46 protein-coding genes, 1 other RNA gene and 4 pseudogenes (1 of these 51 cut by a window edge) are annotated in these 56,879 nt (G+C 62.1%); 23 read left to right on the forward strand and 28 right to left on the reverse strand.

What is annotated here, in order from left to right:
* The 3 genes from ACNFCJ_RS06530 to lpcA all read left to right on the forward strand — a co-directional run.
* Nucleotides 1-403: the 3' portion of an RluA family pseudouridine synthase gene (locus ACNFCJ_RS06530; protein WP_143506050.1), read on the forward strand. It extends 233 nt beyond the left edge of the window; the window shows 403 of its 636 coding nt (coding positions 234-636); its start codon lies off the left edge, out of view; its stop codon occupies nt 401-403.
* A gap of 185 nt (nt 404-588) precedes the next feature.
* On the forward strand, nt 589-1,878 hold the full coding sequence (locus ACNFCJ_RS06535; protein ID WP_416770460.1) for a M18 family aminopeptidase: 1,290 nt from the start codon (nt 589-591) through the stop codon (nt 1,876-1,878).
* A gap of 8 nt (nt 1,879-1,886) precedes the next feature.
* Entirely contained in the window at nt 1,887-2,474 is a 588-nt protein-coding gene (lpcA, locus tag ACNFCJ_RS06540; protein WP_037003644.1) for a D-sedoheptulose 7-phosphate isomerase, read from the forward strand.
* A 277-nt stretch (nt 2,475-2,751) separates the two neighbouring features.
* On the opposite strand, the gene ACNFCJ_RS06545 is transcribed toward lpcA, so the two are convergent.
* Nucleotides 2,752-3,501 (reverse strand): helix-turn-helix domain-containing protein, encoded by a 750-nt coding sequence (locus ACNFCJ_RS06545; RefSeq protein WP_416770462.1) that lies wholly within the window; start codon nt 3,499-3,501, stop codon nt 2,752-2,754.
* A 241-nt stretch (nt 3,502-3,742) separates the two neighbouring features.
* Here ACNFCJ_RS06545 and ACNFCJ_RS06550 point away from each other — a divergent pair, with 241 nt between their 5' ends.
* The 3 genes from ACNFCJ_RS06550 (at nt 3,743) to ACNFCJ_RS06560 (ending at nt 7,457) form a co-directional block, all read left to right on the forward strand.
* Nucleotides 3,743-4,447 (forward strand): hypothetical protein, encoded by a 705-nt coding sequence (locus tag ACNFCJ_RS06550; RefSeq protein WP_416770463.1) that lies wholly within the window; start codon nt 3,743-3,745, stop codon nt 4,445-4,447.
* Between the two features lie 61 nt (nt 4,448-4,508).
* Nucleotides 4,509-6,905, forward strand: a complete 2,397-nt coding sequence (gene lon / locus ACNFCJ_RS06555) for an endopeptidase La (protein WP_416770465.1) — start codon at nt 4,509-4,511, stop codon at nt 6,903-6,905.
* A gap of 159 nt (nt 6,906-7,064) precedes the next feature.
* Complete coding sequence (locus ACNFCJ_RS06560) at nt 7,065-7,457, forward strand: protease inhibitor I42 family protein (RefSeq protein ID WP_416770467.1); 393 nt, start codon at nt 7,065-7,067, stop codon at nt 7,455-7,457.
* Between the two features lie 254 nt (nt 7,458-7,711).
* On the opposite strand, the gene ACNFCJ_RS06565 is transcribed toward ACNFCJ_RS06560, so the two are convergent.
* The 8 genes from ACNFCJ_RS06565 to kdgD all read right to left on the reverse strand — a co-directional run bounded on the left by ACNFCJ_RS06565 (nt 7,712) and on the right by kdgD (nt 17,644).
* Complete coding sequence (locus ACNFCJ_RS06565) at nt 7,712-8,473, reverse strand: ABC transporter permease (RefSeq protein WP_041977426.1); 762 nt, start codon at nt 8,471-8,473, stop codon at nt 7,712-7,714.
* 145 nt (nt 8,474-8,618) lie between these two features.
* Nucleotides 8,619-9,542, reverse strand: a complete 924-nt coding sequence (locus ACNFCJ_RS06570) for an ABC transporter ATP-binding protein (protein ID WP_416770469.1) — start codon at nt 9,540-9,542, stop codon at nt 8,619-8,621.
* Nucleotides 9,543-9,783: 241 nt separating this feature from the next.
* Nucleotides 9,784-10,725: a 2-hydroxyacid dehydrogenase gene (locus tag ACNFCJ_RS06575; protein WP_416770471.1), complete on the reverse strand. Its 942-nt coding sequence runs from the start codon at nt 10,723-10,725 to the stop codon at nt 9,784-9,786.
* A 26-nt stretch (nt 10,726-10,751) separates the two neighbouring features.
* Nucleotides 10,752-12,170 carry an FAD-binding oxidoreductase gene (locus ACNFCJ_RS06580; RefSeq protein ID WP_416770472.1) on the reverse strand — a complete coding sequence of 473 codons (1,419 nt, stop codon included), beginning with the start codon at nt 12,168-12,170 and terminating at the stop codon, nt 10,752-10,754.
* Nucleotide 12,171: 1 nt separating this feature from the next.
* On the reverse strand, nt 12,172-13,728 hold the full coding sequence (gene garD, locus ACNFCJ_RS06585) for a galactarate dehydratase (RefSeq protein ID WP_416770474.1): 1,557 nt from the start codon (nt 13,726-13,728) through the stop codon (nt 12,172-12,174).
* Nucleotides 13,729-13,750: 22 nt separating this feature from the next.
* Nucleotides 13,751-15,076 (reverse strand): MFS transporter, encoded by a 1,326-nt coding sequence (locus ACNFCJ_RS06590; RefSeq protein ID WP_416770477.1) that lies wholly within the window; start codon nt 15,074-15,076, stop codon nt 13,751-13,753.
* 195 nt (nt 15,077-15,271) lie between these two features.
* Nucleotides 15,272-16,621: a glucarate dehydratase gene (gene gudD / locus ACNFCJ_RS06595; protein ID WP_416770478.1), complete on the reverse strand. Its 1,350-nt coding sequence runs from the start codon at nt 16,619-16,621 to the stop codon at nt 15,272-15,274.
* A gap of 111 nt (nt 16,622-16,732) precedes the next feature.
* Nucleotides 16,733-17,644: a 5-dehydro-4-deoxyglucarate dehydratase gene (kdgD, locus tag ACNFCJ_RS06600; RefSeq protein ID WP_416770480.1), complete on the reverse strand. Its 912-nt coding sequence runs from the start codon at nt 17,642-17,644 to the stop codon at nt 16,733-16,735.
* A gap of 550 nt (nt 17,645-18,194) precedes the next feature.
* Here kdgD and ACNFCJ_RS06605 point away from each other — a divergent pair.
* The 4 genes from ACNFCJ_RS06605 to ACNFCJ_RS06620 all read left to right on the forward strand — a co-directional run bounded on the left by ACNFCJ_RS06605 (nt 18,195) and on the right by ACNFCJ_RS06620 (nt 22,708).
* Nucleotides 18,195-19,589, forward strand: coding sequence for an enolase C-terminal domain-like protein (locus ACNFCJ_RS06605; RefSeq protein WP_416770482.1), 1,395 nt, complete (start codon nt 18,195-18,197; stop codon nt 19,587-19,589).
* 35 nt (nt 19,590-19,624) lie between these two features.
* Nucleotides 19,625-20,602 carry a tripartite tricarboxylate transporter substrate binding protein gene (locus tag ACNFCJ_RS06610; protein WP_143506035.1) on the forward strand — a complete coding sequence of 326 codons (978 nt, stop codon included), beginning with the start codon at nt 19,625-19,627 and terminating at the stop codon, nt 20,600-20,602.
* A gap of 66 nt (nt 20,603-20,668) precedes the next feature.
* Nucleotides 20,669-21,178, forward strand: a complete 510-nt coding sequence (locus ACNFCJ_RS06615) for a tripartite tricarboxylate transporter TctB family protein (RefSeq protein ID WP_143506034.1) — start codon at nt 20,669-20,671, stop codon at nt 21,176-21,178.
* Nucleotides 21,179-21,187: 9 nt separating this feature from the next.
* A complete protein-coding gene (locus ACNFCJ_RS06620) occupies nt 21,188-22,708 on the forward strand; it encodes a tripartite tricarboxylate transporter permease (RefSeq protein WP_125881101.1) in 1,521 nt (506 codons plus the stop codon).
* Nucleotides 22,709-22,764: 56 nt separating this feature from the next.
* On the opposite strand, the gene ACNFCJ_RS06625 is transcribed toward ACNFCJ_RS06620, so the two are convergent.
* The gene (locus ACNFCJ_RS06625; RefSeq protein WP_416770484.1) at nt 22,765-23,910 is read right to left on the reverse strand and encodes an L-talarate/galactarate dehydratase; all 1,146 of its coding nucleotides are present in this window, start codon (nt 23,908-23,910) and stop codon (nt 22,765-22,767) included.
* Between the two features lie 97 nt (nt 23,911-24,007).
* On the opposite strand from ACNFCJ_RS06625, the gene ACNFCJ_RS06630 reads away from it, so the two are divergent.
* On the forward strand, nt 24,008-24,913 hold the full coding sequence (locus tag ACNFCJ_RS06630; RefSeq protein WP_179575774.1) for a LysR family transcriptional regulator: 906 nt from the start codon (nt 24,008-24,010) through the stop codon (nt 24,911-24,913).
* A gap of 4 nt (nt 24,914-24,917) precedes the next feature.
* Here the strand turns inward: ACNFCJ_RS06630 and ACNFCJ_RS06635 are convergent, their stop codons facing one another.
* Nucleotides 24,918-26,072 carry an L-talarate/galactarate dehydratase gene (locus ACNFCJ_RS06635; RefSeq protein ID WP_416770485.1) on the reverse strand — a complete coding sequence of 385 codons (1,155 nt, stop codon included), beginning with the start codon at nt 26,070-26,072 and terminating at the stop codon, nt 24,918-24,920.
* A 222-nt stretch (nt 26,073-26,294) separates the two neighbouring features.
* Here ACNFCJ_RS06635 and ACNFCJ_RS06640 point away from each other — a divergent pair.
* Nucleotides 26,295-27,920 (forward strand): annotated as a pseudogene (locus tag ACNFCJ_RS06640) (methyl-accepting chemotaxis protein).
* 254 nt (nt 27,921-28,174) lie between these two features.
* Nucleotides 28,175-28,405 (forward strand): hypothetical protein, encoded by a 231-nt coding sequence (locus ACNFCJ_RS06645; protein ID WP_004423370.1) that lies wholly within the window; start codon nt 28,175-28,177, stop codon nt 28,403-28,405.
* A gap of 137 nt (nt 28,406-28,542) precedes the next feature.
* Here the strand turns inward: ACNFCJ_RS06645 and ACNFCJ_RS06650 are convergent, their stop codons facing one another.
* The 8 genes from ACNFCJ_RS06650 to ACNFCJ_RS06685 form a co-directional block, all read right to left on the reverse strand.
* Nucleotides 28,543-29,172, reverse strand: coding sequence for an FKBP-type peptidyl-prolyl cis-trans isomerase (locus ACNFCJ_RS06650; RefSeq protein ID WP_064494199.1), 630 nt, complete (start codon nt 29,170-29,172; stop codon nt 28,543-28,545).
* Between the two features lie 210 nt (nt 29,173-29,382).
* Entirely contained in the window at nt 29,383-29,520 is a 138-nt protein-coding gene (locus ACNFCJ_RS06655; RefSeq protein ID WP_416770486.1) for a DUF2256 domain-containing protein, read from the reverse strand.
* On the reverse strand, nt 29,517-31,052 hold the full coding sequence (locus ACNFCJ_RS06660) for a cryptochrome/photolyase family protein (protein ID WP_416770488.1): 1,536 nt from the start codon (nt 31,050-31,052) through the stop codon (nt 29,517-29,519). Before ACNFCJ_RS06660 ends, ACNFCJ_RS06655 begins: the two co-directional genes overlap by 4 nt.
* Entirely contained in the window at nt 31,049-32,449 is a 1,401-nt protein-coding gene (locus ACNFCJ_RS06665; RefSeq protein ID WP_416770489.1) for an exonuclease domain-containing protein, read from the reverse strand. Before ACNFCJ_RS06665 ends, ACNFCJ_RS06660 begins: the two co-directional genes overlap by 4 nt.
* Nucleotides 32,446-32,748, reverse strand: a complete 303-nt coding sequence (locus ACNFCJ_RS06670; protein ID WP_074860642.1) for a DUF6482 family protein — start codon at nt 32,746-32,748, stop codon at nt 32,446-32,448. Before ACNFCJ_RS06670 ends, ACNFCJ_RS06665 begins: the two co-directional genes overlap by 4 nt.
* Nucleotides 32,749-32,879: 131 nt before the next feature.
* Nucleotides 32,880-33,371: a TIGR00645 family protein gene (locus ACNFCJ_RS06675; protein WP_084341507.1), complete on the reverse strand. Its 492-nt coding sequence runs from the start codon at nt 33,369-33,371 to the stop codon at nt 32,880-32,882.
* A 140-nt stretch (nt 33,372-33,511) separates the two neighbouring features.
* Nucleotides 33,512-33,865 carry a hypothetical protein gene (locus ACNFCJ_RS06680; protein ID WP_416770490.1) on the reverse strand — a complete coding sequence of 118 codons (354 nt, stop codon included), beginning with the start codon at nt 33,863-33,865 and terminating at the stop codon, nt 33,512-33,514.
* A gap of 165 nt (nt 33,866-34,030) precedes the next feature.
* A complete protein-coding gene (locus ACNFCJ_RS06685) occupies nt 34,031-36,520 on the reverse strand; it encodes a Lon protease family protein (protein ID WP_416770491.1) in 2,490 nt (829 codons plus the stop codon).
* A gap of 218 nt (nt 36,521-36,738) precedes the next feature.
* Here ACNFCJ_RS06685 and ACNFCJ_RS06690 point away from each other — a divergent pair, with 218 nt between their 5' ends.
* The gene (locus tag ACNFCJ_RS06690; RefSeq protein ID WP_416770493.1) at nt 36,739-38,592 is read left to right on the forward strand and encodes a DUF4105 domain-containing protein; all 1,854 of its coding nucleotides are present in this window, start codon (nt 36,739-36,741) and stop codon (nt 38,590-38,592) included.
* Between the two features lie 64 nt (nt 38,593-38,656).
* Nucleotides 38,657-38,902 carry a hypothetical protein gene (locus ACNFCJ_RS06695; protein ID WP_013714364.1) on the forward strand — a complete coding sequence of 82 codons (246 nt, stop codon included), beginning with the start codon at nt 38,657-38,659 and terminating at the stop codon, nt 38,900-38,902.
* A 4-nt stretch (nt 38,903-38,906) separates the two neighbouring features.
* On the opposite strand, the gene ACNFCJ_RS06700 is transcribed toward ACNFCJ_RS06695, so the two are convergent.
* Nucleotides 38,907-41,822, reverse strand: a complete 2,916-nt coding sequence (locus ACNFCJ_RS06700) for an ATP-binding protein (RefSeq protein WP_416770495.1) — start codon at nt 41,820-41,822, stop codon at nt 38,907-38,909.
* Nucleotides 41,823-41,950: 128 nt separating this feature from the next.
* Here ACNFCJ_RS06700 and ssrA point away from each other — a divergent pair.
* The 4 genes and pseudogenes from ssrA (at nt 41,951) to ACNFCJ_RS06720 (ending at nt 46,132) form a co-directional block, all read left to right on the forward strand.
* Nucleotides 41,951-42,342: a transfer-messenger RNA gene (ssrA, locus tag ACNFCJ_RS06705) on the forward strand.
* A gap of 1,692 nt (nt 42,343-44,034) precedes the next feature.
* Nucleotides 44,035-44,835, forward strand: a pseudogene (locus ACNFCJ_RS06710) (transposase); the annotation flags it as partial.
* A 37-nt stretch (nt 44,836-44,872) separates the two neighbouring features.
* A pseudogene (locus ACNFCJ_RS06715) lies at nt 44,873-45,151 on the forward strand (transposase); the annotation flags it as partial.
* A 60-nt stretch (nt 45,152-45,211) separates the two neighbouring features.
* Nucleotides 45,212-46,132: a cation diffusion facilitator family transporter gene (locus ACNFCJ_RS06720; RefSeq protein ID WP_003463565.1), complete on the forward strand. Its 921-nt coding sequence runs from the start codon at nt 45,212-45,214 to the stop codon at nt 46,130-46,132.
* Between the two features lie 408 nt (nt 46,133-46,540).
* Here the strand turns inward: ACNFCJ_RS06720 and merR are convergent, their stop codons facing one another.
* The gene (gene merR / locus ACNFCJ_RS06725) at nt 46,541-46,939 is read right to left on the reverse strand and encodes an Hg(II)-responsive transcriptional regulator (RefSeq protein WP_003089120.1); all 399 of its coding nucleotides are present in this window, start codon (nt 46,937-46,939) and stop codon (nt 46,541-46,543) included.
* A 74-nt stretch (nt 46,940-47,013) separates the two neighbouring features.
* Here merR and ACNFCJ_RS06730 point away from each other — a divergent pair, with 74 nt between their 5' ends.
* The 3 genes from ACNFCJ_RS06730 to ACNFCJ_RS06740 are packed head-to-tail and all read left to right on the forward strand — an operon-like array spanning nt 47,014 to nt 47,872.
* Nucleotides 47,014-47,364, forward strand: a complete 351-nt coding sequence (locus ACNFCJ_RS06730; protein ID WP_003089115.1) for a mercuric transporter MerT family protein — start codon at nt 47,014-47,016, stop codon at nt 47,362-47,364.
* 12 nt (nt 47,365-47,376) lie between these two features.
* Nucleotides 47,377-47,652 (forward strand): mercury resistance system periplasmic binding protein MerP, encoded by a 276-nt coding sequence (merP, locus tag ACNFCJ_RS06735; protein WP_003150552.1) that lies wholly within the window; start codon nt 47,377-47,379, stop codon nt 47,650-47,652.
* Between the two features lie 7 nt (nt 47,653-47,659).
* Nucleotides 47,660-47,872 (forward strand): GDCCVxC domain-containing (seleno)protein, encoded by a 213-nt coding sequence (locus ACNFCJ_RS06740; protein ID WP_003089113.1) that lies wholly within the window; start codon nt 47,660-47,662, stop codon nt 47,870-47,872.
* Between the two features lie 12 nt (nt 47,873-47,884).
* Here ACNFCJ_RS06740 and ACNFCJ_RS06745 read toward each other — a convergent pair whose 3' ends face one another.
* The 3 genes from ACNFCJ_RS06745 to ACNFCJ_RS06755 are packed head-to-tail and all read right to left on the reverse strand — an operon-like array spanning nt 47,885 to nt 51,531.
* Nucleotides 47,885-50,878 carry a Tn3 family transposase gene (locus ACNFCJ_RS06745; protein ID WP_003299771.1) on the reverse strand — a complete coding sequence of 998 codons (2,994 nt, stop codon included), beginning with the start codon at nt 50,876-50,878 and terminating at the stop codon, nt 47,885-47,887.
* A 3-nt stretch (nt 50,879-50,881) separates the two neighbouring features.
* Nucleotides 50,882-51,292, reverse strand: a complete 411-nt coding sequence (locus tag ACNFCJ_RS06750; protein WP_003150546.1) for a putative toxin-antitoxin system toxin component, PIN family — start codon at nt 51,290-51,292, stop codon at nt 50,882-50,884.
* On the reverse strand, nt 51,292-51,531 hold the full coding sequence (locus tag ACNFCJ_RS06755) for a ribbon-helix-helix domain-containing protein (protein WP_003089107.1): 240 nt from the start codon (nt 51,529-51,531) through the stop codon (nt 51,292-51,294). Before ACNFCJ_RS06755 ends, ACNFCJ_RS06750 begins: the two co-directional genes overlap by 1 nt.
* Before the next feature lie 201 nt (nt 51,532-51,732).
* On the opposite strand from ACNFCJ_RS06755, the gene ACNFCJ_RS06760 reads away from it, so the two are divergent.
* Entirely contained in the window at nt 51,733-52,662 is a 930-nt protein-coding gene (locus ACNFCJ_RS06760; protein WP_003150544.1) for a recombinase family protein, read from the forward strand.
* A 116-nt stretch (nt 52,663-52,778) separates the two neighbouring features.
* Here ACNFCJ_RS06760 and ACNFCJ_RS06765 read toward each other — a convergent pair whose 3' ends face one another.
* The 4 genes and pseudogenes from ACNFCJ_RS06765 to ACNFCJ_RS06780 all read right to left on the reverse strand — a co-directional run bounded on the left by ACNFCJ_RS06765 (nt 52,779) and on the right by ACNFCJ_RS06780 (nt 56,784).
* Nucleotides 52,779-54,605 (reverse strand): FAD-dependent oxidoreductase, encoded by a 1,827-nt coding sequence (locus ACNFCJ_RS06765; RefSeq protein ID WP_208605339.1) that lies wholly within the window; start codon nt 54,603-54,605, stop codon nt 52,779-52,781.
* A gap of 50 nt (nt 54,606-54,655) precedes the next feature.
* Nucleotides 54,656-54,865: pseudogene (locus tag ACNFCJ_RS06770) on the reverse strand (DUF1329 domain-containing protein); the annotation flags it as partial.
* A 178-nt stretch (nt 54,866-55,043) separates the two neighbouring features.
* Complete coding sequence (locus ACNFCJ_RS06775) at nt 55,044-55,880, reverse strand: SDR family NAD(P)-dependent oxidoreductase (RefSeq protein ID WP_092320698.1); 837 nt, start codon at nt 55,878-55,880, stop codon at nt 55,044-55,046.
* Between the two features lie 10 nt (nt 55,881-55,890).
* The gene (locus tag ACNFCJ_RS06780; protein ID WP_244168998.1) at nt 55,891-56,784 is read right to left on the reverse strand and encodes an alpha/beta hydrolase; all 894 of its coding nucleotides are present in this window, start codon (nt 56,782-56,784) and stop codon (nt 55,891-55,893) included.
* Nucleotides 56,785-56,879 lie beyond the last annotated feature (95 nt).

Below are 56,879 nucleotides of genomic sequence, written 5' to 3' on the forward strand. Positions count from 1 at the left end.
CCAGTTCCACGACCGCGAAACCGAGAAGGCCTACACCGCCCTGTGCTGGGGCCAGCCGCAGGCCGATAGCGGCAGCATCGACCTGCCGCTGCGCTACGACCCGCCGACCAAGCCGCGTCACGTCGTCGATCACGAACTGGGCAAGCATGCCCTGACCCACTGGCGCATCGTCGAACGCTGCGGCGACTGGTGCCGGGTCGAGCTCACACCCATCACCGGCCGTTCGCACCAGTTGCGCGTGCATATGTTGTCCATCGGTCATCCGCTGCTGGGCGACCGTCTCTACGCCCACGAACAGGCCCTGGCCGCCCATGAGCGCCTGTGCCTGCACGCCAGCATGCTCGCCCTCACCCATCCGCAAACAGGCGAACGTCTGCGCTTCGAATGCCCGGCGCCGTTCTGATAACTCCCTCCCCTCCCGTAGAGTGCGCAATGCGCACCAGCAAAGGCGACGGGGCAATCTCAGACGGCAGACGCGCAGCGCTCCCTACCCGCAGATAGCCTGAAACTATCGCCCCAAACAGGTGCGCAGCCGGCACAGCGCGATGCAAATTGGTTACACTCGCGCCATCGTTGCCCGGAGTCCCTATGCGCGAAGAACTGATCCAAGGCTTGCTCGATTTTCTCAACGCCTCGCCGACGCCTTTCCATGCCACCACCAGCCTGGCCATGCGCCTGGAAGCCGCGGGTTACCGCCATCTAGACGAACGCGCGCCCTGGCAGACCGAAGCCGGCGGCCGCTATTACGTGACCCGCAACGACTCCTCGATCATCGCTTTCAAGCTGGGCAAGCGCCCGGCCGTCGATGGCGGCATTCGCCTGGTCGGTGCCCATACCGACAGCCCCTGCCTGCGCGTCAAGCCGAATCCGGAACTACAGCGCCAGGGCTTCTTCCAGCTCGGCGTGGAAGTCTACGGCGGCGCCCTGCTCGCCCCCTGGTTCGACCGCGACCTGTCGCTGGCCGGCCGCGTGACCTACCGCCGCGATGGCAAGGTCGAAAGCCAACTGATCGACTTCTACCAGCCCATCGCCGTGATCCCCAGCCTGGCCATCCACCTCAACCGTGAAGCCAACCAGGGCTGGGCGATCAATCCGCAGAACGAACTGCCGCCGATTCTGGCCCAACTGGCCAGCAGCGAAACCGCCGACTTCCGCGCGCTGCTCGCCGAACAGCTGGCCATGGAGCACGACTTCAACCCGGACGCAGTGCTGGACTATGAACTGAGCTTCTACGACACCCAGAGCGCCGCCATCGTCGGTCTCAACCAGGATTTCATCGCCAGCGCCCGCCTGGACAATCTGCTGTCCTGCTACGCCGGCCTGCTGGCACTGATCGAGTCCGATGACGAGGCAACCTGCGTACTGGTCTGCACCGACCACGAAGAAGTCGGCTCCTGCTCCGCCTGTGGCGCCGACGGCCCCTTCCTCGAACAGGTGCTGCGCCGCGTACTGCCTGGCGGCGATGCTTTCGTTCGCGCGATCCAGCGCTCGCTGCTGGTGTCGGCGGACAACGCCCACGGCGTACACCCCAACTACGCCGACAAGCACGACGGCAACCACGGGCCCAAGCTCAACGCCGGCCCGGTGATCAAGATCAACAGCAACCAGCGCTACGCCACCAACAGCGAGACCGCCGGTTTCTTCCGCCACCTGTGCCTGGAAAACGAAGTACCGGTGCAAAGCTTCGTGGTGCGCAGCGACATGGGCTGCGGCTCCACCATCGGCCCGATCACAGCCAGCCAGCTTGGCGTGCGCACGGTCGACATCGGCCTGCCGACCTTCGCCATGCACTCGATCCGCGAACTGGCCGGCAGCCATGATCTGGATCACCTGGTGAAAGTGTTGACCGCCTTCTATTCCAGCAGCGACCTGCCTTGAGGCCCGAGATGATCGAACATATCCGCAACAGCCTGCAGGAAGCCCAGCGCGCGCTGGAGGCCTTCCTCGCCAACGAGCAGACCCTGGGCAACATCCAAAAGGCCGCTGAACTGCTGGTTGAAAGCTTCGAGAACAAAGGCAAGGCCTTTTCCTGCGGTAATGGCGGCTCGATGTGCGACGCCATGCACTTCGCCGAGGAACTGACCGGGCGCTACCGCAAGAACCGTCCCGGCATCGCCGCCGTGTCGATCAGCGACCCCAGCCATATCAGCTGCGTGGCCAACGACTTTGGTTACGACTTCATCTTCTCGCGCTACATCGAGTCCCACGGCCGCGCAGGAGACGTTTTGATCGCCATCAGCACCAGCGGCAAGAGCCCGAACGTGGTCAAGGCTGCTGAAGCCGCCAAGACGCTGGGCGTGAAGGTGATCGCCCTGACCGGCAAGCCCGGCTCACTGCTGGAAAGCCTGGCCGATGTGTGCATCTGCGCCCCCGGCGGCGACTTCGCCGACCGCGTGCAGGAACTGCACATCAAGACCCTGCACATCCTCATCGAACTGATCGAGCGCAAGCTGAGCCCGCAGAACTACGCCTGAGAATGGGTAGGGGGGGGGCTGGACGGCGATCCGATTCAGCCCATCGTCGGCCTACATGGCATGCAGGCTGACTAGTGGGCTGAAGCCCACCCTACTCGGCTGGGCGATCTTCGGCGTTGCGCCAATGCTGGGTTACGCCGCCGCTATTGTGGTGGCGTGTTCAACAAGGTGACAGGCGCCGCTCTCCTAAACTGCCAGCCCTGTAGGAGCGAGTTCTGCTCGCGAACAGCAGCAGCAAAAGCTTCGCGAGCAGAGCTCGCTCCCACAAAAGCGCGAGTCAGGCGGCGCGCAGGCGCTTCGGGGTCAGCCCCATGTAACGGCGCATGGCCGTGGTCAGGGCGCTCTGGCTGGAAAAGCCACATTCCTCGGCGATGCGTACCAGCGGCAGATTGCTCTCACGCAGCATTCGCGCAGCGCGGTCGAGACGGGTCTTGAGCAGGTACTGATGCGGGGTCAGGCCGACACTGTCCTTGAACAGGGCATGAAAGTGGCTGGGGCTCAGGCACATCTCCTGAGCCAGTTCGGCAACACTGATCCGCCGGGCCAGATGTTCAGCTATGTAGTCGTTCAGGCGTTGCAGATCCAGTGTCCCTCGCGGCTGCCTGCGCTGCTCGCCGAACAGGCGCAGGTGCAAGGCCCGCAGCAGGACGCCACCAAGAGAACGTGCGAGGATCGGGTCGCTGCCATAGCGTTCCAGTTCGGCGCCGGCATAGGTCAGAAGGTGCTGAAAATCGACATCAAGGGCGGGATAGCGAGGTGTTTCGAACAGACGATGGAGCAGCTCCAGGTCTTCACTGGGGGTGTCCTGCTCGTCCAGATCCAGAATCAGCATGCGGTTGTCGCCCATGCCGGCGAACTGGTGAGCGGCGTCGCCTGGCACCAGACAGGCGCGCATGCGACAGACCTCCCCACCGCGGCCGCCGACTTCAAATTCGGCGCGCCCGATCAGGGACATCACCAGCTGATGATGATCGTGGGCATGTTCATGGGCCTGTTCATCCAGGCGGATCACACGGGCTTGCAACATCGCAAAAGACTGGCGGCACGAAACAAGGGTTGCACTTTACTCCTTTCAGAGGGAAAACGCCGCAACCTCCCATCAGCGAGATGGTTGCACCTATAGCAACCTGAAAGAAAGCACACCACTGCATACCATCAGGCTCCATTAACGTGCACTTACCAAGCGTTTATCAGACCATATTCCACAGTTGCGGCAACTGGCAGGAGAGTTGCTTCGAACCTGCAATCGGTACAACAAGCGAGCCCCAATGAGTGACGCAACACTGATTCTCCTCGTGCTGGCCACGTTGCTGGCACTGGCCTATGGCCTGTTGCGACGCGTACGAACGCGTCGTGACCACGCAGGCAAACAGGCGGACGCCGATATCGTACGGCGCTGCCTCGACCTGCTTCAGGCATTGCAGAAACACCGCGGCCTGGGCGCACAGCAGGACGCCGATGGTGTAGCCCAGCGCAACGCGCTGGCGCACCAGCTAGACGGGCTCTGGCTTGGCTGGTCCGACACCGACCTGCAATTGCCGCCACTGCAGCAGCACTGGCCACGGCTACGCCGCAACCCAGCCGACTTCGATGCGCATTGCCGGCTGATCGAGGCCTTGCTGGGCGTGATCGAACAGTTCGAAGATCGCCTCTACCGTCACCATCACCACCCTGGCGTTCGTGGTCTTGGTGAGTCCTGCCGCTCGCTTGAAGACCTCGCCAGGCTGCGCGGTCTGACCGTACGCGCGGCCAACTACCAACGCTGCCCGCCCGGTTTGCAGATGCAACTGCGCTTTCTCTGCAACCGGCTGTTCGACCAGGAACAGGATCCGCACCTGCTCGCCCTGCTCGAACGCCTGCAGAGCGACCTGATCGAGGCACCGCGAATTCGCCTCACCCCAGGCGAATGCTTTGCCTTGCTCACTCCGCTGATCGAACAGCGCCTGCTGGGCATTCGCCTGACTCTTGAGTGAACCGTTGAAATAACCCTGCGGTCGCCCCATGTAGCTCCCAACGTACACGTAAAGGTGCTCCATGAACGATCAGGACAACACCCCGGAAACCGTCGAAGTTCACGTCCAGGCCGATAGCACCGGCCTGGTATTGCCCGCGCAGCAGTTGCCGGACAAGCTCTACATCATCCCCATCCACAACCGCCCGTTCTTCCCGGCCCAGGTGTTGCCGGTGATCGTCAACGAGCAACCCTGGGGCCGAACCCTCACCCGTGTTGGCAACACCGAGCACAAGTGCATGGCGGTGTTCTTCGTCGACACCCCACCGGACGAGCACGGCGAGTTCGATCTCGACAGCCTGCCCGAACACGGCACCCTGGTGCGCGTGCACCATGTCAGCGAGGAAGGCGGCAAACTGCAGTTTGTTGCCCAGGGCCTGACCCGCGTGCGCATTCGCGGCTGGCTCAGCCGCCGCGGCCCATACCTGGCCGAAGTCGAATATCCGCAGGCGCCCAACGACCCGCGCGACGAGGTCAAGGCCTATGGCATGGCGCTGATCAACGCGATCAAGGAGCTGCTGCCGCTCAACCCGCTGTACAGCGAAGAGCTGAAGAACTACCTGAACCGCTTCAGCCCCAATGATCCGTCGCCGCTCACCGACTTCGCCGCCGCGTTGACCACCGCCCCGGGCCGCGAGCTGCAGGAGGTGCTCGACACCGTACCCATGCTCAAGCGCATGGAGAAGGTGCTGCCGCTGCTGCGCAAGGAGGTGGAGGTCGGCCGCCTGCAGAAGGAGCTGTCGGCCGAGGTGAACAAACAGATCGGCGAGCGCCAGCGCGAGTTCTTCCTCAAGGAACAGCTCAAGCTGATCCAGCAGGAGCTGGGCATCAGCAAGGACGACAAGAGCGCCGACCGTGAGGAGTTCCTCGCCCGCCTCGAAGGCAAGAGCCTGCCTGCGCCCGCGCAGAAGCGCATCGACGAGGAACTGAACAAGCTGTCGATCCTCGAAGCTGGCTCGCCGGAATATGCTGTCACCCGCAATTACCTGGACTGGGCAACGGCTCTGCCCTGGGGCATCCATGGCCAGGACAAGCTCGACCTCGGCCGCGCGCGCAAGGTGCTGGACAAGCACCACGCGGGCATGGACGACATCAAGGAGCGCATCACCGAATTCCTGGCCGTCGGTGCCTTCAAGGGCGAGATCGCCGGTTCCATCGTGCTGCTGGTCGGCCCACCCGGCGTGGGCAAGACCAGCATCGGCAAGTCCATCGCCGAATCCCTCGGCCGGCCGTTCTACCGCTTCTCGGTGGGCGGCATGCGTGACGAGGCGGAGATCAAGGGTCATCGCCGCACCTACATCGGTGCCATGCCCGGCAAGCTGGTACAGGCGCTGAAGGAAGCCGAGGTGATGAACCCGGTGATCATGCTCGACGAGATCGACAAGATGGGCGCCAGCTACCAGGGCGATCCGGCCTCGGCGTTGCTGGAAACCCTCGATCCGGAGCAGAACGTCGAGTTCCTCGACCACTACCTGGATCTGCGCCTGGATCTGTCCAAGGTGCTGTTCGTCTGCACCGCCAACACCCTCGACTCGATTCCCGGGCCGCTGCTCGACCGCATGGAAGTGATCCGCCTGTCCGGCTACATCACCGAGGAAAAGCTGGCCATCGCCAAGCGCCACCTGTGGCCCAAGCAACTGGACAAGGCCGGCGTGCCGAAGGCGCGACTGTCCATCAGCGATGCAGCGCTGCGTGCAGTCATCGAAGGCTATGCCCGCGAGGCTGGCGTGCGTCAGTTGGAGAAGCAGTTGGGCAAGCTGGTGCGCAAATCGGTGGTCAAACTTCTGGAGGATCCCGAGGCGAAGATCCGCATCGGCGCCAAAGACCTGGAAGAAGCCCTCGGCATGCCGGTGTTCCGCAATGAACGGGTGCTGGCCGGCACCGGAGTGATCACCGGCCTGGCCTGGACCAGCATGGGCGGCGCCACCCTGCCGATCGAGGCGACGCGCATACATACGCTCAATCGCGGCTTCAAGCTCACCGGCCAGCTCGGCGAGGTGATGAAGGAATCGGCGGAGATTGCCTACAGCTACGTCAGCTCGCATCTGAAGCAGTTCGGCGGCGACCCGAGCTTCTTCGACCAGGCCTTCGTCCACCTGCACGTGCCGGAAGGCGCCACGCCCAAGGACGGCCCCAGCGCCGGCATCACCATGGCCAGTGCGCTGCTCTCCCTGGCGCGCAACCAGGCGCCGAAAAAAGGCGTGGCGATGACTGGCGAGCTGACCCTCACCGGCCAGGTGCTGCCCATCGGTGGCGTGCGCGAAAAGGTGATCGCGGCGCGGCGGCAGAAGATCTTCGAGCTGATCCTGCCGGAGGCCAACCGTGGCAGTTACGAGGAGCTGCCGGACTATCTCAAGGAAGGTTTGACCGTGCACTTCGCCAAGCGCTATGGGGACGTGGCCAAGGTGCTGTTCGACTAAAGAAGCATATGTAGGAGCGAGCTCTGCTCGCGAAGCTTTTCAGCGTCGCCGACATTCGCGAGCAGAGCTCGCTCCTAGAGCAAACCGTGCGTCTCTACGGTCGCCACCGACAGGTCTATGCCGCTATGCTGAGCCAGGTTTCGTCGACTGGAGTTCGTCATGCACGCCACCTTGCGCCTGCTTATCCTGCCAGCCCTGGCCCTGCTTACGGCCTGCGCCCATCAATCCGGCACGCTGGAGCTGAAGAAAGATCGGCAGTGCCCGCTGACGCTGAACAAGGGCCAGCAGCTGATTCTCACCCTGCCCAGCAACCCCACCACCGGGTTTCGATGGGACGTGCGTGATGCTGCGCCGGGCGTACTGCAGAGCCTCGGCCCCGAGGTCTACAGCAACCCGGAAGACGCTGGACTGGTAGGTGCTGGCGGCATCTCCACCTGGCGCTTCACCGCACGTGAGCCAGGCGAAGGTCGCCTGCTGCTGACCTACCAGCAGCCTTGGGAGCCGAACGTGCCGCCAGCGGAAACCTTCGAGTGTGAAGTGCGGGTGAAGTGACCTGAAGTGCTTCTGTGGGAGGGGCTTTAGCCGCGACTAATCGACATCAATCGCCGCTAAAGCGCCTCCCACGAATCCGTAGAGCGTGTGCAACCCGCTACCTATTCATGGCGGGTTGCACCCGCCCTACAGGCTGCAAACGAACAAGGGGCGCTTCATGCGCCCCTTTCGTTTCCGCGTTTCGCGGCTGAAGCCGCTCCTACAATCAGAGGCGTACGCGACCTATGTAGGAGCGGCTTCAGCCGCGAATGGCCTCAGCTCTTGAGCCGGTAACCGGTCTTGAAGATCCAGCCCACCAGCAGAATGCATAGCGCCAGGAAGCCCAGCACCATCGCCAGGCTGACACCGACATTGACGTCGGATACGCCATAGAAGCTCCAACGGAAGGCGCTGATCAGGTACACCACCGGGTTGAACAGGGTCACCGTCTGCCAGGCTGGCGGCAGCATGCTGATCGAATAGAAGGCGCCGCCGAGGAAGGTCAGCGGCGTGACGATCAGCGCCGGGACGATCTGCAGTTTCTCCCAACCATCAGCCCAGACGCCGATAATGAAGCCGAACAGGCTGAAGGTCAGTGCAGTGAGCACCAGGAACGCCGCCATCCACAGCGGATGCTGAATCTCGAAGTCGACGAACAGCCTCGCCGTGAGCAGGATGATCAGGCCGAGGATGACCGACTTGGTCGCCGCCGCCCCGACATAGCCGATCAGGATCTCCAGGTAGGACACCGGCGCCGAAAGAATCTCGTAGATGCTCCCGGAATACTTGGGCATGTAGATGCCGAACGAGGCATTGGAAATGCTCTCGGTCAGCAGCGCCAGCATGATCAGCCCGGGAATGATGAAGGCGCCGTAGCTCACGCCGTGCACCTGAGTCATGCTCGAACCGATGGCCGAGCCGAACACCACGAAATACAGCGAGGTGCTGATCACCGGCGTGGCGATGCTCTGCAGCAGGGTGCGCCAGGTGCGCGCCAGCTCGAACAGGTAGATGGCCTTGATGGCGTACAGGTTCATGCGCAAATCTCCATTTCAGGGCGCTGAGAAGCGTAGCGAGCGAAGGTCAGGCAAGGCGAAATCGGGCGAGGCCGCGGAGTGTACGCGCTGTACATGAGCAGGCCGAGCCTGATTTCAACGCAGCCTGGGCGAGCGCAGTAGCTTCTCATCGGCCTGAGACCAGTGACACGAAGATTTCCTCCAGAGAGCTCTGGCTCGACTGCAGATCCTTGAAGTCGATGCCGTGCTGGGCCAGGTCGCGCAGCAGTTCGGCGATACCGGTGTTCTCGTGCTGCGCATCGAAGGTGAACACCAGGGCATGGCCCTGATCGGCCAACTCCAGGCCATAGCGCGCCAGCTCGGCCGGCACGCAGGACAACGGCTGCTGCAGGTGCAGGGTCAGCTGCTTCTTGCCCAGCTTGTGCATCAGCACCTGTTTGTCTTCCACCAGGATGATGCGGCCCTTGCTGATCACCCCGATGCGGTCGGCCATTTCCTCGGCCTCTTCGATGTAGTGGGTGGTCAGGATGATGGTCACACCGCGCTCGCGCAGGCGCCGCACCATGTTCCACATGTCGCGGCGCAGTTCGACGTCGACGCCCGCGGTGGGCTCGTCAAGGAAGAGAATCTGCGGCTCGTGCGAGAGCGCCTTGGCGATCATCACCCGGCGCTTCATGCCGCCGGACAGTTCCATGATCTTGGCGTTGCGTTTGTCCCATAGCGACAGGTCCTTGAGCAGCTGCTCCAGGTAGTCCGGGTCGGGCTTCTTGCCGAACAGGCCACGGCTGAACTTGACTGTCGCCCAGACGGTTTCGAACACGTCGCTGACCAGTTCCTGCGGCACCAGGCCGATCTGCGAGCGGGCCGCGCGGTAGTCACGGACGATGTCCTTGCCGCCGACCAGCACCTTGCCCTCGCCCGGATTGACGATGCCGCAGATGATGCTGATCAGGGTGGTCTTGCCGGCGCCATTGGGGCCGAGCAAGGCGAAAATCTCGCCCTGGCGAATCTCCAGGTCGATGCCTTGCAGCGCCGGATGGCCGGACGCATAGATCTTGTTCAGTTGCTGGATGGAAATGACCGACTGCACGGTGGGTTGTCCCTTGCCTGCGGAAAACGCAACAGCTTACAGGGCATGAGGCACCGACATCAGCGCGCGGAAGAAAAAACGGCGCACTTGTGGTGCGCCGGGGGGTGCTGCAAGGAGGGAAGGAACGATTGCACCGCTCGTGACGGTGCAACGATAGGCCAGGCAGCGATTGCCAACCCGGCGTATTCAGAACCGTAGGGCGGGTGAAACCCGCCGCCTCGGTTGGCGGGTTGCAGCCGCCCTACAATGGAGTCAGCAACTCGCCGGTAGCGATGAAGGCACGCAGGTTATCCAGCACCAGATCGGCCATCTGCTGGCGCGTCTCGACGCTGGCGCTGCCGACGTGCGGCAGCAGTACCACGTTGTCCAGTTCGCGCAGCGCCGCCGGTACCTGAGGCTCACGCTCGAAAACGTCCAGCCCGGCGCCGCCGATCACCTTCTGCTGCAACGCCGTGATCAGCGCGGCCTCATCGACCACCGAACCACGCGCGACGTTGACCAGAAAGCCATCCGGGCCGAGTGCTTCGAGCACCTCGGCGTTGATCAGGTGATGGGTGGCCTTGCCGCCCGGACAGGTCAGCACCAGGAAGTCCGCCCAGCGCGCCAGCGCCAGCAGATCCGGCTCGTGCTGGTAAGGGCTGCCCTCGAGCGCACGGCGATTGTGGTAACTCACCGGCATGGAGAAACCGGAGGCGCGCAAGGCCACTGCCTCGCCGATGCGGCCAAGGCCGACGATGCCCAGGCGCTTGCCGCTGACCCGACGCGCCAGCGGGAAACCCGTGGTGCTGTTCCAGGCGCCACTGCGCACGAATCGATCAGCCTCGGACAGGCGTCGTGCGCTGTCGATCATCAGGCCCATGGCCAGGTCGGCGACGCAGTCGTTTAGCACGTCCGGCGTGGTGCTGAGGACGATGCCGCGATCACGCAACAGATCCAGCGGATAGGGATCGTAGCCCACGCCGAAACTGCAGATTGCGCGCAGATTCGGCAGCAGCGCGAGCTGGTCAGCCGTGCAGCCGAAGCGTGCCGAGGACACCATGTAGACGAACTGCTCGCCCTGTTCACGCAGGAATGCCAGCGGCTCGGCCTGTTGCCACAGCGCGCTGACCTCGTACTCCTCAGCCAGCTCGCGGTTGAAACGCTCGCTCAGCGGGCCGATCTGCAGCACCTTGGGTTTGCTCATGGTTCCTCCTGTTTGGATCTTGCGATTTACAGCAATTTGCCCGGATTCATCAGCCCGGCCGGATCCAGCGCATGCTTGACCCGAGCCATCAACTCCAGTTCCAGCGGCGCCTTGTAGTGCTGCGCGGCCAGGCGCTTGGACTGGCCCAGGCCATGTTCGGCGCTGATGCTACCGGCATAGCGCAGGGTCTGGTCGTAGATCACCCGCATGATCGCCTCGGCCTGCGCCTTGAAGGAACCATCTTCGGCACCGACCGGTTTGCTGATGTTGTAATGCAGGTTGCCATCGCCGACGTGACCGTAGGCGACGATGCGCACACCCGGGAAGGCCTGCTGCAGTGCGGCATCGGTAAGTTCGATAAAGTCGGGAATACGGCTGACCGGCACGCTGATATCGTGCTTGAGGCTTGGCCCCTCATGGTTCTGCGCCTCCGAGATGCCTTCACGCAACGCCCACAAGGCGCGCACCTGAGCGTCGCTGGCGGCGACCACGGCATCCAGCACCACGCCCTGCTCGAAGGCGCCGCCGAGGCCCTCTTCCAGCAACTCGTTCAAGGGCGCGTTGGGCTGGGTGTCGCTCAGCTCGATCAGCACGTACCAGGGATGCATGTCGGCGAAGGGATCGCTGACACCGGTGACATGACGCAGGACGAACTCGACGCTTTGCCGCGACATCAGTTCGAAGCCGGTCAGGCGGTCGCCGCACAGGCTGCGCATCTGCCCGATCAGCTCGACGGCCGCTTGCGGGCTGGGCAAGGCGACCCAGGCGGTGGTCAGGCTGCGCACGGCCGGGAACAACTTGAGCACGGCGGCAGTGATGATACCCAGGGTGCCCTCGCTGCCAATGAACAGGTGCTTGAGGTCGTAGCCGGTATTGTCCTTGCGCAACCCGCGCAGGCCGTCCCAAATGCGCCCATCGGGCAACACCACTTCCAGGCCCAGCGTCAGGTCACGCATATTGCCGTAGCGCAGCACCGCAGTGCCGCCGGCATTGGTCGCCAGGTTGCCACCGACCGTGCAGCTACCCTCGGCACCCAGCGATAGGGGGAAGAGCCGGCCGACTTCGGCAGCGGCCTCCTGCAACTGCTGCAGGATCACCCCTGCTTCGACAGTGATGGTTTCATTGCCCACGTCCACTGCGCGGATGCGCTTCATACGCGTCAGCGACAGCACGATCTGCGCGCCGCTGTCGTCCGGGATCGAGCCGCCGCACAGGCCGGTATTGCCGCCTTGTGGCACCAGGGCGACGCCGGCCTGCGCGCACAAACGCACCACGGCGGCAACTTCCTCGGTCGAAGCCGGGCGCAGCACGGCAGCCGCCTGGCCACGGTAGGCACCGCGCCAGTCGCTCAGGTAACTCTGCATACGCTCGGCGTCAGTGATCAGACCAGCCTCGCCGACCGCCTCGCGCAATGCCTGCAGCAGATCATCGGACAGGCCACTCATCTCAGGTCACCGGCGCCGGGTTGAACAGCACCAGGTCGTTGTGCAGGCGCAGGTGCTCGGCGCAGGTCTGCTTGCGACCGCTGGCCACGTCCAAGTAGAGCTGGAAGATGTGCCAGCCCATTTGCTCCAGCGTCATGCGCCCGGAGACGATCTGCCCAGCGTCGACGTCGATCAGGTCCGGCCAGCGTTCGGCCAGTTGCGTGCGCGTGGCCACCTTGATCACCGGCACCATGGACAGGCCATAAGGCGTGCCGCGACCGGTGGTGAAGATGTGCAGGTTCATGCCCGCCGCCAGTTGCAGGGTGCCGCAGATGAAGTCGCTGGCCGGCGTGGCGCAGAACCACAGGCCCTTGCCACGAATGCGCTCGCCCGGCGCGACCACCCCGGCGATGGTGCCGTTGCCGGACTTGGCAATGGAGCCCATGGCCTTCTCGACGATGTTGTTCAGCCCGCCCTTCTTGTTACCCGGCGTGGTGTTGGCACTGCGATCGGCCATGCCACGTTGCAGATAGCGGTCATACCAGTCCATCTCGCGAATCAGCGCATCGGCCACCTCGACACTGGCGGCACGCGGCGTCAGCAGGTGGATGCCGTCACGCACTTCGGTGTTCTCGGAGAACATCACGGTAGCGCCGGCGCGCACCAGCAGGTCGGCAGCCACGCCAAGGGCCGGGTTGGCGGTGATACCGGAGAAGGCGTCGCTGCCGCCGCACTGCATGCCGACCACCAGTTCGGCAGCCGGCACGGTCTCGCGGCGACGCTGGTCGAGCACCTTCAGGCGATCCTCGATCATGCCCATGATCTGCTCGACCATGCCGGTGAAGCCGGTGCCGGAATCCTGCAGGCGGAACAGCCAGTCTTCCTCGTCCATACCGTTGGTGAGCTGGTCGCCATCCATCAACTGGTTGGCCTGCAGCTTCTCGCAGCCGAGGCTGATAACCAGAGCCTGGCCACCGAGGTTGGGGTTGCGGCTGATGTTGTACAGGGTGCGGATCGGCACCACGGCGTCCGGCGCGTTGATCGCCACGCCGCAGCCGTAGCTGTGCGACAGCGCCACTACGTCGTCGACGTTGGGGTATTTGGGCAGGACTTCCTTGCGCACGCGCTCGACCACATGATCGAGCACGCCGACCACGCACTGCACCGTGGTGGTCACGCCGAGGATGTTACGGGTGCCGACGCTGCCGTCCGGGTTGCGGAAGCCTTCGAAGGTGTAGCCCTCCAGCGGCTCGCCGGGGTCGGCCTTGATAGTCGCCTTGGGCAGGTTGTCCAGCACCGGCGGCTCGGGCATGCGCAGCACCTGCTCGGTGACCCAGCTGCCGGCGGCGATGGATTTGAGCGCATAGCCGATGACCTCGCCATAACGCACCACCTCGCCGCCTTCGGCGATATCCACCAGCGCCACCTTGTGGCTCTGCGGGATGCCTTCGATAGCCGTCAGGCCATCGTCGAACTGGCCGCCCGCGGCAACACCCTGGTCATTGACCACCACACCGACGTTGTCGCTCGGGTGCAGGCGGATGTAACGGGGCGAATCCTGATGGGGAATCAACTGCATGACGCTTGCTCCTGTTGTGCGTTCAGGATGCCGAGCCAGACGCAGCGTCCAGCTCGACCCTGTGAATACGGCCGACGATCAGGCCGAAGCTCACGACCGCCAGCAGGGCATTGAGACCAACATAGGCCAATGCCCAATCGAATGATCCGGTACGGCTGACCAGGTAGCCGATGACTATGGGGGTGGTGATCGCTGCCAGATTGCCGAAGGTGTTGAACAACCCGCCGGACAAACCGAGGATCTGCCGTGGCGAGGTGTCCGCCACCAGCGTCCAGCCCAGGGAGCCGAGGCCCTTGCCGAAGAAGGCCAGGGCCATCAGCGCCACCACGGCGGCATCGCTGTCGACGTAAATGCACAGCACCACCGCGCTCGACAGCAGCAGACCAAGCACCATCGGCAGCTTGCGCGCCAGAGTCAGCGAATGGCCGCGGCGCAGCATGCCGTCGGACAGCAAACCACCCAGCACGCCGCCAACACAACCGCTGATGGCCGGCAAGGCGGCGGCGAAACCGGCGCCGAGGATGCTCATGCCGCGTGCCTGCACCAGGTAGACCGGAAACCAGGTGAGAAAGAAGTAGGTAATGGCGTTGTTGCAATACTGGCCAAGGTAGATGCCAATCATCGTGCGTTGGCGCAGCAGCAGGCCCAGGTAGCGCCACTGCGAACCGCCGCTACCGCCGCGCTGCCCTTCCAGATCGATCAGCGCCCCGCCCTGCTCCAGGTGGGCCAGCTCGGCTGCGCCGATGCGCGGATGCTGACGCGGGCCGTGCAGCTGTTTGAGCCAGACGAACGACAGCGCCAGACCGAGACAACCGAGCACGATGAACACCGACTGCCAACCCAGGGTTTGCACCACCCAGCCCATCAAGGGAGCGAACAGCGCAGTGGCAGCATACTGCGCAGAACTGGAGATGGCCGTAGCGGTGGCGCGCTCGGCAGTGGGAAACCAGGAAGCGGTGATCCGCGCATTGCCCGGAAAGCACGGCGCACTGGCAAAGCCCACCAGCAGCCGCAGCAAAAACATCGAGGTTACCGCCCAGGTGGTCGGCAGCCAGCCGACGAAGCCTTGCAGCAGGGTCAGCGCCGACCAAGTGAACAGTGCCAGGGTATACACCGCCTTGGTGCCAAAGCGGTCGAACAGCCAACCGCCCGGTATCTGCCCGATCACATAGGCCCAGCCGAACGCCGAAAAGATGTAGCCGAGCGTCACCGCGTCGATGCCCAGGCCGGCCTGCATCGCCGAACCGGCGACGGAGAGGCTGGAGCGATCAGCGAAGGTGATGGTGGTGACCAGAAACAGCATCAGCAGAATGCTGTAGCGCACACGACCCGGTTTGGCATCTGGCATCGGCAAGGCTCGTGAGACAGAAGGAAAGGCTGAGCCCGTAGGCGGGAGCGAACATCCCCGTAGGGTGGGCCGGGCGGCGCTCCGCTTCGGCCCATGGGCATCAACCCGTAGGGTGGGCTTCAGCCCACCGACTGCATTATTGGTGGGCTGAAGCCCACCCTACGGAAGTCCACCCTACAGGACTGCGGACCTGACTCAACGTACCAGGCAGGGTTTCTTGTTATTGAAGGTCCAGCCCGGAATCAGGTACTGCATGGCCACCGCGTCGTCACGCGAACCCAGGCCCTTGACCCGATACAGCTCGTGCGCCTTGGCCAACGCATCCCAATCCAGCTCGACGCCGAGGCCCGGCGTTTTCGGCACCTGCACCAGACCACCTTCGATACGCAGCGGGTTGCGCGTCAGGTACTGGCCGTCCTGCCAGATCCAGTGGGTATCGATGGCGGTGACGCGACCCGGCGCCGCAGCGGCGACGTGGGTGAACATGGCCAGGGAGATGTCGAAGTGGTTGTTGGAGTGCGAGCCCCAGGTCAGGCCCCAGTCGTTGCACATCTGCGCCACGCGTACCGAACCGGCCATGGTCCAGAAGTGCGGGTCGGCCAATGGGATATCCACCGATTGCAGGGAGATGGTGTGGCCCATCTGCCGCCAGTCGGTAGCGATCATATTGGTCGCAGTCGGCAGGCCGGTGGCACGGCGGAACTCGGCCATCACTTCACGACCGGAGTAACCGTTCTCGGCGCCGCACGGGTCTTCGGCATAGGCCAGCACGCCATGCAGGTCGCGACACAGGGCAATGGCCTCGTCCAGCGACCAGCCGCCATTCGGGTCCAGCGTCACACGAGCCTCAGGGAAGCGCGCGGCCAGGGCGCGGATCGCCTCGACTTCGGCCTCGCCATGCAGCACACCGCCCTTGAGTTTGAAGTCGTTGAAGCCATAGCGCGCATGTGCGGCCTCGGCCTGGCGGACGATGGTTTCCGGGGTCAATGCGGTCTGGTTGCGCACGCGCTCCCAGGTGTCATCGGCATCGCGCTCATCGCGGTAGCCGAGATCGGTCTTGTCCTTGTCACCGACGAAGAACAGATAACCGAGCATTTCCACCGCATCGCGCTGCTGGCCTTCGCCGAGCAGTGCTGCCACCGGCACACCGAGGTGCTGGCCGAGCAGATCGAGCAGCGCGGACTCCAGTGCAGTGACAGCGTGGATGGTGATGCGCAGATCGAAGGTCTGCAGGCCACGGCCGCCGGAATCACGATCAGCGAAGGCGCGGCGCACCTGATTGAGCAGCGCGTTGTAGTTGCCGACCGGCTGGCCGACGAGGATCGAGCGGGCGTCTTCGAGGGTCTTGCGAATGCCCTCGCCACCGGGAACTTCGCCGACACCGACGTGGCCGGCGCTGTCCTTGAGAATGAGGATGTTGCGGGTGAAATACGGGCCGTGGGCTCCGCTCAGATTGAGCAGCATGCTGTCTTGACCGGCGACTGGTACGACTTGCAGCTCGGTGATCAGCGGAGTGCCGACAGCGGCAGGAATCTGTGAAGTCATGAGCGTTACCCTGTTGTTCTTGTGCGGGTTCGACAATGGTTCAACGCCGTCGCGCCCGGACTTCCGGGGCGCGGCCAGGCCGCTCGCCGCAGCGAGCGGCCCTCTGCGCTATTACTGCGCGCCTTGGGCTTCGATCAGCTTGGCCAGGGCTTCGTACTCGTCCGGCAGCAGATCGGTCAGTGGTGCGCGTACCGGACCGGCATCGTAACCGACGATTTTGGCACCGGCCTTGACGATGCTCACGGCATAGCCGGCCTTGCGGTTGCGGATGTCCAGGTACGGCAGGAAGAAATCGTCAATCAGCTTGCCAACGGTGGCGTGGTCTTCGGCTGCGACGGCGCGGTAGAAGTCCATCGCGGTTTTCGGGATGAAGTTGAACACGGCCGAGGAATAAACCGGTACACCCAGCGCCCTGTAGGCGGCGGCATAGACTTCAGCGGTCGGCAGGCCGCCGAGGTAGGTCAGACGCTCGCCCAGGCGACGACGGATCGACACCATCAGTTCGATGTCACCCAGACCGTCCTTGTAGCCGATCAGGTTCGGGCAACGCTCGGCCAGTTGTTCCAGCAGATTGGCGTTGAGGCGGCAGACGTTGCGGTTGTAGATCACCACACCGATGTTCACCGACTTGCACACCTGCTCGACGTGAGCGGCAACACCTTCCTGGGACGCTTCGGTCAGGTAGTGCGGCAGCAGCAGCAGGCCCTTGGCGCCCAGACGCTCGGCTTCCTGCGCCATCTGGATGGCAATGCGGGTCGGACCGCCAACACCAGCCAGGATAGGCACGGAATTCTCACAGGTATCCACGGCGGTCTTGATCACGGCGCTGTATTCGTCCGGCGCCAGGGAGAAGAACTCGCCAGTACCGCCGGCTGCGAACAGAGCGGAAGCACCGTAAGGTGCCAGCCACTCGAGACGGCGCACATAACCAGCCTGATTGAAATCACCGGCAGCATCGAAGTCGGTCACCGGGAAAGACAGCAGACCGGAGGAGAGGATGGACTTAAGTTCTTGTGGATTCATTATGCGAACACCCTTTTAAAGCGAGTTGTGGGAATGACGTCAGCCGTAGCTGTAGAGATACGTTATCGTACAACAACAAAAAAAACACCAGTTTTTGTATTACCCGTTCGTCGAAGTTTTTATCGCCTTCGCCCAGCCTGCCCGCAAATCCGCTGCGTAAGCGTGAAAGCTCAGCCTAGAGCAGGCTCCATCATGGCGCCAGAAGAGATGGCAGCGCAATCATCATTAATCATGAGCAGCGTTGACAGGCCAGGAACAGGCTGGTACTAATTCCATCAAGTCATACGACAACCTATGACATTCCAATAAAAACAAACGAGGCCCTGGTCATGTCAAAGACCTTCACTGCCGCCCCACCCTGCCATCGTGCCGACCATCGCACCGATGTCAGCAGCCGCCTGAACAGCGCAATCCGCGCAGGCCTCGTTGCCGTCTTTGCCCATGCTCTCACTTGCCACCGCGCGGATCGCACGATGATCCCGGTGCACGACTGAACCGTACCTTTGCCATTGCGGCCGAGGGCCGCACCAGTTTCGGAGCCCCAGCCAAGATGTACGAAGCCTCCCGCAGCAGCACACCCCAGATCGTCGAGATGCAGGTCATTCCGGTCGCCGGCCATGACAGCATGCTGCTCAACCTGTGCGGCGCCCATGCCCCCTACTTCACCCGCAACCTGGTGCTGCTCAAGGACAATGCCGGGCGCATCGGCTGTGGTGAGGTTCCCGGTGGCGAAGGTATCCGTCAGGCGCTGGAGCGCTGCCGCGAGCTGGTGATCGGCCAATCGGCCGGCCGTTACAACCATGTGCTCAATCGCCTGCGTCAGGCCATCGCCGGCCCGGCCAAAGGGCCGCAGACCACCCAGCATCAGGTCACCTCCGAATCCGAAGCGCGTGTACTCAAGCAACCGCACGAGATCAACCTGCGCCTGGACAACGTGATCACCGCGGTCGAAGCCGCCCTGCTCGATCTGCTCGGCCAGCATCTCGACGTGCCGGTGGCCGAACTGCTCGGCAGCGGCCAACAACGCGACAGCGTGCCGATGCTCGCCTACCTCTTCTATATAGGTGAACGCCAGCGCACCGACCTGCCCTATCTTGCAGGTAAAGGCTCGGCAGATGACTGGTATCACCTGCGCCATCAGGCCGCGCTGACGCCGGACGCCATCGCCCGCCTGGCCGAAGCGGCGCATGCGCGCTACGGCTTCAATGACTTCAAACTCAAGGGCGGCGTGATGCGTGGCGCCGAAGAGATGGACGCAATCCGCGCGATCAAGGCGCGCTTCCCCGATGCCCGCGTAACCCTCGACCCCAATGGCGCCTGGTCACTGGATGAAGCCATCGCCCTGTGCCAAGGACAAGGCCACGTGCTGACCTATGCCGAAGACCCTTGCGGCCCGGAGAATGGCTACTCGGGTCGCGAGATCATGGCCGAGTTCAAGCGCGCCACCGGCATCCCCACCGCCACCAACATGGTCGCCACCGACTGGCGGCAGATGGGGCACTCGTTGCGCCTGGAGGCCGTGGACATTCCCCTGGCCGACCCGCACTTCTGGACCATGCAAGGCGCCGTGCGCCTCGGTCAGGTCTGTGAAGAGTTCGGCTTGACCTGGGGTTCGCATTCGAACAACCACTTCGATATTTCCCTGGCCATGTTCACCCATGCCGCTGCGGCCGTGCCCGGCCGCGTCACGGCTATCGACACCCACTGGATCTGGCAGGAAGGCGAGGAACGTCTGACCCGCGAGCCGCTGCAGATCGTCGGCGGCCAGGTGCAGGTCTCGGACAAGCCCGGCCTCGGTATCGAGCCGGACATGGAGCGGATCATGGTCGCCCACGAGCTTTACAAAAAGGTGGCCAACGGCGCGCGTGACGACGCCATGGCCATGCAGTACCTGGTTCCGGGTTGGCAATACGACCCGAAACGTCCCAGCCTCGGCCGCGACTGACTCGCGCGGCTTTTATCCCAACCCGGAGTATTCCAATGAAAAAAACATTCCGCGCCTCCCTCCTTTCTGCCCTGGTCGGCATGGGTGTCCTGACCACTCATTCCGCCACCTTCGCCGATGACGTGAAATGGCCGACCCGCCCCGTCCAAGTAGTGGTAATCGCCAACCCAGGCGGCGACACCGACTTCAACGCCCGCATGATGGCCAAATACTTCAACGAGATCACCGGCAAGACCATGGTAGTGACCAACGTCGCTGGCGGCGGCGGCACCCTGGCGGCCGAACAGGTCAAAGGCGCTGCGGCGGATGGCAACACCATCCTGTTCACCCACCCGGGCCAGTTGATCGTCAACGAAGTGGCCGGCCTGACCGAAGACAGCTACGAGACCTTCGACGTTTCCTGCATCGCTGGCGTCGACAAGAGCACCGTGTTCGTCGCCTCCAAGCAGTCCGGCGTGACCAGCATGAAAGACCTGGTCGACAAGTCCAAGGCTAACCCGGGCAGCATCACCTACGGCACCGAGATGGGCAGCTTCTCCCACCTGCAAGGTCTGATGCTGGAGAAACTTACCGGCGCCAAGCTGAAGATGGTCGACGGCGGCACCGTCTCCGACCGCGTGGTCGGCATGCTCGGCGGCCGCCTGGACATGGGCGCCATCACCTACGGTTCCGTACAGGACTACGTGCAAGGCGGTCAGATGGTCGCACTGGGCCAGCCCAACGCCGAGCGCAATGCCATGCTGGGTGAAGTACCGACCCTCAAGGAGCAAGGCCTCGACATCACCATGGACAAGCCCTACGTAGTGGCCTTCCCGAAAGGCACCGACCCGGCGATCGTGAAGAAGATGTCCGACATCATGCAGCAGATCACCGAGCAGCCTGCCTACGCTGAAGACCTGAAGAAGTTCAAGCAGCCGGTCGCGTTCTTCGCCACCGAAGACGCCAAGCAGATTCTGGCCAAGACCCGCGAAGACTTCATGCAGTTCAAGGATGAACTGCGCAAGGCCAAGTAAGCCATACCGCAGCGCCGGCCCGACCGATTCGAGCCGGCGCTTCGCCTCAGAACACCGAGGTACACGATGAACACCCTGAACAAGAAAGAGCTGATCATCGGCCTTGCCATGCTCGGCGCCAGCCTTACCTATCTGGTTCTGGCTCAACAGCTGCCCGGGCATGATGGTGTCGATGCGGCCACGGTGCCGAAACTGCTGGCCGGATTCCTGTCTCTGCTTGGCCTGATGCAACTGGTCAGCGCCTTTGCCAAACCCAAGGCCGCTGCCGAACCCGCCGCCAGTCCGGCTCCTGCAGAAGCCGAAGAGCCAACTGTTGAAATTGTCGAGCCGAAGACCGTCATCAAGACACTCGGCCTGATCCTTGGCTATATGGCCCTGCTCGGCCCTGTGGGTTTCCCGATCATGACCGTGGTTTACCTGTATCTGCAGTTCCTCGTGCTGACCCCGGTAAACCAGAAAGCCAGACACCTGACCTATCTGCTGATCGCCGTCATCTGCTCTGCGCTCATCTTCCTGCTGTTCCGCGAGGCCTTCGACCTGTTGCTGCCCGCCGGCCTGCTGAACAATTTCATCTGAGGATCGACCATGCTCGAATTACTGCAGCAAGGCTTCGGTGCCGTCTTTTCACTGAACATCATGATGCTGATGGCTGTCGGCGTGGCCATGGGCATCGTCTTCGGCGCCGTGCCCGGCCTGTCGGCGACCATGGCCGTGGCGCTATGCCTGCCGCTGACCTTCACCATGGGCCCGCAAGCGGGTCTGTCGCTGCTGGTCGCATTGTTCATTGGCGCCACATCCGGAGGCCTGATCTCGGCGATCCTGCTGAAGATTCCGGGAACACCTTCATCGATCGCCACGGTCTTCGACGGTGGCCCGCTGATGGAGCAGGGGCACGGCGTCAAGGCGCTGGGCGTCGGCATCGTGTTCTCCTTCCTCGGCACCATCTTCAGCATCGTCGCGCTGATGTTCATCGCTCCGCAGCTGGCCAAGGTCGCCCTGAGCTTCGGCCCGCATGAATACTTCGCCATCGCTGTATTTTCCCTGACCCTGATCGCCACCCTGTCGGCCGGTTCCATGGTCAAGGGGCTGTTCGCCGGTACCCTGGGCATCGCCGTGTCCACCGTAGGTATCGCCCCGGTCGAGGCAGTGCGCCGCTTCACCTTCGGCGTCAGTGAGCTCAATGGCGGCTTCTCGATGCTCACGGTAATGATCGGCATGTTTGCCGTGGCCGAGATCATCAAGCTCGCCGAAACCGGCCGCCATGCCGTACAGGGCAAGGCCAGGTCGGTGAGTATGAAGAACATCAAGGGCTTCGGTTTCTCGCTCAAGGAATTCCGCGAGCAACTGCCCAACGCCGGTCGCTCCGGCCTGATCGGTCTGGGCATCGGTATCCTGCCAGGCATCGGTGCGGGCACCTCGAACCTGGTGTCCTACATCATCGCCAAGAAACGCGCGAAAGACGGGCACACCTACGGCAAGGGCAACATCGGCGGCGTGGTCGCCAGCGAGACGGCTAACAACGCCGGTATCGGCGGCGCCATGATGCCGCTGATGACCCTGGGCATCCCCGGCGACACCGTCACCGCGATCATGCTCGGCGGCTTCCTGATCCACGGCATCCAGCCCGGTCCGCTGCTGTTCATCAGCCAGGGTCCGCTGGTGTACACCATCTTCGCCGCGCTGATCGTCGCCACCTGCATGATGCTGTTCATGGAGTTCTACGGCCTGCGCCTGTTCATCAAGCTGCTCGACGTGCCCAAGCACATCCTGCTGCCGATCATTCTGGTGCTGTGCGTGGTCGGTGCCTTCGGCCTGTCCAGCCGCCTGTTCGACGTCTGGTCGATCCTGCTGTTCGGTCTGCTCGGTTACGCCTTCGTCAAGGCCGGTATGCCGGCGGCGCCGTTCATCATCGGCTTTATCCTCGGGCCTATGGCGGAAACCAACCTGCGTCGCGGTCTGATGCTGTCGGACGGCAGCTTCGCCGAGTTCTTCACCAATCCGATTGCCGGCACCTTCCTCGGCCTGGCATTGGTGTTCGTGCTCTGGCAGGTGTTCAGTGCATTGCGCCCGAAACCCAGCGCGATCAACGAAATACTTCGCACCTGACCCATCCCACCTTTCCCCTCGCCAACACGGCGAGGGGACTACCCGCATCTCCCCTCTCACGCCCGCACTCCAAAGGCGTCCTGCGCCACTGTCCAGCCCGCCACCTGCTCGCTCAGACTCAGGCCTAGCCCGGCCCGCATCGGCACCTGCATGCAACCGCCACGAATCTCCAGGCGTTCGTTGAACAAAGGCTCCAGCCACTCGAAATGCTCCACCCAGGTGGCATGCTCGTAGGCAGCCGCCAGATGGATGTGCAGTTCCATGACGAAGTGCGGCGCCATGACCAGGCCGTGCCGTCTGGCCACCTCGGCAACCTGCAGGAACGGCGTGATACCACCGACTCGCGGTGCGTCATGCATGATCACGTCTACCGCGCCGCGCTCCACGTAAGCGCACGCCTCGGCTGCGCTACTGAGCATCTCGCCGCTGCCGACCGGCGTAACCAGTTGCGCGGATAACGCCGCATGCCCCTCCAGATCGTGCGCATCGAGCGGCTCCTCGATCCAGGTCAGGTTGAGCTCTTCCAGAGCGCGCCCCATGCGCAGCGCCGTGGTGCGATCCCACTGCTGATTGACGTCCACCATCACCGCCACTTCATCACCGAGGGCATGACGCAAGGCCCGCACGCGGCGTAAATCCTCAGTTTGATTCGGCTGCCCGACCTTGAGCTTGATGCCACCGATGCCGCCCGCCAGCGCCTGCCCGGCGCGGTCGATGACCTCCTCGATGGGCGCCTGCAGGTAGCCGCCAGAGGTGTTGTAGCAAGGCACCGCATCACGCTGGGCGCCGAGCAGCTTGGCCAGCGGCAAACCGGCCCGCCGCGCCTTGAGATCCCACAACGCCGTGTCGAACGCCGCGATGCTTTGCACTGCCAGACCACTGCGGCCGATGGAGGCACTTGCCCAACTGAGCCGCCCCCATAAACGGGCGATATCGTTGCCATCTTCGTTGAGCAGCAGCGGTGCCAGCTCGCGGGCGTGAGCGTATTGCGCCGGGCCACCGGTGCGCAGGGTGTAGCTGAAGCCGAGCCCGGTATGCCCCTGGCGGGTTTGCAGCTCGACGAACAACAGGCTGACGGCCGACAGCGGCAATTGTCGACCAGTGGACACCTTGGCATCGCTCACGGCCCGAGCCAGTGGCAGATCCACCGAGCGTAGGCCGATCCAGGTGATCGGATCAGGGGTGTAAAGGTCGAGACTCATCGTCACTCCGGGCGCGAAAGCGTGGAGCGATGATGGACGCCGCCATTGATCCAGGTCTAATCTAGTTTTCTACTCAATTGATACCTGGATTGAATCAGTGTTCGAGCTATCGCAACTGCGCTGCTTCACTACCCTGGCCGCAGAGCTGAATTTCCGCCGCGCTGCCGAGCGCCTGAACATGACTCAGCCGCCACTGAGCCGGCAGATCCAGCTGCTCGAACACCAGTTGGGCGTGGCGTTGTTCACCCGCAGCACCCGCTCGGTGGCGTTGACGGCAGCTGGCCGCGCCTTCTTCGTCGAAGCCCAGGCGCTGCTCGACCAGGCCCACCGCGCAGCGCAAAGCGCCAGGCTGGCTGCCATCGGCGAAAGCGGCGCACTCAACATCAGCTTCGTCGCCAGCGCGGTGTATGACGTGCTGCCGCGCGCGATCACCACCGCCAAGCGCGAACGCCCTGGGGTGGATATCGCCTTGCTGGAGATGAGCACCTTCGAACAGGTGCAGGCACTGCGCGCCCGGCGTGTGGACCTGGCCATCGTGCGGGCGCCCTTGCAACAACCCGGGCTGATCAGCGAATGCCTGCTGCGCGAACCCTTCGTGCTGGCTGCGCCCGCCGAACATCCACTGGCGCAGCACGAAAGGCCGACCCTGGAAATGCTCCATGGCCAACCCTTCATCCTTTATGCACATACCGCCTGGCAGCCCTTCAACGAACTGCACACCGGCCTGTTTCGCGCCAGCGGCATCCAGCCGGAGTTCGTTCAGGCGCTGGGCTCGACCCTGACCATCCTGTCGCTGGTCAATGCCGGCATGGGGCTGGCACTGGTGCCGCGTAGCGCCAGTGCCATCCGCTTCGAGCAGGTACGTTTCCGCGAGCTGCCGCTACCCGAAGGCATAAGTGGGGAGCTGCATCTGGTCTGGCGCGACGACAACGACAACCCGGCCTTACCGTCGATGATCGCAGCTGTGCGCCAGGCCGCGCTCGACATCTACCCACAGAGCTGACGCGTCAAGCGCGTTTGCCGACCTCTGCCTGCTGCACCGTCCAGCCGGCAACCTGCTCGCTCAGACTCAGACCCAGGCCCGGACGAGTCGGCACCAACATGCGTCCGTCGCGAATCTCCAGGCGCTCGTTGAACAACGGCTCCAGCCATTCGAAATGCTCGACCCATGGCTCGCGCGTGTGGCTGGCGGCCAGGTGCACGTGCAGCTCCATGGCGAAGTGTGGCGCCAGGGTCATGCCAGCCTGCTCGGCCAGGGTCTGCACGCGCAGGTACGGGGTGATACCGCCCACCCGCGGCGCATCGGGCATGAGGAAGTCAGCGCCGCGCTGGCGAATGAATTCCCAGTGCTCGGCCGGGCTGGTGAGCATCTCGCCGGTGGCGATTGGTGTATCGAACAGACGCACCAGCTCGGCGTGGCCTTCAGCGTCGTAGCAGTCCAGCGGCTCCTCGATCCAGATCAGGTCGAAGGGCTCCAGGCGACGGCACATGCGCCGCGCGGTCGGGCGGTCCCATTGCTGGTTGGCGTCGACCATCAGCGGGAAACTCTCGCCCAGATGCTCACGCACTGTGCTGACGCGGTGAATATCCAGTGCCCAGTCAGGCTGGCCGACCTTGAGCTTGATACCGCCGATGCCCTTCTCGCGGGAGATATCGGTGTTCTTCAACAACTGGTCGAGCGGCGTGTGCAGAAAGCCCCCGGAGGTGTTGTAGCAGCGCACCGAATCACGATGGCTACCGAGCAAACGTGCCAGCGACAAGCCACTGCGGCGCGCCTTGAGATCCCACAGGGCGACGTCGAAGGCACCGATGGCCTGGCTCGCCAGGCCGCTGCGACCGACCGAAGCACCGGCCCAGCACAGCTTGTCCCACAGCTTGGCGATATCACTGGGGTTCTCGCCGATCAGGTTCGGCGCCACTTCCAGGGCATGGGCGAACTGGCCCGGGCCTCCAGCACGCTTGGAGTAACTGAACCCGAGGCCACGATGACCATCGCGGGTTTCGATCTCGGCGATCAGGATGGCAATCTCGGTCATCGGCTTCTGCCGGCCGGTGAGCACCTTGGCATCGCTGATCGGGTTGGCCAGCGGCAGCGCTACCGAGCGCAGACTGAGCCAGGTGATGCGGTCATCATCGGCGCGTGGGCTGGAGTTATCGGTCATGACTCTTCCTCGTGATGAAAGTCGGCGCCCCGATGGGTCGCCAAAAATGGACAACCCGAGTCAGATTAATATGATTGCGCAATCATTCAAGCATCGAAATCATCTGCTGTTCCCTGGCTGATCCGGCACCGCGACGACTCATCTAGACATTTCACAAATCTGCAACATTCGCCCACTACGCTGAGCGTGTCCCGCCATGCCTGGCTCCCGAGGCACCTCGTCATGTTCCTGCAAAAATCCCTGCGCGCGCAGATTCTCGCCCTGCTCGGCGGCAGTCTGGTACTGATCCTGATCACCGCCCTGGCCTGCTTCAGCTTTCTTTCCAGCGGCATTCAGTCCTACCGCGGCCTGCTCGATGGGCCGCTGGAATCTTCGCGCCTGATCGACGCAGCCAACGTCGAATTCAAGATTCAGGTGCAGGAATGGAAGAACGTCCTGCTGCGCGGCCAGGACAGCGCCAATCTGCAACGCTACTGGAGCCAGTTCGAAGCGCAGGAGCGCAAGGTGCAGGATATTCTCGGCCAGTTGACCCTGGTCGCCGCAGCCGACCCGGCTTTGAAGACGCAGGTCGAGCGCCTGCGTAGCGAACATCAGGCGCTTGGTGGCAATTACCGCAAGGGCCGCGACGCCTTCGTGGCCGCCGGAGCCGATGCCAGAGCCGGCGATGAAGCCGTCAAAGGCATCGACCGCGCCGCCAGTGAGCAGATGACTGCACTGGTCGAGCAGTTACGCCAGAACAGCCTGAGCCAGGCCGAGCAGATCAACGCCAGCGCCGCGCGCACCATTCTCAGCGGCACAGTCGTGATGCTGGCCGCAGCTTTGGTCATCGCCGTATTCAGCCTGTGGCTGGTCAATCGCAATCTGATCATCCCCATCCGCCACCTGATCGGCCATGTCGACCAACTCAGCCAAGGCCGTTTCGGCCAACGCGTGGAAAGCACCCGGCAAGATGAACTGGGCCTGCTGGCGCGCGCCGCGAACACCCTGCGCGACTTTCTTGCCAGCACCAGCGAGCGCCTGCACCACAGTACGCAGAACCTCGACAGCGCCAGCAGCGAGCTGAACGCCATCGCCTCACGCATGACCGAGGGCGTCAGCGAGCAGTTCGAGCGCACCGATCAGGTCGCCACGGCCATGCATGAGATGTCCGCCACGGCGCAGGAAGTCGCGCGCCACGCCGCCGACGCCGCGCACGCGGCCAACGATGCCGACGACTCAGCACGTCAGGGCAGCACGGTTATGCAATCGACCATCGCCACAATCACCGACATTCGCGGCGAGATCGCCAACACCGCCGAGGTGATCCGTCGCCTGGAAAGCGACAGCGGGCGTATCGGCAAGGTGCTGGAAGTGATCCGCGGCATCGCCGAGCAGACCAATTTGCTGGCGCTCAACGCCGGCATCGAAGCCGCTCGCGCTGGCGAACAAGGCCGCGGTTTCGCCGTGGTCGCCGACGAGGTGCGCCACCTGGCCCAGCGCACCGCCGAGTCCACCGCAGAGATCAACCAGATCATCGACACCGTGCAGAGCGGTGCGCTGAATGCCGTGCGCGCCATCGAGAGCGGCCAGCAGCGCAGCGAACAGGGCGTGATCTAGGTCACCGAAGCCGGTGCCATGCTGCAGCGCATCACCGAGGCCGTGGAAGCCATCCGCGACATGAACCAGCAGATCGCCACCGCCGCCGAAGAGCAAACCTCGGTGGCCGAGGATATCTCGCGCAACCTTACCGAGCTGACCGCCATCGCCAGCGCCAACCAGGACAACGTCGAACGTACGCAAAAAGCCAGCCGCAACCTACATGACATGTCCGGGCAACTGGGCGAAGTGACTCGCCGCCTGGGCTCCTGACCCGATCTGCGAACCGGCATGGCACGCGTCTCCGCCTCCAGCATCTACCGCCTGCGCGCAGAGTGAGTAGCGAGGCGCGGGATCAACAGCATGCTGCGCCCCTCCAACTCGCCTGCGCGGAAGGCAGGCAAGGCTTCGCCCTGTCCGCTCCACCTGCTGAAAACAGGCAAACGACAAAAGGCAGCAATTAACCCTTGCTATTTATGTAATAGGAATTATTCTCAGTTACGTAATGACGGCCAAGGAGACCTGCCATGACCTACCTGATCGATGCCTGGCTGGACCGCCCGCATCCCTATCTGCGCATCCTCAACCGTGAAACCGGTGAAGTCTGCGCCATGCTCGAAGAAGAAGCCCTGGACGAACTGCGTGATCAGGGCGACCTGGATTTACACGAACTCAGCTCCAGCGAACCCATCGTCCTCAAGGAACTGGTGCGCAGCCTGTTTCTGTACTGCTACGCCCGGGCATTGCGCCCATCCTGAAAGACAAAACGGCCCTTGTGCAATGCAGAAGGGCCGTTCGTACGTAGCCTAGGGTGGACGACGCTTCACCCGTCCACCGTGGTCGCGATAGTGGACATAAAAGCCTTGCCCACCCGACACGCGCCTGCCGATTTCACTTACAGGATGTCGAGCAGCTCGACATCGAACACCAGCACACTGTGCGGCGGAATGCTGCCGACGCCCTGAGCGCCGTAGGCCAGCTCACTCGGTACGTGCAGGCGCCATTTGCTGCCGGTGCCCATCAGTTGCAGCGCCTCGACCCAACCCGGAATCACACCACCGACCGGGAATTCAGCCGGCTGGCCGCGCTCGTAGGAACTGTCGAACACGGTGCCGTCGATCAGGGTGCCGTGGTAGTGAGTACGCACTTGATCCTCAGCCGACGGCTTGGCGCCCTCGCCTGCGACCAGCACTTCATACTGCAGGCCGGAGGCCAGCACGGTCACGCCCTCGCGCTTGGCGTTCTCAACCAGATACGCACGGCCTTCGCCGGCAGCGGCTTCGGCCTTGGCGGCAGCTTCGGCCTGCATGATCTCGCGGATGACCTTGAAGCTGGCACCAAGCTCAGCCTCGGAAACGCGGCTGGCCTGGCCACTGAACGCGTCGGTCAGACCGGCCAGGATAGCGGTCAGGTCGACGCCGGGCGGCGGGTTGTCACGCAACTGACCACCGAGTTGACGACCGATGCCGTAGCTGACGCGACCTTCATCGGAGGACAGATCGGGGCTGAAGTTGAATTCGGACATGAAAGGCTCCGCTTGGGGCTGAAAAAAGGCCGGCCAGACTAGCACAGAAGCCTGGCGCGACGTCACGACCCCATGCATTGCCCGTTGCGGCTTCGACGGTATGGATGCAGGAGTTAGAGCGGAGCAGGATGCCAGAGACGAAAGCCCCTCCCACAGCAGCACGCCGAAGCACCGATTGTGGGAGTCGCTTTAGCGGCGACAGCCTCGTGCCTAGTTGGCGTTGCGTCCACGCCGACAGCGCTCGGAGCAGTAGCGCACCTCGTCCCAGCAGCGCGCCCACTTCTTGCGCCAGCTGAACGGCAGGCCGCAGACCGCGCAGGTCTTCACCGGCAACTCGCTTTTCTTCACAGCATCTCCCCGGCATCGAGCTTGGCCAGCAGGCGCTCGCCCCAGTCCCACAGCGCCTGCTGCTTGGCCTCGGTCATGCGCGCCAGGTTGCGGTAGACCATGCCAATGCGCGGGTTGCGTTCCAGAGGCTCGCGGTGGCGCATCAGAAAATGCCAGTACAGCGCGTTGAACGGGCAGGCCGATTCGCCGGTGCTCTCGCTCACCTTGTAGCTGCAGCCCTGGCAATGGTTGGACATGCGTTTGATGTACTGACCACTGGCGCAATAAGGCTTGGAGCCGAGGTAGCCACCGTCGGCATGCATCACCATGCCCAGGGTGTTGGGCAGCTCCACCCAGTCGAAGGCGTCCATGTAAACGGCCAGGTACCAGTCGCAGATGGCTTTGGGCGCGATGCCAGCGAGCAAGGCGAAGTTACCGGTGACCATCAGCCGCTGGATATGGTGCGCGTAGGCATGCTCCAGAGTCTGGCCGATAGCCTGACGCATGCAGTTCATCCGCGTCTTGCCGGTCCAGTAGAACTCGGGCAGCGCTCGTGAATTGCCAAAGCGGTTGCCCTCGGCGTACTCCGGCATACGTAGCCAGTAGATGCCGCGCACGTATTCGCGCCAGCCGATCAGTTGACGGATGAAGCCTTCGGCGGCGTTCAGCGGCACGTCGCCGGCACGATAGGCAGCCTCGACCTCGGCGCAGATCCGCCGCAGATCGAGCAGGCCGATGTTCAGCGCAGCGCTGATCCGCGAGTGGAAGATAAATGGCTCACCATCGGCCATGGCGTCCTGGTAGTCACCGAAGTCTGCCAGGCCCTGGGCCAGAAAATACTGCCAGAGGCGTTCGGCCTGCTCGGCCGTGACCGGATAATCAAAACCCTCCAGGCTGCCGTAATGACTGGTGAAACGCCGCTCGACCAGCGCCAGCACATCACGGGTGATGGCATCCGGCTCGATACTCAGCGGCGCGGGTGGACGCACGCCTTTGGGCAATGCCTTGCGGTTGTCCGCATCGAAGTTCCAGGCACCGCCCTCTGGCGTGCCGTCCGGGTTGAGCAGCAGCCCGCTGTCGCGGCGCATCTCACGGTAGAAGAACTCCATGCGCAACTGCTTGCGCCCCTTGGCCCAGGCAGCGAACGCATCGCGGCTGCAGAGAAAGCGGCTGTCCTGATGCCAGTGGATCGGCACGCCACAATGCCGCAGCGCCTGCTCCAGGCGCCAGTCGCCGCACTCGATCAGATGCACCTCGGCAGGGTCTAGCCGTTGCGTCCAGCGCAGCAGCTCGCCCGGCAACGAGCCCGTGTTGTCCGGATCGTCCAGGGCCACGTAATGCACCTGCTGGCACTGCTCACGCAAGGCTTCGGCGAAATGGCGCATGGCGCTGAAGATCAGGGCGATCTTCTTCGGGTGATGCGGCACATGACTGGCCTCCTCCATCACTTCGGCCAGCAGCACGTGGTCGTGCTCGCGGTCGATGTCCTTCAATGCACCGAGGCCATGGGTAAGCTGGTCACCCAGGATCAGAATCAGACGGCGCGCACTCACAGCGGCACGATCTCCATATTCGGATGGCGGCGCAGATGGCCGATCAGGATGTGATAGGTATCGAGATTGAAACCGCCACGACACGCGGCCAGCAGCGGCTGGGCATGATCGAGCTTGTCGACCGTACCGAGATGACGCCATTGATCGAGCACGTGCCACTGAGTGAGGCCGTGCTGCTCGTCGCGCTCGACCAGCGCGACCGGCCCGTTCCAGGGCCAGGCTTGGGTCTGCAAGCGCTCGGCACCAGTAAGCAGCCGCCTGTCATGGGCCGAGCGCGGTTCCTCACCACAGCAGGCGCCCGCGCAGCGCCCCAGTTGATAGGCGAAGCAGGCTCCCTCGCCCTCCTCCAGCCCCAGCACGCGCAGACACAGACGCCGCTCGCGCGCCTGCTCCAGTAGCCACTGGCGCGCCTGATGACGCGAGCGGAACAGCCCAACATGCCTGAGCCCGGGCCTCAATGCCTGGTGCTGCAGCAGTTCGATGTGCAGCTCACCAGGCTCACCCGCCAGCGCCCAGGTCAACAGCTCGCGCTGTTTGCGCAGTCGACGGTTGTACAAGGGTTGCAGACGCTTGATCTCGGCGGACTCGAACAGCAGAGCGCCCAGTTCACCGGCAGTGACTGCCAGCTGCACGTCGCGAATCTGCTGCACCATCTGCAGGCTGCGACGGTCGCGGTGATCGTTCTGAAAATGCGACATCACCCGACGGCGCAAATTACGGCTCTTGCCCACGTAAAGCTGCGCCCCGCTATCACCCAGGAAGTAATACACGCCAGGCCGCTCCGGCAACCGGGCGAAACGCTCCGCCGCCAGCAGGGGCGGACGTGCAGCGCTACGCAGTTGACTGCCCAGCGCCGACGGCGCCACACGCGTCAACAGGTGCCGGGCCAAGGCCAGGGCGGCCTCGGCATCCGGCACCGCACGATCGCGGAAAAACCGCGCGATGCCGAAATGCCTACAGAGTGCATCGAAGCCGCCACTCGCCAGCTCTGGCAGTGCCGCTCTGGCCAGACGCAGTGTGCACAGCTGGGGTGGGCGCAGGCGCTTCCACTCGGGCAGCACGCGGCGCAGGAACGCCAGGCTGAAGCGCAGGTTGTGGCCTATCAGCACGCGGCCACGAATGGCCTCGGCAATGGCTTGCGCCTCGCATTCGATACGCGGCTGACCACGTAACTCCAACGGATGCAGGCCTGCCAGGCTGAGCAACGGCGGGGGTACGGCCACGCCAGGCTCGAACAGCCAGTGCAGGCGCGCTTCGACAGTACCGTCGACATCGACCTGAATGATCGCCAGCTCCCAGATGGCATCGCGCGCTGGATGCACGCCCGTGGTCTTCACCTCCACAACTGCCAGGGCCCTGCCCTGCAGCGTGGCGGCTGCAGCGAACGTCGCCGTCACCAGCCAGAACGGAAGGCGATGGGTACGCGCAGGCTATTGTCAGCCGATGGCATGCCGCACATTTCATCATGTACCGAGCTGTGCACCAGGAAGAACGGCAGCGCCGGCATTTCCTGCAGCACGTCACGCGCATGTTCTACCGAACGCAGGTTAAGCGTACTGCCCTGGTCGGTAAGAATCGGGTGGGCACGTCCTTCCATCCGCGCTTCGAGCAGATAAATGCCACCTTCTAGGGAGATCAGATTGAGTTCGTCGACGCGCCCGGCTTGGGCGTGGGTGGACAGATCATTCAGGTTCATCAGGCTTGCCTCCGGCCTTAACTATACAAGAACTTATACAAAAGCAATTCTTGTACAATAAAGAAAAAGCTCAAGCCCAGAAAGCAAAACGCCCGTCACGTTCGGACGGGCGGTTGCGAGGCGGCTTCGGATCAGTCGTGCTTGGTGACCTTGTCCAGATAGCCCATGGCGAAGGCCGAGCCAACGAAGGTCAGGTGAATGATCACGTACCATTTCAGGTACTCCAGATCGTAGTTTTTCGCATCCATGAACACCTTGAGCAGGTGGATGGAGGAAATCGCCACGATGGACGCCGCCACTTTCATCTTCAGCGAGCTGGAGTCCATCTTGCCAAGCCAGCTGAGCTTCTCGGTGCCTTCGTGAATATCCAGGCGTGAAACGAAGTTCTCGTAGCCGGACAGCATCACCATCACCAGGAGCCCACCGACCAGCGCCATGTCGATCAGCGACAGGAGTTTGAGAATCACGTCGGCTTCGGCCAGGGAAAAGATCTGCGGCAGGATGTGATAAAGCTCTTGGAAGAACTTGACCGACAAAGCGAGCACAGCGAGAGAAAGACCGAAGTAGATCGGCGCCAGCAACCAGCGCGATGCATACATGGCATTTTCGATGAAGCGTTCCATGGAGGACTCACTGAAGGAGGGGAAAAATCGCGGCGAGTATACCCATCGGATTGCGCCAAAAGAAGCTGCACAAGCACTGTGGATAACCCCAGCACGGCGGCAACGCCCGGATTACCCGAACGCGCCATGATTCGGGCGCTTCAGCTCTGTCCGTCGGTTTCAGGATGGCGCTGGAAGGGCCCGGCAGCGCTGTGCCGCTCACCATTGACCCGGCGTAACTCGGCCTGCAGGTGCAGACGCCAGATCGGCGCTTCAGAGCATTCGACGTAGCCCTGCAGAGCCAGACTATCGGCAATCGCCGCCAGGGCATCCTCGGCGACGGAAGGCCCATAGAACGGACCTTGCGCCTTGATCGCGGAAGGCTGCGCCCCCGACATACCGGCCGCGCAAAGCAGTGTCCAACGTCCGTTGTCTCCTGCCAGTGGCCTGATCACGCATTCGATGCGAGTGACCAGGCCCAGGCATTGACGGGTGAGGCAGAGGCTGCGCGACATGGCGGCGACCCTCGCAGAATCGAGGCTTCAGCCTACACCCCGAGCCGCCGCACTGTGAAGGCCAAAGTTATCCACGCAATCTGTGGATAACTCTGTGCATGAGTAGTGAGCAACAATCAAGATGCACCTGCCCCGGGCGATCCGTGACAATCGTGCAATATTTGCTCAGCCCACAGCGCCTTCACCCTCTCCCTTCTTACGCCGCGGCGCCTTGGCCGGTTTCACAGCAGCCGCCTCGGCTTCGGCCTTCGCCTTGTCCGCGTCAGCCGGCTTGATCTCTTCCTCCAGCCCGATCTCGGCGATATCGCGCAGACGTTCGACCACACGGGCGTTGACGCTGCCTTTGGGGAAGCGGCCCTTTTCATCCGGGTGACCAGCCGCCTCGCCGACCAGCAGGCTCAGGGCCTCGTCGACATGACGTACGGCGTAGACGTTGAACTGGCCGGCACGCACGGCCTGCAGCACGCGCTCGTCGAGCATCAGGTTGGCGACGTTGGAGTGCGGGATGATCACCCCCTGCTCGCCGGTCAGGCCGCGCGCCTCGCACAGACGGAAGAAACCTTCGATCTTCTCGTTGACACCACCGACCGCCTGCACCTCACCGAACTGGTTGATCGAGCCGGTGATGGCGAAGCACTGCTTGAGCGGCGTGCGCGACAACGCCGAGATCAACGTGCAGACCTCACCGAGTGACGCGCTGTCGCCGTCGACGTAACCGTAGGACTGCTCCAGGGCGATGCTGGCGGAAATCTCCAGCGGGAATTCCTGTGCGTAGCGGCTGCCGAGGAAGCCGGTGAGGATCATCACGCCCTTGGAGTGGATGGACTGGCCCAGGCTGACCTCACGCTCGATATCGACGATGCCACTGCCGCCGGGATAGACCGTGGCGGAAATCCGCGCTGGCACGCCAAAAGCCGAGTCGCCGACTTCCAGCACAGTCAGACCGTTGCACTTGCCCACCGCCGCACCCGTGGTGTCGATAAGAATGATGCCGGCCAGCATGTCGTCGATGATCCGCGCCGACACGCGCCCGGTGCGGGTGGCCTTGGCCTTGAGAGCGCGCTCTATGTGACCGACATCGGTGAGGCCTTCTCCAGCGAGCTGGCGAATGAAGTCCGCCTCGCTGACCAACTGGAACAAATCGCCAATACGCGCCGACAGACGTCCCTGATGCTCGGCCAGGCGTGCGCTATAGGTAGCCAGACGCGCCACAGCAGCACCGGTCAGCGGCGCCATACCTTCTTCCGAGGTACGCGTTTTCATCAGTTGCGCGAACTGCTCCAGGCTTTCCTCGGCGAGCGGGATGTCCTCGTCGAAGTCGACCAGGACGCGAAACATCTCCTGAAAGTCGGGATCGGCATCCTGCAGCGCGTAATAGAGCTGACGCGAGCCGATGATGATGACCTTCAGTTGCAGCGGGATGACCTGCGGGTTGAGCGTGACGGCGGCGATGCGGCCGAGATCACCCAGCGGCGACTCCATCTTCAACTGGCGCGAATGCAGCGCACGCTTCAGCGCTTCCCAGACGAAGGGCTCACTCAGCATTTTTTCTGCCTCGACCACCAGATAGCCGCCGTTGGCGCGGTGCAGCGCGCCGGGGCGCAGTTGCCGGTAGCTGGTGTACAGCGCCCCCTGATCGGAGCTGTATTCGATACGGCCGAACAGGTTGTCGTAGGTCGGGTGCGACTCGAACACCACCGGCGCACCGCCGTTGGCATGGTGACCAACCACCAGGCTCGGGCAGTACATCTCCTCCAGCAGCTTGCGCAGTTGCGGGTCGGCCTTGTCGACATCCACCAGTTGCTCGACGGCAGTTTTCAGCAGGTTGACCTGCATGGCCTGGAGATAGGCGCAGACATCGGCATTTTCCGCGTACTTCTCCGACAACGGTGCCAGCAGCGGCTGCAGGGCAACGGTGATGGTCTCTTCATTGAGCTGACGCAGCAGGTTGCTCGACTCACGCTTCCACTGCGGCAGGCTGGCCAGCTCCTCGTTGAGGCGCTCTTCCAGCGTAGCGATATCGGCGTGGAAGCGCTCACGCTCGGCTTCGGGCAGTTGCGCGAACTCGGCTTCGTCCAGCGCCTTGCCGTCGGCCATCGGGGTGAAGGCGATATTGGTGCTGTCGCGGTACAGGGCCACGCCCTTGTCCAGCGACAGCCGCTCGATCACGTCCAGCGCCTGGTCGTAGCGCTTGTTGAAGCCGCGATCGATGGTGCTTTTCTTCTGCTGGTAAGTCGGGGTTTCGAACACCGCCGGGAAGGTGGCCAGCAGGTTGTCGATCAGCAGGTTGATGTCGGCGATGAAATCGCTCGCGGTGCCGGCTGGCAGCTCCAGCGCACGCGGCTCACGCGGTTCGTCGAAGTGGTTGACGTAAACCCGGTCGGCTGGCGTCTCCATGCGCTTGGCTTCAGCCTTGAGGTAACGCTGGACGAAGGAGAAGCGTCCGGTACCGGGCTCGCCCATGACGAACACGTTGTAGCCAGAACGCGGCATGGCCACGCCGAACTGCAGGGCTTCGACAGCGCGAGCCTGGCCCAGTACACCGCGGAAGGGTTCGAGGTCATCGGTACTGCTGAAGTTGAATTGCTCGGGGGCGAAGGGGCGGGTCAGTGAGTCGGGGGCAAGGCGCAAAGCATCGAGGCTACGCTTGGACATTGGCAATCCTTATAGCGGGCGGAAGTTTCCGCAAAACATGGGGCGATTCTGGGCCTGTGGCGCGAAAGGGATCAAGGCTTGATTCAAAAAATGAAGAGCGGCTCAACCGTGATGCGCCGCGCCCTCCCCACAACGGACACCGGCCAGCACTTGTGCAAAATGCCGACGTCGACTGCCTTGACACCAATCGACAGACTGGCCAAAGCTCGGCCATCGCCATGACCAGAAGAACAGCGATCTTGAAACGGATATTCGCCGTCCTTGCCCTGAGCTTCAGCCTTCCCCTGCATGCTGCCACGCTCGAACAACTGGCCAACGATCCTTACTGGATCGCCCTCGGCCACTATGAAACCGGCAAGCTCGGCGGCTGGCGCAGCTATGTCGACGACGACGATTTCTTTCTAGCCGAAGATGGCGACAGCGACCCGGCAGCCGAACTGCATGCGACCCTGAAGGCGCTGTACCAACCTGCCGAGCTGGGCGACCGCCACCCACAGTGCGTCTACCCGGCGCGCACCCGTTGGCTCAAGGCGCAATTGCAACTCGATGACCTGCCCAGCCCCGACTGCGCCGAATATCGAAACTGGTTCGCCGACGTCAATCCACATAGCACGGTACTGGTGTTCCCCGCGGCCTACCTGAATAGCCCGTCATCGATGTTCGGCCACACACTGCTGCGCATTGACCAGGCCGATATCGACAGCCACAACACCGCACTACTCAGCTACGCGCTGAATTTCGGCGCCTTCATCGAAGGTGACGACAACAGCATCCTCTACGCCTGGCGCGGCCTGATGGGCGGCTATCCCGGCCTGTTCGCCCTGGTGCCGTACCGCGAAAAACTCAGCGAATACAACCGCCTGGAAAATCGCGACCTGTGGGAATACCGGCTGAACCTGACGCCGGAAGAAACCGCGCGCATGGTCGAGCACGTCTGGGAACTCAAGCAGATCCGCTTCGACTACTTTTTCTTCGACGAGAACTGCTCCTACCGCCTGCTGGAGCTGCTGGAAATCGCCCGCCCTGGCATCGAGCTGACCGAACATTTCCCGCTGACTGCCATCCCCACCGACACCGTGCGCGCGGTCAAGGATGCCGGGCTGATCGAACGCATCGACTACCGCCCCTCGCGCGAGCGCGAACTGCTGGCCCGCGCTGAACCGCTGGAGCGCGACGAACAGGCCTGGGTCCTGCGCCTGAGCCAAGACCCGACGCAGCTCGACGACAGCGCCTTCCTCGCCCTGCCGGCGGAACGCCGCGCCCTGATCCAGGACGCCGCCTTCCGTCTGGTGCGCTACCACGCCAACGATGAAGAGCTCAGCAGCAACGCCCAGCGCAGCTTCCAGTTGCTCGGTGCGATCAACCGCAATCCGCCGCCACCGCTGGAAGTCGAGCGCCCGCCGCTGCCTGAGGAAGGCCACGAATCACGCACCTGGCAACTGACTGGCGGCAGCCGCGATGATCGCGCCTTTGCCGAGTACGGCCTGCGCATGGCGTACCACGATCTCACCGACAACCTCGACGGCTTCCCGCTCGGCGCGCAGATCGAGATCTTCCAGCTCAAGCTGCGCCAGTACGAGAACAACCACTGGCAGCTGCAACGCCTGGATCTGGCCAACATCCGCTCGCTGACACCACGCAACGCCCTTTTGCAGCCGCTGTCCTGGCAGATCGGCGGCGGTTTGGAGCGGGTGCTAGGCGAAGATGGCGATAACCGACTGGTCGGCCATATCAGCGGTGGTGCCGGCGCCACCTGGCAGTTGCACGACGACCTACTGGGCTTTGCCCTCGGCACCGCACGCCTGGAATACAACGAGGACTTTGCCGCCGTCATCTCTCCGGCAGTCGGACTCAACAGCGGACTGCTCTGGCGCAACCCGCTGGGCAACATGACCCTGGAAGCTGCAGGCGATTACTTCCACAATGGCGAAGTGCGCCGACGTCTATCGCTCAACCAGCAATGGGAAGTTTCGCGCAACCTCGGCCTGCGCCTGAGCGCCCAGCGCGAATTCAGCCAGCTGGCCAGCCCGGTCAATGAAGTGAAACTGGAGCTGCGCTGGTATCACTACTAAAGGGCAGCACGCTGAAGGCGAGCTTCTATACTGAAGCCTCCACCCCCGCTTCAGGAGAGTCATCATGCGTCGCACGCTCATGTTTCTCGCCGCGGCCCTGATCAGCCTGCCGCTGTGGGCCATGCACTGCCCGCAGGACATGGCCAAGATCGATGCACTGTTGCAAAGCGATCCACCGTCCGACCCCGAGGTGCTGGCCAAGGTCAAGGAGCTGCGCGCCGAGGGCGAAGCCCTGCACAAGGCTGGCGATCACACCGAGTCGGTCAAGGTACTCGGCGAAGCCCTGGACCTGCTGTCGGCCAGCGAGTGAAGGCTCAGAAGCCGCTGTAAAGCAGCCCCAGCGCCACCTGCCTGACCTCTTGCAGATCCACCGGTTTGCTCAGGCAGGCTGACGCTCCGCGTGCCCGAGCATCCTCGAACAAGCGGGCGTCGGCCACTGCGCTGATCACCATCACCGGCACATCACGCAGGCGAGGCTCGGCGCGCATGGCGTCGAGCACCTCGAGTCCGCTGCCGTCGGGCAAATCGATATCCAGCAGCACCAGCGCTGGTTCACTGTCCTGCAATTCGGCTAGTGCCCGCTGGCAGGACCCCACTCCCCTGACCTCGGCAAACTCACGCAAGGATGCCTGGAGAATCTTCATACAGGCCGGGTGATCCTCCACGCACAGCACCTGTACCAGACTTTTCACGACCTGCGCCGGCGCCTCGGCTGCCTCGTCAGCCTGTCCATCAGGGCTGGCAGCACTGGGTATGTCAAGCCAGAAACGGCTGCCCACTCCCGGTTCGCTGCGCACGCCGATCTCGCCATTCATCAGCGTGGCCAGTTCGCGACACAGCACCAGGCCGATACCGGTACCGGGAATGTTCGAACTTTCCCGGCCGAGGCGCTGAAACGGCTGGAACAGCTGCGCCTGCTGCTCGCTGGAAAGCCCTGGTCCGGTGTCGTCGACCCACAATCGCACACCGTCGGCACGCACCTCGTAGCCCATGCGAATCATCCCGCGCGGGCTGTTGTACTTGATCGCATTGGACAGCAGGTTGAGCAGAATCTGTCGCACCCGACGTGGGTCGCCCTGCACGAACAAGGGCGGATCGGCCGCCTCCATTACTTGCAGTTGCAGCTGTTTTTGTTGCACTTCGGGCTGCACCAGCTCGGCACACCCTTTGAGCAGGCTGCCGATCTCGATTGGCTGGAATTGCAACTGCTGGCGCCGGCTCTCGATGCTCGACAGGTCGAGGATGTCATCGACCAGCGAGGTGAGATGGCGGCTGGCGCTGACGATCTCACGCGAGTAGTCGGTCTCCAGCTTGGCATCGTGCTTGTCCTGCGCCTCCATTTCGATCAACTGGGCGAAGCCATGAATCGCGTTGAGCGGCGTGCGCAGCTCGTGGCTCATGCTCGATAGGAAACGGCTCTTGGCCTGGCTGGCGGCGAGTGCCTCGAGACTGGCGTGACGCAGGTCATCTTCCACCTGCTTGAGCCGGGTGATATCGACGTGCGTGCCGGCGATTCGCAGCGGCCAGCCGCTCTCGTCACGCAAAAGAACCTTGCCTCGGCTGAGCAACCAGAGGTACTCGCCACGGCAATCGAGATAGCGATACTCAGCGTCGAAATATTCCTCGCCATTATCGGCGAACAACTTGCGCAGATGGCGCAGGCGCTCCAGATCATCTGGATGCACGCGCTGGTTGAATTCGCTCAGCGTCAGATGCCTCGCGCCCAGGCCGAAACGCCGCACGAAGCGCTCGCTGAGCTCGATGGTGAGATCACGCGTATCGATCTGCCAGAGACTTTCAGTGGTGCTCTCCAGCACCAGTTGCAGGATGCTTTGTGCCTCCTGCCGCTCATGCTCACTGGCCTTGAGCTGTTTGCCGGCCTGCTGCACGGCATCAGCCAGGCGGCTGACCTCGGCGATATGGCTGTCCGGTGCGGCGGGCAGATACTTGCCCTGACCGAGGCTGGCGGCCATGTCGACGATGCCATTGATGGGCCTCGACAACTGGTCGCTCAGATGGCGCGAGCGCAGCCACATCAGGGCGAAGAACAACAGGTAGAACCCGGCCAGACCGGCGATCAGCAGATAACCGATCTGCATGTAGCGCTCGGCCAGCTGGTTGGTGTCATGGAAGATCTGCTCCTCGTCCACCACCAGCAACAGGCGCCAGCCGGTCTGCGGAATCTCGCTCCAGGCCACCAACTGCTTGCGGCCACCGAGCATCACCTCTTGCGCGCTGCCATTACCTTCATTCATCGCCTGCAACAGCGACGCCATGCCCTCGCGCTTGGTGAGGTTGAAGTCTTCGGGCTTGAGCACCTCACGGCGCACGGCTTCGTCGTAGGAATATTGGGTCAGCTCACGCAGACCGAAGTCCCGTTCCCCGGCCTTCGGCAACGCCATGATGTTGTGGTCATGACTGACCAGCATCGCGTAGCCCTGCCAGGGCACGTTGAGCTCAGCAATTTCGCCCAGGATCTGGCCGACGGTCACGTCGAGACCGACCACACCTTCGAGAAAATCGTCGCGATACACCGGGGCGATGGCCGACATCATCCAGCCCAGGCCGGCAGGGTCGAGATACACCTCGGTCCACATCACCTTGCGCTGCGGGTTGTGCTTGGCGTCGGCCAGGTAATAGAAGTTGTAATCGGGTATCACCATGTCGTGGGGATACTGCGCGGGCGTATCGAACCAGGGATAGATACGGTTGTAACTGTCCCAGGTATTGAAATACAGCGCCGCCACCAACGGATTGGCCTGCTGGATCGAACGCATCAGCGGATCGAGTTGCGACAGCCGCATGGCCTTGGCGTGATCCTGCTGCGCCAGCGGCGTACTGTTGGCATAAAAGGATGCTGCGCGCCCGTCATCGCTGCGGGTATAGAACACGCCACTGTCCGTGACTGCGTGGCGTTGATGCTCGAGCTCATCGGCCCGGAAGCGCTTATCGAGCAACGCCTCGTACACGGCCTCACGATAAACCTGCACCAGCGACTCGATGGAGCGCAGGCGCCCATCGATGATCTGTCCTTCACGTTGCGCGGCACTGGCCAGATCCTTGACTGCCGTTTCCTGCAAGTGTTCGATCTGCGCATCACGAATCGCCTGATTGCTCAGCAGATACACCGCGATCAGCACCGACTCCACCAGAATCAGCGGTATGAGCGCACTTTGCACAAACGCCCGCCAGATCCACTGACGCAGAGGGTAGCGGCTAGAACTCGGCATTGAGGCTCCTTCCGGGGGCAAGCGCAGACAGACGCAGGGGACATCATAGCGCCCTGCGATGGAATCCGCAGTCGACGCAGAGGAACCTTTGCCGTAGACTGCCGTCTTATTAGTAACCGCGAAGTTTTGGGGCCGATTAGGATTCGACGCCGGTAGCGAAGCTCGAGGTGCATGCCGACTTGGTAACAGAAGTCGTAAATCAACTGTTGCAACTTTCTATAGTTGCCAATGACGAAAACTACGAGGGCTACGCTCTCGCTGCGTAAGCGGCGCGACTAGTCCTTCTGGTAGCTTCGGCTCCAGCGATCACTAGGGGATGCCTGTAAACCTGAAGTGATTGTCATGCAGAACAGGATCGCCGCGTAGTACGTTGTGGACGAAGTGGCTAAAACTTACACAACTCGCCCAATGCACCCTGCCCGTCGGGCGGCTGAGGGTTAACTCAATAGACACGGCTAAGCATGTAGTACCAACAGTGGAGAACTGGCGGACGGGGGTTCAAATCCCCCCGGCTCCACCAAATAAAGCCTGGAACCCGTCTAAAACGCGGGTTTCAGGCACGATTTGATGGCACTGGATTTCACACAGTCCAACTGTGAATCCAAATAGGTATGCCATCATGTCCAAGCGTCAAAGCAAAACCGGTGTTCAGCACCTGGTCTATCAAGCCAAAACTGGCTTCCAGTACTACTTCACCTTCCCGGGCTATATCGGCAATCACCCGCAGCTACCAGCACAAATCCGCTGGTCACTCGGCCATGATGAAGCGCTCGCACGCGATCTCGCCCAATATCTCAACCCGCGTTTCGAAGATCTGATGAGGCGCAGCAGCGCCGACACGATTGAGCTGGATCCTGAGGGCTTTCTGTCAAACCTGGCCATTGTTCACGCCGAAATCAGCCGTTTTACGGAGAGCCACCTGAAAATCTGGGCGCTCCGCCCTGCACCTGCCGTACTGGCTAACTCTGATCTGAGCGCCGGGCATGAGCGCCTGCTGAAAGAGTGCCAAGAGCACATCGTGCTCTATTGCAATGAACCAGGCGGGGAAATCCACTTCGCCTTGTATCCGAGCGAAGCCCTGCGCCAAGCCCTCAAATTCGGTTTCACCCGCTTTGACTGGCCGCTCGGCACTAACGACCCAGTCACCGCCAACGCGGCTGCCGCTTACATCTACAGCGCAATCACAGTGCTGGAAACCACCCCGATGGCTAAGAACATCTTCAAAACCGGGCATCCACTTATCACGATGCTGTCGTTCTACGAGTACCTGTGTTTTGCCCGCCCCGACCAGGGTCGCCATCTGCTGCATATTCCGCCGGGCCTTCCACGCTCCGCGCACAGCGTAATGTTTCACTTCAGCCGGATCTCGGGACAGCTCGACCGCCTAACCCTCTGCCAAAACTTTCAAATTCTTCAGGAAGAAAGCGGGCTCTATACTCTCCTTATTCCGCTGACCGGCGCGCGGCTCAATGGCGTGCCTTGCCACCCCGACAAACTGCGGGTCGAACTGCTGACTAGTTCACCGATCCTCGCGTCGATCCTGCTGCATTTCAGCCTCGGCCAGATCGACAAGATTCTGGTTAAAAGCTTCATCGAAGCCCCTTCAGCGGATGCCTACGAACGCGCCCTGCAAGAAATTCAGGACCTGATCCGGCGCATGCTTGGCCCCATCCCACCTGCAGAGCCCATGTACACCCTCCCCGACATGAGCGCGGCAAACGACGCCGTCACAGCACCCCAGGACGCCGGCACGCTTGCACTGCTGAATGCTCTCGGCAGTGTTTTGTCACCCGCCCAAAACGCAAAGCTACAAGCCTTGTTTGAGGCACCCGCCTCCAACGACCTGCTGATCCAGCCACCACTCACTCATGAGAACTGCCGGCACTTCGGCGCTCTCATCCGGGAGTTCGAAGAGCGCCAGGTACGCGAAGGGGCATGGAAGAATCCGCGCACCCGCATCACCATGCATGCTCGCCTGGAAGGACTTGCAGAGCTAATCGGCGGTCATCGCCCACTCAGCACGCTGACCCGCGCGGACTTCAATGCTTTGCGCGATCAGTTGCGCAGCTACCCCAAAAATCGTCATCGCTTGCGCGCCACTCGCTATCAGCCCCTAAGTCAGATTATTCAGAGCGGCAAGTACGAGCCTTTGAATGCCAGGACAGCGAAGAAGTTTTTCGAGCTGGCACGCGCGCTCATCAGCTATGCGCACGACCAGACGCTGCTGCGTTCGATGCTCGACACCTTGAATACTGGGGATGTTTTGCTGGGGGACGCCTTCTACGCGACCTACTTTTTACTCTGTGAATTGCAGCGCAGAGGTATTGATGGCGTGTTCGAACAATATGGTGCTCGCCGACGGAGTACTGACTTCCGGCGAGGTACGCGTCTTGGCACGCGCGATCACCTAATCACCCTGGAAAAGCCTCGCAAACGGCCCGCCTGGATGAGCCAGGCCAGCTACGAGCAAGCGCCTGATCAGTTGGAGGTCCGGGAGCTGAAAGCGGGAAACAAGATCCTGGTTACGACGCTGGGCTGCGCTCGCGAAACCCCAAAAGCGGCTTTGAAGGCGCTGTTCAAAGACAGGTGGCACGTCGAGCTGGACCTGCGCAATCTCAAGACCACGATGGGATTGGAGATGTTGAGCTGCAAAACGGCCGCCATGGCAGTGAAGGAGCTGTGGGTTTATCTATTGGCGCACAACTTGATCCGGCTGCTCATGGTGCAATCGGCATCAATCGCGGACTGTCTGCCACGCCAGCTGAGCTTCAAGCACACCCTGCAGCTGTGGCTTGCTTGGCGGCAATTTGATGGATCGGATATTGATGAGTGCTTCCATCAGCTTCTGATGCTCATTGCCCAACAACGCGTAGGTGGCCGGTCAGGCCGAATGGAGCCGAGAGCAGTAAAGCGAAGGCAGAAACCCTATCCATTGCTGACCCGAGCCCGCCAAGCGGAGCGCAAGGAAATCAGGAAAAATGGACATCCAAGGAAGGGCGGCCGCGAAAACTGAGTGCAACACCTGACCTTTCCGGTACGGTGCTGCCCCTATGTCCTATTCCGAACTCAGCGTCGAAGAGCGCGCCATCATTCAACTCAGTCAAGCTCAAGGCTTCAGCCTGCGCGGCATTGCTCGCCTGATTGACAGGTCGCCCTCGACCATCAGCCGAGAGCTGAAGCGCAATCGAGGCAGTAGTGGTGCTTACTCGGCCCGCTGCGCCCAGCAACAGATGAACATTCGGCGCCAGGTTTGTCGCCCCAAGCGCAAGCTTGTGCCGGGCAGCGAGCGCTTCGAACTGGTGGCCCACATGCTGCGTAACCGTGTTGCACTCAGCTTCTGCAACCGCCTACCCTTGTCTTACTTTATTTTTTAGGAGCGGTAAAAACCAATGGCCCACGAACATAACCATAACACCGAAGCCATAGGCGATAAGCGTTTAATCGCTGCCATTGGCGTTAATGCTGCGTTAACTCTGGCACAAGTTGTTGGAGGAATACTTTCTGGCAGCTTATCGCTTATAGCTGACGCGCTACATAATTTGAGCGATGCCGCATCACTGGTTATTGCGCTAATCGCGCGTAAGATCGGTCGCAGGCCGCCGGATGCTTTTAAAACCTTCGGCTACCGACGCAGTGAAACCATAGCGGCCTTAATCAACTTGGTCTCGTTGATTATCATCGGTCTCTACCTTATTTACGAGGCTATAGGTCGGTTATATTCCCCTCAGCCTATTGAGGGTTGGACAGTGGTCGTGGTGGCGGGAATAGCCTTGATTGTAGATATCGCCACGGCCTTGCTCACCTACACAATGTCTAAGGACAGCATGAATATAAAGGCGGCATTCCTGCATAATGTATCGGATGCACTAGCCTCCGTCGGCGTTGTTGTCGCCGGGACATTGATTCTTTTGTACGGCTGGTACTGGACGGATACTGTAGTGACATTGATGATTGCTGGTTACGTGCTCTGGCAGGGCTTTAGCATGCTGCCTAAAACCATTCACTTGTTGATGGAGGGCGCACCAGAAGGAGTTTCCATCGCCGATATAATCAACGTCATGGAGCAAGTAGACGATGTTGAGAGTGTTCACCACGTACATGTTTGGGAAATCGCGGAACATACAATTGCATTGGAAGCCCACGTTGTCATAAAGAAGGCTAGTCTGCCTGATATCGAACGAGTGAAGACCGATTTAAAACGAGTACTCCATGAGCAATTCAAAGTCAGCCACTCGACACTTGAAATGGAGCTAGACGGCAGTGTTTGTATCGACACCAGGCAGGCCGACAATCATCGCAGCGAAGCATAAGCCTGCTTTGCTTTTACCGCTGTCACCTGACAGTTAGCTCGATATCAACGGAGCGAATTCGCGTGCGTCACTCGTTGGCGCTATGCCCTTGACCTTAGAAATGCTAACGGCATGTGGCCAAAGTAGCTCGCCACGAGGAGATCAGGCTAGGTCGTGGCACCTTCAGCAGGCTGCCGCGACGAGTAAGCCCCGCCAGTCGCTACCGCCGCCGACGCTCAGAGCCAGCGGCGGACTCGTGCACGGTAGCGGGCGAATGATTCGCCGAACAGTGCTTCCAGCGCCCACTCTTCGGGTGTGATCTGGAAACGGTTCATGTAGGGGTTTGGGGAGCAATGGAACCAAAAACCAACGTAAGCTCTGAATCCCACCGTAAAGGGGCTTTCCGATCTCCAGCTCACCCGCCAGGCATTACTCTCTGATCAGTGCCTCGATGATCGGGCAGATCGTTCCGCCGTCTCCCGCATCACATTGCTGCACCAGTTCGCCTAACAGTTGCTGCATGACGACCAAGTCGGCCATCTTCTGCTCGATCAACGCGAGCTTGCGTGCAGCCCGTGCTCGCGTTTCGGCACAGGCGCACGACTCATCCAGCGTCAGCAGTCCACCGACTTCCGAGAGCGTGAAACCCAGCGCCTGAGCCCGCTTGATGAAACGCAGTCGCTTCACCATGTCCACCGGATAGCGCCGATGGCCACCCAAGGGTTTGGCTGGTTCATCCAGCAGCCCGCGTCGCTGGTAGTAGCGGATCGTCTCGACGTTCACCCCGGCGGCGTCTGCCAGCTTGCCAATGGTCAGCTCTGTGGCCATCACTTTCTCCTTGATTCCGTACTTTGGTACGGAGTTTAGAATAGCACCTAGGCAATCAGGCTCAGGAGATGGGAATGGGGATGCAACTCACCGGGAAAGGCTCGCTGGTCGCGAGTTCGCTGACCGCCATCGGTGCGTCGGTGTGCTGTGTCGGGCCACTGGTGCTGTTGGCACTCGGTGTCGGCGGTACGTGGGTGGGCGCTCTGACCATGATGGAGCCACTACGCCCCCTCTTCATCGGGTTGACTCTACTGTTCCTGGGATTGGCATTCCGCAAGCTCTACCTGGTGCCACAGGTTTGTACGCCAGGTACACCCTGCGCCGATCCGCGCACGCTCGTGCGACAGCGACTCGTGTTCTGGATCGTCAGCGTGCTGCTGCTCGGCCTATTGGCCGTGCCGTGGCTCGCCCCGCTGTTCTACTGAAGGAGATTAACCATGCGCAAACTGCTGATCGCCGTGCTTTTCGCCTTGCCCTTCGTGGCGCTGGCGGCTCCCCCGAAAACCGTCACGCTCGACGTGCAGAACATGACGTGCGGACTCTGTCCGATCACGGTCAAGAAGTCGCTGGAGAAGGTGTCCGGCGTGAGTGACGTCCAGGTCAATTTCGACCAGAAGACGGCGACCGTCACCTACGATCCCGATAAGGCCCAGCCCGAGGCACTGACTGAGGCGACCGCGAACGCGGGATACCCCTCCACAGTGCAGAAGTGAGGTCACGATGAGCGCCATTGTCCTTGAGTCCGTGCTGACTTGCCCGCGCTGCGGCTTCGCCAAGCCGGAAACCATGCCCACGGACGCCTGCCAGTTCTATTACGAGTGCAGCAACTGCAAGGCGCTGCTGCGCCCCAACCCAGGGGATTGCTGCGTTTTCTGTTCGTTCGGCTCGGTGAAGTGCCCGCCGATCCAGCAGCAGCTTGGGTGTTGCTCATAGCGTTTAGGGGGATCACAGGTCGTCGTCTGGATTACGCAGTGGCCGCAGCTCGCCGCGCGCAACTTCTTCCGGTACCGCAAAGGAATACCGCCCGAGCATGTTGATGTGCTCGTAGATCAGCGGCGATAGCCGGGCCAAATCCTCTTCCAGCACTGGATAGCCGTGCTGCTTGAGCCGTTCCACGGCCGCCGTCATGTAGAGGGTGTTCCACAGCACGATGATGTTCACCACCAGGCCCAGAGCACCGAGCTGGTCTTCCTGGCCTTCGCGGTAGCGCTGGCGGAGCTCGCCGCGTTTGCCGTGGAACACGGCGCGGGCCAGGCTGTGCCGGCCTTCGCCTCGGTTCAACTGGGTCAGGGTGGCGCGGCGCTTGGACTCGTCGTCGATATAGGTCAACGTGTGCAGAGTCTTTTCGATCCGCCCGAATTCGGCCAGCGCCTGGGCCAGCCGGGTGGGTCTATCTCCCGTTTGCAGCGTGCGCATGATGCCAGTCGCCGGCACCCGGCCGAGTTTGAGCGAGCCGGCCAGGCGCAGCAGGTCGTCCCAGTGCTCGGCGATCAGGTCGAGTTTGACCGACTGGCGGGCCAGCCCGTTGAGCTTGCCGTAGTCCGCGTCCGGGCGAGTGCGCCAGAAGCGGGTACCGCCGACATCGGCCAGCCGCGGACTGAAGTGGTAGCCAAGTAGGCGGAAGAGCCCGAACACCACATCGCTGTAGGCCCCGGTGTCGGTCATGATTTGCGTCGGCTGCAACTCGGTCTGCTGTTCCAGCACGACCGCCAGCAACACCAGGCTGTCGCGCAGCGTGCCGGGCACGGTGATGGCGTTGAGGCCGGAGAATTGGTCGGAAATCAGGTTGTACCAGGTGACACCCCGGCCGGTGCCGAAATACTTCGGATTGGGGCCGGCATGCACGGTGCGCACCGGTACGACGAAGCGCATGCCATCGGCGGAGGCGACCTCGCCGCCACCCCAGACTTGGGCCAGTTCCAGTTGGCTTTGCGCTCCGACCAGGATGGCGTTAGCCGCTGACAGGGTGTCGTCGCGGATATAATTCTGGCTGACCCAGGACAGCCGGTCACGGCGCAGCGCCGGGTTGTCGGTGCGGATCAAGGGCTCCAGGCCGGTGTTGCAGGCCCCGCCCAACAGCACCGCGCAGAGGCTGGTGACCAGGTTGTCGGCGCGTGCATTGCGTTCGGAGACATGGGTGAAGGCCTCGGAAAAGCCAGTGCGGGCGGCGATTTCCAAGAGGATTTCCGGCAGATCGACACGCGGCATCAGGTCAGACACGGCCGCCCGCAGTTGCAGCAACGAGCAGGGCTCGTCCAGCTTGTCCAGCGCCCCGAGCGACAGTTCGGTCTTGCCCTCGGTGTTCTCGCTCAGTTGAATCGCCGGGTTGTCGGGCAGGCGCGCGGCTACTGCCAGCCAGGTTGCATCCAGCTCGACGGACAAGGCGTCCAGGGTGGTTTTGGCGTCGATGGTCAGGCCCAGTGACCGGCAGATGATCGGTCGCGCCGCCAGCCATTCGGCACCGTCGAGCAGGCCAAGGCGCGGGTCGGCATAGCGCCAACTGGGCGAGACGAAGACATCGCGGCGGCGCAGGGCCGTGCGCAGCGCATCGAGCGTGCAGAACACATAGGCACCCATGTCGAGGGAGCCATCTTCGCGGGTGATGTGCTTCTGCCAAGCCTTGGCCACGATCTCCTGCGGCGCGTCATCCTCTGGCTTCCGGCGCGGCAGGTTCAGTTGCAGCCACTCCAGACTAGCCGCCACGCCCTTGCCGGCCGGGCTGAAGCCGAAGCGGATGTGCTTGAGCAGGTCGGGCAGGAAGCGGCGCACGCTGCGGTAGCGCGCTTCCAATGCAAGAAAATAGACGTCATCTACCGGGCGGATCAGCGCGTTGACCTCTTCCAGGGCCTTTTCCAGGGTGGTCCTCGGCAGGTCGTTGAACAGCCGGGCGCGCACGTTGTCATCGCTGATCGAGCTGTCCAGCACGACCTTGCACGCGGCGGCGAGCGTCGCGGCCGACCGATCCAGGTCTTTCAGGCTGCGCATGCGGGCTTTCTTGTCGGCCTTCTCCGCGTTGCTGAACAGGTCGCGCAGCAAGGCCTCCAGGACTTCCAGTGCGTCGTCGTGCGCAGTCGCCTCCAGGCAGAGTGCGAAGGCCACCAGTGTCGCCATCCGCCGCGACGCCGGCAGCCGATTAATCGCGGTGACCTTGGCCGTGTTGGCGAAGCGGGCCAGGGCGGCGATACGGCTGGGAGGGATGTGCGCCGCCGCCGGCAAGGTGATGCCGATGCCGCGCACGTCATCGAGCCGGCGCAGTGCCCGAATCAACGCGGGGCCACTGACCATGACCGGGCCGGAGCGCAATTGATCCAGCCGGGAGCTGCGGTTGCCTTCGGCCACCGTCAGCAAGTCTTGCAGTTGCAATCGCTGTTCCTCAGTCACGCTGCGGCCCAGCGTAAACCAGAGGCGTTCTTCGACCCGACTGCGCAACTGGGCGATAAAGCGCTCTAGTTGAGACACACCAGGCAGGAGGACTTTCTGTGTGAACAGCCACGAGGTGGCTCGCTCAAACAGCACTCCCGGCCGGTCGGTGCCCGTCCAGCAGAGGGCATACAGCCAGCGGCTCAAGCGAAAGCCGATGCCCGGATCGGTGAAATGACGATAGCCAAAGCGGTTCTGAATATCGGTGGCATGTATCCAGCGGCGATGATCGCTATAGCGCTGGAGGCAGTCGGGGTCTGGAATCGCCAGTTGTCGGCAAAGCACCTGCAGGACTTCCACCGGCACGGCGGCGGGCTTGTCCGGCAGAACGCCAACGAAGCGGACGGTGGTCAGCAGAACGGCATAACCCAGACGGTTATGGTTACCCCGCAGCACCTGGATGGCTTCACGGTCTTCATCGCTCAGGTGGAAGTAACGTTCCAGCTCTTCACGGCTGGGCGAATCAACATAGCGGCCAAAACCGTCGCGTTGCTCTTGAGTCAGAAAACCGACCGGCATTGATCACAGCACCTCGACGCAGAACACGGCGGGCGTGACGATCCGCGTGCGTTCGATGTGCCCGCGTTGCAGCAGGCCGGCGCGGCGATCACCGGTTACCAGGTAGTCCGCATCGCCCGCCAAGGCCATGGCCAGCAAAAACGAGTCATCCGGATCATCGGCTTCGACCTCGATGGTCAGGCGCTCCAGTACCACAGCCCGTTGCAGGTTATTGATCATGGCGCCCACCTTGGCGGGCTGTAGGATGGCCTGAAGCTTGGGATAGCGGCTGGCTCGACGAATTTCATCGAGTTGCATCCGCGAGGTCACCACCTCGAAACGCGCCGCCCGCCAGGCACGGTAGATCGCATCGGGCGCGCCATGTGGCGAGATCAGGGCGCTGAACAGGATGTTGGTATCCAACACGACCCGCATCAGCGCTTACGTGCCCAGTCGAGCGCTTCGTCAACCGCGTTGGTCAATTCTGCCTCACTCAGATGGGCGTTAGCGGCCTTGGCCTGCTCAGCGCTCAGCTCCAGGATGTGTGCCCGTACCGCTTCTTCGATGAAGCGCGACAGGTCGCCCTTACGGCCGCCGCCCTGGCTGGCCAGAAACATCCGAAGCGACTGGTCGGTGTCGGCCGAGACGGCGACATTCCAGCGAATGGTATTCATAGCGTTCTCCGCTAATAGGTGTTTGTGTGTTTATACGCCAATCACAAAGGGCGATGCAATGGTTCGACAAAACGAAGGTTTTGCCGAACTCTATCGAGGAATGGCTCGGTTCGTTAAGCTCCCCGCGCTACGGTTCAAATAACTGGTACGCTTAATCAAAGTTCAACTATTACTAACGTAGTCGAGTAAACAGTACTTTTGATGAAGATCGGTTATGCGCGAGTGAGCACTCGGGATCAGAAAGCCGACCTACAAGTCGATGCCCTGAAACAGGCCGGGTGCGAACGCATCTACCAAGACATCGCCAGCGGCGCGAAAAGCGCCCGGCCGGAGTTGGACAAACTGCTGGCCAACGTGCGGCCGGGTGATGCCGTGGTGATCTGGAAGCTGGATCGCCTTGGGCGTTCCCTCAAGCACCTGGTCGAGTTGGTCGGCGAGCTGGCAGAGCGCAAGGTCGGCTTACAGAGCCTGAATGACCCCATCGACACCACCCACGCCCAAGGCCGCCTGGTGTTCAACCTGTTCGCCTCGCTGGCGGAGTTCGAGCGCGAGCTGATCCGCGAGCGGACTCAGGCGGGTCTGTCGGCCGCACGGGCGCGTGGCCGGATCGGTGGCCGTCCCAAGGGCCTGCCAGCCAAGGCTGAGGCCACCGCCATGGCGGCCGAAACCCTCTACCGCGAAGGTCGCCTGAGCGTCAGCGCGATCGGCGAGAAGCTGCACATCTCCAAGAGCACGCTGTACAGCTACCTGCGCCACCGTGGTGTCGAGATCGGCGCGTACCAGAAGAGCGCCAGGTCACGCGACCAGCAGCCTTCGGCCGCGTCGCCGGCAGAGCCGCCCGCCGCCGAGCGGGTGGCCACCGTCACCCTGCGCCTCGCGGTGGTGAATAACAGCAAGTTCGTGCGCGGCCGGAAGCGGGCCACGGAGAACATTGAGCGCTACTGCCTGGAGCCCTATGGCATGAAGCGGCTGGATGCCGGCCACTATGAGTTGACCATTCCGTATCGGAGCGACGATGAGCTGGACAAGAGCGTGCATGACCTGCTGACCGAGATCAGCCAGGAGGCCGACATGCGCAACTGTTTTGTCGAGATGGGCGCCTGGGAAGAAGACACCGAAAAGCGTTGGTAGGGCTTACGTTGGTTTTTGGTTCCATTGCTCCCCAAACCCCTTTTTCAACAGAATCGGCCAGAAGGAGACGTTCAGATACGCCTACCTCCTGAAACACCCTAGAGTGCTTTGTAGCATCACTTGGGTGGGTGCTCGTGATCGCAAGCGGTCAACTGGTCGACCAGCGCTTTCAGTTCGCCGAGGTGGTTCTCATAGAGGCCGCGCGGCGATGATTTGTGCTGGTTGCACAGGAACGCAGCAGCACCGGTAGCAATGCCGTGCTGCGATCCGTTGCCCATGGTTTTGGTTGATGAGCCAGCGACGTGGGTGACGCTGATGTGCTTACCAGCCATCAGCAGGTTGTCGATGTTGGCGGAGTACAGGCAGCGGTATGGGATCCCATAGGCCTGTTTGTCGCGCATGTCCCAGATCCAATCCTTTAGGCGGAAGTCGTACTTACCTTCGCCTGGCTCCCACGCACAGTGGATGCAGAAGGCCCCATCGTTGGGCACCAACGCATCGGGGAAACTGGTGTGGTTGCGGATGTCATTTTCCGACAGCACATAGTCGCCGCGATAGCGCCGGAACTCGCCCTGCGCCGCGACAAAGGCCATCCATTCGAACTCCAGGTTGGCATAGTTTTCCGGTTCGAGTTTTTTGACGTTCGAGAACGTGCCGTAGAGCGCACGCATCAGGTAGTCGCGAATCAACTCACCATTGGTGTATGGGTCGAGCCATTGGCCGTATTCCCAGAAGTGAGTGGCAGGAAACACGTCGGCTTTGCTGCCGAATCTGAACTCAGGTGTGCTCGGATTGGCCCCTGCCTGTGGCCCAGGAGCATTTTCGACGCCGGCCTCCAGTAATTGACCGCTCAGGTTGGCGTAGTCCTTGGATACTTCGGTTGCCCATGGCACCTCGGGAAATGAAACCGGGTGTTCTGCCATGCGAGTGCGGAAGAACAGCGTATTGCCGTGGTGCATGTCATCGCCCACTTCCGGCGCATAAGGCTCGTTGAACTCAGCGCGAGCCTCCCGCCCGAACAACGTTTCGGCACCGGCAAGCACGCCAATAATGGCCGTGCCACTGGCGTCGATGAACACCGAGCCGGTAATGCGGCGCTCGTGGCCGCCACGTGCCTGAATCGCCTGAACCGCAGTGATTTTAGAGTCCTGCTTTTCGACGCTGATGATGCGGTGTCCGAGAAAAACCTTGGCGGTTGGTTCAGCCTCCAGCAGTGATAGTGCAGCCAGATCACCGTTCGCTGAACGCTGGGCCAGCTCGTTGAGCAGAGCGCCCTGTGAGCCTCTCGGCATCAGACCGATTTCATTGCTGGCATTGCCACCAAGCACCGGACGGTCATGGATCAAAGCGACGCTCTGCCCCAAACGAGCAGCGGTCAACGCAGCAGCGCATCCCGAGATACCTCCGCCGACCACAACCACATCGTAATGGCCGGCATCGAGCGGCTTATCTGGCAGGCCGCGTAGTGCTTTACGCCAGGCTTGGCTGGTGGCATTCACCTCATTGGGTGGGGCTACGTCATCGGTTGACAGGTAGATTGCATCGCAGCGGCCATCGAAGCCGGTCAGATCATGAAGCACCACGGTAGTGGCGCCTGGTTCCAGCGAAATCTTGCCCGCTGGCTGCCACGACCAATCCTCGCTATTCGCACCAAATACCGTGTCGAGAACCACTCCATTAATCGATACGGTGAAGCGCCCAGGATGATGCGATGGCACCCAGTCCTTCGCTCGCACCCAGACGTGGTACGCACCTTGGCGCTCAAGATTAATCGTTGTAGAGGCATCGCTAACAGGGCGCCCCAGGCCGTGGGCAAGCAGATAGGGCGACCCCATGACGGTCTCGAATTGGGAGTCGAGAACCCAGCCCCCATAGCTATCAAAATCCTCGGCCTCGATCAGGATGTTTGCTGGAGACTCGCTCATGTTGGCTGGGTTGATCACTTCTCTTACTCCATTACTTGTACAGAATCACCGCTGTGGCTTGGTTCGACTCAACGCACGCCCGCTAGGCGTAATGCCGCTGGGGTGTAATCGCTTTCCGAGGAGGTGTAACTGAAGTCGTAGGCCTGCTTCTCTTCGTTCTTCATCCCCATCGCCAGATACCGGCCAGCTTGCAGGTCAGCAATGGTTTCCAGGGTGTACCAGGGCACTTGCGTGTTGTAGTAGAACTGGGAGTGGGCCTCCGCTATTTGCACAGTGGTTTTGTTCATGCGCTTTCTCAGAATTGTTGTTTTTGTTTTCCGAATCGGCAGCGGTTTGCACTGGCGTTGAGTGCGACTGAGCCGTTGCCGATCAACCCTAAGTGGCTCCTTCAGGGCGTACTGATCCACAGCCCCTGCAATGCAGGAGCTGTCCATTCTCACCTGGTAAGGAAATGCTCTATTTGGCTGGAGCGGGCTTGGCGGCCTCGACCATTGCTGCGACTTCACTGTCCTTGAACTCAACCGCTTCAAGGATCTTGCGGAACAGACGTGGCAGGTGTGCGACGAAGGAGTTTTCCTTGGGCACGAACATCATGTCGGAGCGGTTCTCGATGCCCTTCACGATGCTCTTCACCACATCTTCCAGGGCCACCATTTTGAAGAGTCCTGAATTGTTTCCTTTCCAGATCTTGCTGCCCGCAGCGCTCTTGAAGGTCTGATCCATTAGCGGTGTATGGAAGAACGTGGGATGCACGCTACCGACGCCGACACCCGTGTGGCGAAGCTCCAGGCGAATGCTGTTGCACATGGCCCATACGCCGGCCTTGCTTGAGGTATACGAGGCCTGCAACGGTGAATGGCTGAAAGCAGCCAATGACGAGATCGCCATCAGGTAGCCCTGACGCTTCTGCACATGACCTACGGCGGCACGGAAGGTGCGCCATACCCCGAGTAGGTTCACGTCGATCACCCGCTCGAAGACCTTGGGATCACCCGTCACCAGGGGCTCGAATGCAGTAATGCCGGCATTCGCAATCACCACATCGATGCCGCCAAAGTGCGCTGCTGCTTCTTCCATTGCAGTGTCGATGCTTTCCATCGAGCAGACATTCACCTGCCAGGCGCGGGTGTTGGCGCCGAGGGCTGTTGCTTGAGCCTCAACCGCCGCACCATCCATGTCGAATAATGCGAGCTTGGCACCTTTGTCGAGCAGTGCCTGGCAAACGGCTGAGCCCAGCCCACCTGTCGAACCGGTGATCGCAATAACGCGCCCATCAAGATTGTAAAAAGCCATTATTGGATCCTCAGTTCAGGGGAACGGTGCGTTGGAGAAAGTCGATTTGGTCGCCGATGGTTCTCTCGAAGGAGTCGCCGAGATAGATATCGAAATGCCCCTCCTTGTAGATCTTGATCTGGCCACGGGGAGCACGACGGGCATGGCGAAGGGTGGCTTTTGCCGGAGCTACCGTGTCGGTTTCACAGACGCAGAAAAGCGTCGGGCAATTCAGCTGCGGTGTTTTCCGACCAGGGAAGTAGGTAAGGATTTGCAGTGCGATGCGGGCAGCGACGTAGTTGGGGAACTGCTTGGCTGCGGCATCAGGAACCAGCTGGAGATAGCCCTGTTCGCAGTCTGCCGCCGACATCATTGCGGTTGAGCCAGGCTTGCCCGCCAGGGCAATCGTTACTGGCGCAGCACCAAACCAGGAACCCAGTTTGTCTGTCAGGGCGCGGATGGTGACCTTGATCGAGGTCAGGGGCGGGACAGCCATGCTGGAGGCCATGCCGTCGGTGAAGGGGCACTGGGAGATCACCGCAGCGACTCTCTGATCATCGGCGGCAGTCGCGATGACATGACCTCCACTGAAGGATGTGCCCCAGAGGACGACTTTGTCTGTATCCACATCAGTGCGCGTCCGTGCGAAGGCGATGGCAGCCTTCCAATCCTGCAACTGCTTGTTCACATCCAGCAGCTGACGCGGTTCACCCTCGCTATCACCAAAATGCCGGTAATCAAAAACCAGACAGGCATAGCCGAGGTCTCTAAAGCGCTCGGCATAGGCACCGAGTCGCATCACACGCGTGCTCCCCAGGCCATGAGCCATGACGATGACTGGAGCAGGTTTCTTGGTTTTCGGCAGATAGAGCCAAGCCTTACAGCGGCTGCCCTCAGCCAGGAACTCAACATCGAGACGGTTCATGGTCATGATCCTGGAGTCGTGTATTGAAATTGTTTTAACTCAAACGTTGGAGTCCATTACAACGTTGGACATGACTCTATCCGTTGAGTGTGATA

The sequence above is a fragment of the Pseudomonas sp. NY15364 genome, assembly GCF_048068235.1.
Classification (GTDB): domain Bacteria; phylum Pseudomonadota; class Gammaproteobacteria; order Pseudomonadales; family Pseudomonadaceae; genus Aquipseudomonas; species Aquipseudomonas mendocina_D.

Excerpts from the sequence above, each read along its gene's own strand:
- ACNFCJ_RS06535 (WP_416770460.1), top strand. The coding sequence starts at position 589 with ATGCGCGAAGAACTGATCCAAGGCTTGCTCGATTTTCTCAACGCCTCG.
- lpcA (WP_037003644.1), top strand. The coding sequence starts at position 1,887 with ATGATCGAACATATCCGCAACAGCCTGCAGGAAGCCCAGCGCGCGCTG.
- ACNFCJ_RS06545 (WP_416770462.1), bottom strand. The coding sequence starts at position 3,501 with ATGTTGCAAGCCCGTGTGATCCGCCTGGATGAACAGGCCCATGAACAT.
- ACNFCJ_RS06550 (WP_416770463.1), top strand. The coding sequence starts at position 3,743 with ATGAGTGACGCAACACTGATTCTCCTCGTGCTGGCCACGTTGCTGGCA.
- lon (WP_416770465.1), top strand. The coding sequence starts at position 4,509 with ATGAACGATCAGGACAACACCCCGGAAACCGTCGAAGTTCACGTCCAG.
- ACNFCJ_RS06560 (WP_416770467.1), top strand. The coding sequence starts at position 7,065 with ATGCACGCCACCTTGCGCCTGCTTATCCTGCCAGCCCTGGCCCTGCTT.
- ACNFCJ_RS06565 (WP_041977426.1), bottom strand. The coding sequence starts at position 8,473 with ATGAACCTGTACGCCATCAAGGCCATCTACCTGTTCGAGCTGGCGCGC.
- ACNFCJ_RS06575 (WP_416770471.1), bottom strand. The coding sequence starts at position 10,725 with ATGAGCAAACCCAAGGTGCTGCAGATCGGCCCGCTGAGCGAGCGTTTC.
- ACNFCJ_RS06580 (WP_416770472.1), bottom strand. The coding sequence starts at position 12,170 with ATGAGTGGCCTGTCCGATGATCTGCTGCAGGCATTGCGCGAGGCGGTC.
- garD (WP_416770474.1), bottom strand. The coding sequence starts at position 13,728 with ATGCAGTTGATTCCCCATCAGGATTCGCCCCGTTACATCCGCCTGCAC.
- ACNFCJ_RS06590 (WP_416770477.1), bottom strand. The coding sequence starts at position 15,076 with ATGCCAGATGCCAAACCGGGTCGTGTGCGCTACAGCATTCTGCTGATG.
- gudD (WP_416770478.1), bottom strand. The coding sequence starts at position 16,621 with ATGACTTCACAGATTCCTGCCGCTGTCGGCACTCCGCTGATCACCGAG.
- kdgD (WP_416770480.1), bottom strand. The coding sequence starts at position 17,644 with ATGAATCCACAAGAACTTAAGTCCATCCTCTCCTCCGGTCTGCTGTCT.
- ACNFCJ_RS06605 (WP_416770482.1), top strand. The coding sequence starts at position 18,195 with ATGTACGAAGCCTCCCGCAGCAGCACACCCCAGATCGTCGAGATGCAG.
- ACNFCJ_RS06610 (WP_143506035.1), top strand. The coding sequence starts at position 19,625 with ATGAAAAAAACATTCCGCGCCTCCCTCCTTTCTGCCCTGGTCGGCATG.
- ACNFCJ_RS06615 (WP_143506034.1), top strand. The coding sequence starts at position 20,669 with ATGAACACCCTGAACAAGAAAGAGCTGATCATCGGCCTTGCCATGCTC.
- ACNFCJ_RS06620 (WP_125881101.1), top strand. The coding sequence starts at position 21,188 with ATGCTCGAATTACTGCAGCAAGGCTTCGGTGCCGTCTTTTCACTGAAC.
- ACNFCJ_RS06625 (WP_416770484.1), bottom strand. The coding sequence starts at position 23,910 with ATGAGTCTCGACCTTTACACCCCTGATCCGATCACCTGGATCGGCCTA.
- ACNFCJ_RS06635 (WP_416770485.1), bottom strand. The coding sequence starts at position 26,072 with ATGACCGATAACTCCAGCCCACGCGCCGATGATGACCGCATCACCTGG.
- ACNFCJ_RS06645 (WP_004423370.1), top strand. The coding sequence starts at position 28,175 with ATGACCTACCTGATCGATGCCTGGCTGGACCGCCCGCATCCCTATCTG.
- ACNFCJ_RS06650 (WP_064494199.1), bottom strand. The coding sequence starts at position 29,172 with ATGTCCGAATTCAACTTCAGCCCCGATCTGTCCTCCGATGAAGGTCGC.
- ACNFCJ_RS06670 (WP_074860642.1), bottom strand. The coding sequence starts at position 32,748 with ATGAACCTGAATGATCTGTCCACCCACGCCCAAGCCGGGCGCGTCGAC.
- ACNFCJ_RS06675 (WP_084341507.1), bottom strand. The coding sequence starts at position 33,371 with ATGGAACGCTTCATCGAAAATGCCATGTATGCATCGCGCTGGTTGCTG.
- ACNFCJ_RS06680 (WP_416770490.1), bottom strand. The coding sequence starts at position 33,865 with ATGTCGCGCAGCCTCTGCCTCACCCGTCAATGCCTGGGCCTGGTCACT.
- ACNFCJ_RS06685 (WP_416770491.1), bottom strand. The coding sequence starts at position 36,520 with ATGTCCAAGCGTAGCCTCGATGCTTTGCGCCTTGCCCCCGACTCACTG.
- ACNFCJ_RS06690 (WP_416770493.1), top strand. The coding sequence starts at position 36,739 with ATGACCAGAAGAACAGCGATCTTGAAACGGATATTCGCCGTCCTTGCC.
- ACNFCJ_RS06695 (WP_013714364.1), top strand. The coding sequence starts at position 38,657 with ATGCGTCGCACGCTCATGTTTCTCGCCGCGGCCCTGATCAGCCTGCCG.
- ACNFCJ_RS06700 (WP_416770495.1), bottom strand. The coding sequence starts at position 41,822 with ATGCCGAGTTCTAGCCGCTACCCTCTGCGTCAGTGGATCTGGCGGGCG.
- ACNFCJ_RS06720 (WP_003463565.1), top strand. The coding sequence starts at position 45,212 with ATGGCCCACGAACATAACCATAACACCGAAGCCATAGGCGATAAGCGT.
- merR (WP_003089120.1), bottom strand. The coding sequence starts at position 46,939 with ATGGCCACAGAGCTGACCATTGGCAAGCTGGCAGACGCCGCCGGGGTG.
- ACNFCJ_RS06730 (WP_003089115.1), top strand. The coding sequence starts at position 47,014 with ATGGGGATGCAACTCACCGGGAAAGGCTCGCTGGTCGCGAGTTCGCTG.
- merP (WP_003150552.1), top strand. The coding sequence starts at position 47,377 with ATGCGCAAACTGCTGATCGCCGTGCTTTTCGCCTTGCCCTTCGTGGCG.
- ACNFCJ_RS06740 (WP_003089113.1), top strand. The coding sequence starts at position 47,660 with ATGAGCGCCATTGTCCTTGAGTCCGTGCTGACTTGCCCGCGCTGCGGC.
- ACNFCJ_RS06745 (WP_003299771.1), bottom strand. The coding sequence starts at position 50,878 with ATGCCGGTCGGTTTTCTGACTCAAGAGCAACGCGACGGTTTTGGCCGC.
- ACNFCJ_RS06750 (WP_003150546.1), bottom strand. The coding sequence starts at position 51,292 with ATGCGGGTCGTGTTGGATACCAACATCCTGTTCAGCGCCCTGATCTCG.
- ACNFCJ_RS06755 (WP_003089107.1), bottom strand. The coding sequence starts at position 51,531 with ATGAATACCATTCGCTGGAATGTCGCCGTCTCGGCCGACACCGACCAG.
- ACNFCJ_RS06760 (WP_003150544.1), top strand. The coding sequence starts at position 51,733 with ATGAAGATCGGTTATGCGCGAGTGAGCACTCGGGATCAGAAAGCCGAC.
- ACNFCJ_RS06775 (WP_092320698.1), bottom strand. The coding sequence starts at position 55,880 with ATGGCTTTTTACAATCTTGATGGGCGCGTTATTGCGATCACCGGTTCG.
- ACNFCJ_RS06780 (WP_244168998.1), bottom strand. The coding sequence starts at position 56,784 with ATGAACCGTCTCGATGTTGAGTTCCTGGCTGAGGGCAGCCGCTGTAAG.